The following is a 42753-nucleotide window of genomic DNA, read 5'->3' as shown; positions in this document are numbered from 1 at the left end:
CGCCCGGCGACCATCCGGCAAGCGATCCGCCGCGTAGGTCTCCATGAACGTCTGCAACTCCGCCTCCACCGCTTGCTTGATCAGGTCCCGCGCCCCGCGGCGCAGGAGCGCGGTCAACGGGTCATCGGGCGTGTCCGCTGGCCCGTTCGAAATCTCTGTCGTATCGTAGGTCATGGTGGCGTATCCCCCTTGGCTGGTTGGTTGCTGGTACTTCCATTCCAGCCGGATACGCCGCCTTTCTCAATCCCTCCCGTACACCACTTTTGACAGTAACTCCAACTACACCGCTTCCCGCTTTTATTCGGGGGTGTAACGTTTACGTTTCGACATGAACATTCCTTCGGCTCAGTATGGGCCTCCTCGTAAGTGTCCGCGTTAACGGGGTAGAACCCGTCCGGATCTTTCGGCGATAGAACATATGAAGCAGGACGTGGCAGTCTATACTAGGTATTACAACCTGGAGCGGCGTCATACGGCAGCCGGTGATCTGTCACCTTTAGAGTACGAAAACGCGCTGAATAAAGTGTCCGGTTTTTGTTGACCAGAACTAAGGGAAGTCGGCAATATGTGGAAACCATCATTTTTAGGCTGCTAGATGCTTAGTCCGTTACAGGTGATCGCGGTGGGTTTCGGTCCCGGCGCCGACAGCGGAGTCCGGGTCCTGGCCGAAGTCGATCGACTGCAAGGTCGAGGAGTGTTGCGCCTCATCGACATGCTCTTCGTTGCTAAGGACGAGGACGGCGCGATCCAGCGCCTGGTCATCGGTGACGACGAGGACTTCGGCGTTCTCTTGGCGAGCATCATCCCACTCGACGGTGCCCATCACGTGAAAACCGCAGTGGGCGATGGCTCGTCGGGCTTCAAAGCGGCGGACGCATGGGCACTGATCGAGTCCCTGTCGCCGGGGACGGCACTCGCATTCCTGCTCATTGAGCACAGTTGGGCGCAGCCACTGTTCGACGTGATCGCCGAGACCGGTGGCACACTGTTGGGCGAAGGATTCCTCACGCCCGAAACCGGGCTGTTCGTCGGCTCTGAGGTCGCAGCGATGGAGAAGGCAGCGACGGAGATTGCGGCAGCGCAGGCCGCCGAAGCCCACGCATTGCTCTCGGCTTTGGCGGCACAGACCCATGCAGCTGAGTCGATCGCAGCCTCCGAAGCGATCGGCGGTGCCGCTGCCGCTCGCGCCATACAGGCGCTGATCACTGCAGGGCTTGTGGAGGAAGCAGCCGCCCACGAGGCCGTCGACGCCTTGATCGAGGCCGGCCTCATCGCCGCCGCTGCCCACGAAGCAGCCGCCGAGGCTGTGTCAGAAGGTGCCGCCACCATCAAAGCAGCATCGATTACCATGGCTCAGGCACTGGTCCTGCGCTACTTGCCCACTCAGTTGACCTTCGCGGTCATCGCCGAGAAACTCGGCATCTCACGGGCAGCCGCGAAGCAACGAGCAGAGCGCGCCTACAAGAAGCTCGGGGTCCACAGCCGCGCCGAGGCAGTCGCCCGGGCCCGCGCACTAGGCCTCATCGACTGACCGACAAGCCCGCTTGCCGGCGCAACTTCCCGTTCGCCCCCGAATAGCTACTTACTGTACAGCGCCCATGCTACCAATGGCCTCATGCTTCGGGCTTGCCTGGCTCATCGCGCTTTTCGTCCTTTGAAGGATTAGCGGCTCTGTTGCACAAAACGGTTGAAGGTCGGGGTTCCCCTTCCCCGGGCAGACAAATCCCACTGTCGCCTTCCCGTAAATTCGGTCCATTGAAAACTGGAGGTCTCCGGGCACACTAGAGCCAAAGGAGGCCGAGATGCGCAAGAGTCGGTTTACGGAAAGCCAGATTGTTCAGACGCTGAAGCAAGTCGAAGGCGGCCGGAAGGTGAAGGACTAAAGTGGACCGGGATGCCCGAGGCGATGTTGACGTTCAGGGTCTCGACGTCGATTCTCTTTGCGCAGGCCTGTCAGGCCCGAGCATCTTCGATGCTGGTAACGGTGGCCCCGTCTGGCGTCCCTTCGCGGAGAAACCGCGCCCAATCGGCCATTAGTCGCGCCCGCTGAGGTAACAACTCGTCGCGGGCATAGGCCGCTCGGGTGGCGTCGCTGTTGACGTGCGCCAGCGCTAATTCGCTCACCTCATCGGCGTAGGTGGTGCAGGAGCGGGCCCAGTCCTTGAACGTCGATCGAAATCCGTGCGGTACCGCGTCCACCTGCATGCGTTTGCAGACGGCGCTGATACTCATATCGGACAGCGCACCGCCTCGGGGTGCGGTGAATACCAAATCGGAGTTCGCGAAGCGCGGCAGGGCTTCCAGCAGGGCCACGGCTTCATCGGACAACGGAACCCTGTGCTGTTTGCCCGCTTTGATCCGTTCAGCAGGCACTGTCCATGTTCGAGCGTCCAGATCGATTTCATCCCACGTTGCGCCGCGCACTTCACCCGATCGGGCGGTCGTCAGGATGGCGAATTCCAGCGCCCGTGCGCCCATGCCGGGCCGTTGGCGCAGCGCCTCCATGAATGCTGGGACATCGTTCCAGGGCAGGGCGCGGTAATGGTCGCGCTTGCGGATCTTGCGCGGGGCAGGCAACGCAACCTCCAGGTTCCCTTTCCAGCGGGCCGGGTTGTCGCCTTCGCGATAACCACTCACGGTGGCCCAGCTGAGCACCGATTCAATGCGCTGGCGTATCCGGCTGGCCGTCTCGGTCTTTTCTTTCCAGATGGGGTCCAATACGGCTTTGACGTGCCCCAACTCGATAGCGGAGACCGGAAGTTTGCCCATCGTTGGGAAGGCGTAGTGCTCCAGGGAGCGAATCCAATCCTTGCGGTGCTTCAGGTTGCGGAACTCGTCTTGCTTCGCGGCATGGCATTGGTGGGCGGCCTCGGCGCGCCTCGCGTCTTCTTCGGCTCTGCGTTCGGCTACTGGATCGATTCCCCGCCACAGTTGATCCTTCAGCTCCCGCGCCCGCTCACGGGCTTGTGCGAGCATGACATCGGGGAATCCTCCAAGACCGAAGTTGCGCCGCTTTCCGGCTACGCGCGTGCGCAACACCCATTGCCGCGATCCGGTGTCCGTCACCCGCAGCGCCAGGCCTGACACGCCGCCCACCGCATGGAAGCCTGGACGGTCGATCCGTTTGACCTCAATGGCGGTTAGCTCCTTCGCCTTCTTCGGCACGGTGTCCCTCACAGAGTTATGTGGAGGCTTTTTGTGTAGTGCCTCCTGTATACCCAAAAAAGATGTTCTTGGATGCTACAGGTTGAGACGAAGTTCAACAAGGAGAGAACGGGGAGGCCGGAAAAGGGCCGCAGAACCAGAGAGATAGAGAGGATCTGTGAGACCTATTGAAACACCGGGGCGGTGGTCCTCCGCTCCACCAAACACCAAAGAAAAGGCCTGCTTTCGCAGGCCTTTTCTTTTTTCAGGGTCAGCTGCGTAGTTGGCCCCGTGGTGCCTTGGAGGCCTTTACCGGGGTCCGGCGCGCGAACGGTTCGGGTTCGTGGTCGTTCATCAGCTGGGCCAGGGATGCGGTGGGCAGCGGGCGGCTGCACAAGTAGCCCTGCCAGGCATCGCAGCCCTGTGCGGCCAGAAATCCGAGCTGCTCTTCGGTCTCAACACCCTCGGCAAGCACATCCAGTCCCAGGTTGTGGGCCATGACGATAATGGTCATGGCCAGCTCGGCATCGTTGCGGTCTTCCGGCAGGTTGCGCACGAAGGTCTGGTCGATCTTCAGGATGTCGATTGCGAATTCCTTCAGATAGGCCAGCGACGAATAGCCGGTGCCGAAGTCGTCGATGGCCAGCGCGACGCCGAGGCCCTTGAGTTGCTGCAGGGTGCCGCGCGTCGTGTCGGCATGGTTCATCAGCGTGCTTTCGGTGAGCTCCAGGGTCAGGCGCTGCGGCGGCAGGCCGGATTCGTGCAGTACCTGGCGGATTTGATGGAGCAGGCCCGGTGCGGCGATTTGGCGCGCCGACAGGTTGACCGAGACCTCCAGCGGCGGCAGGCCCTGGCGATCCCATTCCACGACCTGACGGCAGGCCTCGCGCAGGACAAAATCCCCTACGGCGGCGATCAGGCCCGTTTCCTCGGCCAGCGGTATGAACACGTCCGGCGCGATCAGGCCGCGTTCGGGGTCCCGCCAGCGCACCAGTGCCTCGATCCCGGTGATCTTCCCGGACGTCATGTGTACCTGAGGCTGGTAGAACACCTCCAGTTCGTTCTGGGCCAGGGCGTGCCGGAGCCGGTTCTCGATCTCCAGGCGCTGGTTGGCGGCATCGGTGAGGGCGGTACGGTAAAAGCGGAAGGTGTTGCGCCCGGCGTCCTTGGCCTCGTACATCGCCGCATCGGCCTGAGTGAGAAGCTCACCGGCTTCGGTGGCGTCCTCCGGGAACAGTGCAATACCGATGCTCGCGCCTACCTGCAAGTTGGTCCAGCCGCCGACGGCAAAGGGTTCGGCTATGAGCTCCAGAAGCTGGCGGGCGCGGGCCTCAAGCTCCCGATGTTCTGCGGCGTCGTCGATTACCGCGATGAATTCGTCGCCCCCAATCCGGGCCACGGTGCGGGCCTCGAAGCGCGTCTTCAGGCGCTCGCCCAGGATTTGCAGGAGGTCATCGCCGACGCGGTGGCCGAGGCTGTCGTTGATGTTCTTGAAGCGGTCCAGATCCACGAACAGGATGGCCACTAGGCCTTGCCGCTGGCGAGCCTGTTGCATGGCCTCGTCAAGGTGCTCCTGCAGCAGCGTGCGGTTGGGCAGTCCGGTCAGCGGGTCATGCCCGGCCTGGTACGCCAGGCGAGCTTCGTGTGCGCGCAGGCGGCCCTCCGCCGCGCGGCGTTGCTCGACCTCCAGTGAAAGCCGCCGCGTCAGACGCCGGTAGTAGAGCGCAGCCAACCCGCTTAGCAGCAATAGCCCCGCCATGAAGCCGAGCAGGACCTCCGGCCGGGCCTCCCAGTAGGCGCGCAGGCTGATTGCCACGGTGCGGTCGTAGGGCGGGTAGCCGAGTTCTTCCAGGAGTTTGTGTACCGCCCCGTAGGACAACGGGGCCGACCAGCCGTGGTAGCCGCCTTCACGCGCCGCGGGGTGATCCGCGGGCAGGCTCAGCAGGGCGATCGTGACGGCTTCGGCCAGTTGGTCAGGTGTGTGTCCAAGACGCGAGAACGGCCATTCAGGGTAAAGCCGGGTGGAGTGGGCAAATGGAAACCCCGCTGTCTTGCGGGGCGCCAGTACGCGCAGGGTGTCGGCGGGCAGGTCGCCCGATTGCAGCCGTTCCTCCAGCACGCCGGTGCGCACCATGCCGGCGTCGGCCTCGCCGGTTAGCAGGCCCTCGATCACCCGGTAGTGGGGCATGCCGGTGAAGTGAACCGACGCCAGGTCCTCGAACGGATCCACTCCAGCGTTGCGCAGTGCACCGTAACCGGCCAGCCAACCACCCAGAGAGTCTTCTTCTACCGCCAGCAGCCGCTGCCCGCGCAGGTCGTCCAGTGACTGGAGATCGCCGCGTTCGTCGAGGACCAGGATGGTCCCGCCGAACAGGCGGATGGGCTGACCCTGTTCCTCGGCGATCAGGGTGGCCAGGCGGGTGATGCCGTGTTGCGCCTCCAGGCGCACGTAATGGCCGGTGTTGGTGAGGACAAAATCGACGTCCCCGGTGGCGACGGCCTGCTCCAGGTCCGGATAGTTCAGTGCCTGAATGCGGAATTCGGCGGCGTCGACCTGCGTGCTCAGGTAGTCGGCGGTGGGTTGCCACTGGGCCGTGGTCTCCCCGACATCGCGGAACGCCAGTACGCCGATGGTGTAAACGCTGGCACCGTCACCATCTGCCGCCATTGCGGGCGCGGCAACGGACAGGCTGAACAGCAGGAGCAGCAGGATTAGCAGTCGGGGGAGAGTGGGCGCATGACGCATCGGCAAGAGCCTACTATGCCAAGGGACTTGCCGTACACGCTGGGGCGCGAACGGGCGATGGATTACCGGCTCGCGAGGAAGGACGATCACGCGGCGAGTGGGGCCGCCGCGTGATCGGTGTGGTGCCCTACCAGCTCTTGTAGGGCAGGAATTTTCCGTTCCAGGTGATCTTCACGCGGTCGCCCTTTGGGTCCTCGATCTTGTCGATGTCCATGGTGAAGTCGATGGCGCTCATGATGCCGTCGCCGAACTTCTCGTGGATCAGCGCCTTCATGGTGTCGCCGTAGACGTTGATCGCCTCGTAGAAGCGATAGATCACCGGGTCGGTGGGGATGGTCTTGTCCCAGGTCTTGTGCGGGAAGGCCTGCAGCGCCTGCGAGACCTCCGGGCCGAGGCCGAGGAAGGTGGCCAGCTTGTTGGCCTGGTCGCCCTCCAGGTGGTTCATGCCGTAGCAGGCGGAGGTCACGTAGACCTCGTGCAGCCCGGTGGCCTCGGCGATCGCGGCCCAGGTGGTTCCGCGGTTTTCCTTGGCCTCGAGGATGGTGGTGGTCATGGCGTTCTTGCTGAGACTCATCAAATGCTCCTTGAATGCGATGGATGGGTGGGAGTCAGACCGCGCGCACCATGCGCGGGCCGGGTTCCGGATGGCTTTCGCGTTTGCCTGGGTTGACGACGCGAGGGCTGTGGCGCGGATCGTCGCCGCGGGCGGCGGCTGCCTGCGCCCTGGCGGACATCTCCTTGGCGCCGTTGACCAGGAAGTCGACCAGGTGATTGCGGATGGGGTAGTAGGCCTCTTGCTGGTGCAGGTTGGCGCGTTCTCGTGGCCGCGGGATGTCGATCTTCACCGACTCGGCGACCTGGGCATGCGGGCCGTTGGTCATCAGCAGTACGCGGTCCGCCAGCAGGATGGCCTCGTCGACGTCGTGGGTGATCATGAACACGGTCTGGTGGGTTTCCGACCAGATCTTGAGCAGCTCTTCCTGGATGACGCCGCGGGTCAGTGCATCCAGGGCGCCGAACGGCTCGTCCATCAACAGCAGCTTGGGCTCGATGGCGAAGGCCCGGGCGATGCCGACGCGCTGGCGCATGCCGCCGGAGAGTTGCGAGGGCTTGCGATCCATGGCGTCGTCCAGTCCGACCATGTGGAGGTAGCGCTCCGCATGTTCGCGGCGTTTCGCCTTGTTCCAGTGCGGCCAGCGGGCGCGCACCGCGAACATCACGTTGTCGCGTGCCGACAGCCAGGGCAGCAGGCTGTGGTTCTGGAAGATCACGCCCTGGTCGAGGCTCGGGCCGGTAATCTCCTTGTTGTCCATGATCACGTTGCCGTCGGTGGGCGTGGCCAGGCCGGCGAGGACGTTCAGGATGGTGGACTTGCCGCAGCCGGAGTGACCGATCAGGCAGACGAACTCGCCCTTGTTGATGGTCACGTCCACGCCCTCGAACACGGTCATCGGCTCGTTGGAGTCGGGTTGCGGGAAGCGCTGGCTCAGGTTCTCGATTTCGAGGAATCCCTTGCTCATGTTGGGTCTCCTGGTTGGGCGGGGCCGACTAGTCGGCGTAGCGCACGAATTTGGTGGCCTGGGCGAGGGAGGCATCCAGCAGGAAGCCGATGATGCCGATCATGATGATCGCGAAGATCACGCTGGCGAGATCGAGGTTGTTCCACTCGTTCCAGATGTAATAACCGATGCCGGTGCCGCCCACGAGCATCTCGGCGGCGACGATGACCAGCCAGGCGATGCCGATGGAGATGCGCATGCCGGTCAGGATGGTCGGGGCCGCGGCGGGCAGGATCACGGTGAACGCGGTGCGCAAGTTGGACAGCTGGTGGGTCTTGGCTACGTTGAGCCAGTCGTTGCGCACCGAGGCCACGCCGTAGGAGGTGTTCACCAGCATCGGCCAGATCGAGCAGATGAAGATCACGAAGATCGCCGACATGTTGGAGTCGCGAATCACGAACAGGGCCAGCGGCATCCAGGCCAGGGGCGAAATCGGCTTGAGGATCTGGATGTACGGATCGAACGCCTTGTTCAAGAGCGGCGACATGCCGATCACGAAGCCGAGCGGCACGGCGATCAGCGCGGCCAGGGCAAACCCCAACAGGACCCGGTAGACCGAGTAGGCCAGCTGGATGCCGATGCCCTTGTCGTTCGGCCCCGCGTCGTAGAACGGGTTGCTCAGCTCACTGAAGGCGTGGCTGAACACCTGGGTCGGGGCCGGGATGCCGCTGCTGGAACTTCGATCGGTTCCGGCACCCATCAGCTGTTCGTATTCGCTCAGCTCGCCCTGGTGCGGGACGAGGGCCTCCGGGGCGGTGGCCAACTGCCACACGCCCAGAAAGACCACGAGCATCACCAGCGAGAGGACCGTCGCCCGGAAGTTGAGATTGCTCAACATGGCTTAGCTCCTGCGGATTGCGAAGCTGTCGAGATAACCTTCCGGGTCGGTGTAGTCGAACACCTTGCCCATGATCTCGAAGTTCTTGTAGGTGTCGCTCGGCGCTTCGTAGCCCAGCTCGGTCATCACTTCGGCGCACTCGCTGGCGAGGAAGACGTCTTCCGCCAGGCGGTTGTAGTCGAAGTCGCGATCGACATAGCCCCAGCGCTTCATCTGGGTGAGGATCCAGGTCGCCATCGAGTGCCAGGGGAACGGGTCGAAGTCGATCCGGTGCGGGTCGTTCTTGACCTCGCCCAGGCCGTCGGCATAGCGCCCGGTCAGCACCTGCTCCACCACCGATTGCGGCTGGTTGAGGTAGGCACGTGGGGAGATGGCCTCGGCGATCTCGGCGCGGTTGTTGATATCCGAGCTGTACTGGGTGGCCTCGATCAGTGCGCGGAACAGGGCGCCGAAGGTGTTCGGGTTCTCGTTGGCGAAGGCGGCCGAACAGGCGAAGGCGCAGCAGGGGTGGCCGTCCCAGATCTCCTTGGTCAGCATGTGAATGAAGCCGATGCCGTCCCAGACCGCGCGCTGGTTGAAGGGGTCGGGCGCGAGGTAGCCGTCGACGTTCTCGGCGCGCAGGTTGGCGACCATCTCCGGCGGCGGCACGACGCGGATGCTGATGTCGCGATCCGGGTCCAGTCCGTGTTCGGCGACGTAGTAACGCAGCAGGAAGTTGTGCATCGAGTACTCGAAGGGTACCGCGAAGGTGAAGCCCTTCCAGTCCTTCGGGTCGCGCTTGTCCTTGTGCTTGTTGTGCAGGGTGATGGCCTGGCCGTTGATGTTCTCCACCGCCGGCATGATGTAGTGCTCGCGCGAGGAGCCGGAGCCCAGGGTCATCGACAGCGGCATCGGCGAGAGCATGTGCGAGGCGTCGTATTCGCCGGACAGCGACATGTCGCGGGCCACTGCCCAGCCGGCGGTCTTGATCACGTCGACGTCCAGGCCGTGGCGTTCGTAGAAGCCCATGGGGTGGGCCATGATGATCGGTGTGGCGCAGGTGATCGGGACGAAGCCGACCCGCAGCTTGGTCTTTTCCAGCGGGCCACCGTCCTTGATCGCGGCCTTCACCTTGTCCAGCGGCAGGATGGAGCCCAGGGCCGCAGCCACCGTGCCACCACCGATCATCTGCAGGAAGCGCCGGCGGTTGATCTCGTTGTGGCCGAACATGCCGCGGACGATGGCGCTCTCCACTGCGCGATCGACCATGGCCTCGTCGCTCAGGTCTTCGCCGGTGGTGTGGGCGTCCGCCTGGACGGGTTCATGAGTAGCGCGTCGCTCCAGTTTCTCTTCCAGGTCCGGGGACGCGGTGTCGAAGCAGCTGCAGCTGCCCGGCGCGGTGTGCCCGTGGCGGCAGCTGGAGCCGTGGCGCAGGTCGGCATTGGCGTCAAAGGGATCGTGAAGACTCTTGGTCGGCATGGTCGGCTCTCCTCGTGGGTCGATTCGATGCGGGCTTCGTTGCCGCGCATGTCGAGGGTCTTTGCAGGTGCCATGCCAAACGTGGGGAACGGGTCGGTAGGGCGGGGCGGGGACGCGGGAGAGCGGACCTTTTGTCGGCTTTGTCGACAGAGCGGACAAAAGGTCCGGTACACGCCGGGTGGTGGGGCTAAGTGGTTTGTATGCCGAGCTTTTTCAGGCGGTAGCGCAGCTGGCGCGGGGTCAGCCCGAGGTCCATTGCGGCGCGAGTCTTGTTGCCGCCGGTCTGCTCGATCGCGCGCTTCAGGCGCTCCGCCTCGGTGGCGTGCACACGCTGGTAGGGACGCACCGCGCTGGTGCAGGCTGCGCCGGAAGGGGGCAGGGTTCGGGGTTCGCTGTGCGTCGATGGTGCCGGCACAAGCGCGTCCCGGAGTCCGTACCTTTCGCTCTCCAACGGACTGATGCGGGATTCCTCGTGCAGGATCTCGTCGATCAGCGGCGTGCCGATACGGCCGTCGGTGGACAGCAGCACCGCGCGCTCCAGCACGTTCTCCAGCTGGCGGATGTTGCCCGGCCAGTCGAAGGCCTCGAGGCGTTCCAGAACGCGGTCGTCCACCACCACGTTCCAGCCGTGCAGATGGGTGTAGCGGTCGAGAAAGTGGCGGGTGAGCAGGCGGATGTCGCTGGCCCGGTCGCGCAGGGCGGGCATGTGTAGCGGGATCACGTTGAGGCGGTAGAACAGATCCAGACGGAAGTGCCCGGCGTTTACCGCGGCCTGCAGGTTCTGATGGGTCGCCGCGATAATGCGCACGTCCACCGGGATGTCGCGGTTGCCACCGATGGGTTGTACCACCCGCTCCTGGAGTACACGCAGGATCTTCGACTGCAGCGCCTCCGGCATGTCGCCGATCTCGTCCAGGAACAGCGTGCCGCCGTCGGCCAGCGCGATCTTGCCGGTCTTGGCGCTGGAGGCGCCGGTGAAGGCGCCTTTCTCGTGGCCAAACAGCTCGGATTCCAGCAGGTCGGCCGGGATGGCGGCGCAGTTGATGGAGATGAACGGCTTCGGATTGCGCTGGCTGATCCGGTGGATCATGCGCGCGATCTTCTCCTTGCCGGTCCCGGAGGCCCCGGTCACCAGCACGGTGGCCTGGGTGTCGGCGATACGGTGGACCTGCTTGAGGACGTGGCGCAGGGCCGGGCTCTCGCCGAGGATGCCGTATTGGCCGCCCTGGGTATCCAGGGCGCTTTTTAGATAGCGATTCTCCGAGACCAGTTCGGCGGTGCGTTCCGCGATCAGCTGGTGGATGCGCAGGACCTGGCCGATCATGCTGGCGACCACCCGCAGCAGGTTCAGGTCGTCCTGGAACTGGCGCGAGCGTCGCCGCAGGCGATGGACGCCCAGCACGCCGATGGCGTGTTCGTCCTGGACGATGGGCACGGCGATATAGGCGACCGTTTCCTGCGGCAGGGTGGAGCGGTCGATGGCGCGCGCGAGGTATTCGGGCTCGTTGTCGATGTCCTGGATCAGGGCAATCTGGCCGGTCTTCATGACGCGCCCGGTGACGCCCTCGCCGAGGCTGTAGCTGCCGCGATCGCGCTCGGCATCGGTCAGGCCGTAGGCGTGGCGGATGCGCAGCTGCCCGCTGTTCGGGTCCGGCAACAGGACGCGCCCCCGGTTCAACCCCAGTAGCTGCGACATCATGCCGAGGATGCGGTAGATCGCGGCATCCGGGTCGCCGGAGCGTCCCATCAGCTTGGCGACCTCCAGCAGCAGGGTGATCTCCTGCTCCCGCGTGGCCAGGTCCGGTGGGGTCGAAGCGGGTAGGGGTTGCAGTGCCATGGTTCGGGTTATGCAGAAAGCCTGCCAGTACAGAAACGGCGTTTTGGCGGGGGTTCGGGGTGACTGGATGGGTCGCGAGGGTCCTGTTGCCTCGCAGTGGGGCAGGGCCTTGCACTGTTGGGTCGCACTTGCCCGCTTTACGGGCGCATGAAAAGGCCCGGCCAGGAATGGCCGGGCCAGGGCATTGCCGAGGGGTCAGCCCTCCGCGTGATAGCTGCTGCGCTTGATCAGGCGTACGCAGATGGCATCGAGCATGTAGCCGATGATGCCGATAACCAGCACGAAGGCCGCCAGCTTGTCGTACTCCAGGGTGTCGCGGGCATCGTTGATGGCATAGCCAAGCCCGGAGGTGACGCCCAGGTATTCGGCTGGCACCAGCACGATCCAGGCCACCCCGACCGCCAGGCGAATCCCGGCAAACACGTCCTGCGCGATCGCGGGCATCACGATATAGCGCAGGGTGTGGTACGGGTTGGCGCCCAGGTTGTTGCCCACCTTGAGCCACATCGGATCGATGCGCTGCACCCCGTGCGCGGTGGCATAGGTGATTGGCCAGACCGCCGCGATGGCGATGAGGAAGATGATGGCTGCATCCCAGGTGGCGAAGGCCAGCACCGCGATGGGCATCCAGGCCAGCGGCGAGATCATCCGCAGGAACTGGAACGGTACGTGGGTCACCTGCTTGAGCGTCAGGAAGTAGCCGATCATCACGCCCATCGGCACACCGATGGCGATGGCGTAGCCCAGCCCCCAGCCCACGCGGTACAGGCTGGACTCGATCGGTTTCCAGACGGCCCCGGAACTGACGATGTCCCAGAAGGCCGTCAGCGTCGGCCCGGGGGCGAAGCTGGCGAAGGCCATCGTGTCCTCGTTGTTGGCGATGGCCCAGCCGCCCCACCACCACAGGGCGAACAGTCCGGCGATGCCGAGCGCCGGGTACTGCAGCGCCCGGCGCGCTTGGTCCGCGAACCGCAGCACCGGCATGGGCCGCTCCACGGTCGCGGTGTCGGCGGAGAGGGTCGCTTCGCGGTTCATAGGACCACCACCTCCTCGCGGGCATAGGGCGAATCCATGTCCACGCCCGGGGCGCCCTGCCAGGCGGTGTGTTTCTCCATGGCCTTGCGCACGAAGTCGTAGTTCACCAGGTCGTCAGTGACGAAGTCCGGATCCAGGCCTTCGAGGAAGGTGGTGTCGCCGCCGACCAGGGTCTCGTTCATGGCGCCGACCAGCATCTTGGTCGCGGACGGGTAGGGCCAGGGCGAGAAGTCGATGCGACCGTTTTCCCACTCGGGGTGACGGATCGCGCCGCTGTCGGCGTAGGTGCTGTCGTCGTGATAGTTGGTCATCGCGCGTTCCACTACGTTGGCGGGCATCGGCAGGTAGCCCTTGCCATCGCGCGAGAGCATGGTGGCGACGGTCTTCTTGTCCTGCTGGATGGTGCCCTGGGCGCGGACCACGGCGTTCATCACCTTCTGGGTCCATTCCGGCTCGCGGGTGGTCAGGCGCTCGTTCATGCAGACCACGCAGCAGGGGTGGTTCTTCCAGATATCGCCGGTGAAGCGCAGCACGTTGCCGCGCGCCAGCAGTTCGCCGGCGGCGTTGAACGGCTCGGCGACGATGTAGGCATCAATGGAGCGCGCGGCCAGGGCCGGCGGCATGTCCGGCGGCGGCATGAGCATCAGGTTGACCTCGTGCGCCTCCAGGGCGTCGCCCTGGTCGCGGATCACCGGCGTCAGGCCGGCATCGCGCAGGGCCATCTGCATGACCACGTTGTGCATGGAATACCAGTAGGGCACGGCAACGCTCTTGCCGCCGAGGTCGGCGAAGCTCTGCACGTCGACATGGCGGCCTGTCACCACGGCCGAGCCATTGGTGTGGGCCCAGGACATGATCTTCACCGGGAAGTCGTTCTGGTAACGCATCCACAGCGGGATCGGCTTCAGCAGGTGCACCAGGTTGAAGCGGTTGGCGGCGAAGGACTCGATCAGCGGCGACCAGCCGCGGATCAGCTGGGGATCGGCGACCTCCAGCCCTTCGTCCTCGAAATAGCCCTCGGAGTGGGCGACCAGCAGGGCGGCCGCGTCCGTGATCGGGATGTAGCCGATGCGCACGACGCCGTCGAAATCGCTGACGACGCCTTCGGGCTCCTCAAGGCCCCCGGGTTCGGCCCCAAATAGCGAACCGGGCAGGGCCAGCCCGCTCCCGGCCAGGCCGCCGACGGCGGCGGTACGCAGAAAGTTACGGCGGGAGAAGCTGCGGTCCAGCAGCCGGTCCAGTTCGCTGTCGATGTCGTGGTGATTGTCGCAGTTGCACATGGTGGCGGTTCCTCGCTCGGGTTCGGGACAATGGCGGCGGTGGATCAGGCGGCGCGTACGCGGGCCCGGGATTCGGTGGCGGCCGATTCGGCCTGTTCGCTTTCGGTTTCCGACGTCGGGGCTTCGGCTTCTGCCCCGCCCTTGTCAGCGGCCGGGGCGCGTGTGGCGCCGAAGTAGCCCATCAGTTCGGCCTTGCGGTCGACGAAGGCCTGGCTGTTGCGATCGCGCGGGTGGGCGATGTCGATATGCAGTTCGGCGGTGATGGTCCCCGGGTTGGAGCCCATGACCAGGACGCGATCGGCCATGGCGACGGCCTCCTCGATGTCGTGGGTGACGAAGACCACCGAGATCCGGCGCTCGCGGGCCAGTCGGGTGACCTCGTCCTGCAGCGCAACGCGGGTAAAGGCGTCGAGGGCCGAGAACGGCTCGTCCAGCAGGAGCAGCTCGGGGTCGGTGGCCAGACTGCGGGCCAAAGCGACACGTTGTTGCTGGCCGCCGGAGAGCGACTGCACGTTGACCTCGGCCTTCTCGGTCAGGCCCACGGTCTCCAGCAGCTCGTCGATACGGTCGCGCATGTCGCGCTTGCGGCCCTGGAAGATCAGGCCCAGGGAGGCGTTCTTGCGTACCGTCATCCAGGGGTAGAGCGAGGGCTTCTGGAACATCATGTTCCAGCGCGGGCTCGGCTTGATGACCTGGTGGCCATTGATGCGCACGCAGCCTTCGCTCGGCAGCAGCAGCCCCGCGAGCATGTGCAGCAGGGTGGACTTGCCGCAGCCACTCTGGCCGATCAGGGCCACGGTCTCGCCCGGTGCGACGGTGACCTGGATGTCCTTCAGCGTGGGTTCTTCCTGCTTGGGATAGTGATGGGTGATGTAGTCGATGGAGATGGCGGCGCCCATGGCGTTTCCCTCTTGACCTGCGTTCATGAGCCGCCGGTTGGATCGGTTCGGCGGCGCGTTCCCAGGGGTTCCTTACAAGTGGCGTGCCAAATCCGCAGCGTGCTCGGGACATTCCCCCTTAAGGCGAGCGGAAACGGCGCGTTGAAGCGGGATGGGCTGGGGCGGGGTGAACGGCGGTGCAGTGGCACTGGGTCTTCGATGGCACCGGTCGCACTGGACAAACCGGACAATGTGGGCGACCGGAATGGACAAAGTGGACGGATTGTCCATCCGGGGCGCTTCCGATTTCGGAGGGATTGCCGGCAAACGGCTTGCTGCTGCGGTCTGCACGGTTTTGGCACGGGTTCTGCACCGGGATGGACGACCCGGTCGAATGCCGGGGATCGACGAATCCCAACCATCAGGAGCTACACCATGTCCGCAGCCGAAGCCACCACCTCCCTGTCCGTCAACGGCCTGGAGCCGATCGACCAGAATGGCCTCAATAACCTCGCCGCCAAGGGCAAGGCCAACCCCGAGAACATCGTGACCCTGAAGGCCACCACGGTCTGCGAGGGCAAGTTCCGCAACCTGACCTTCGTGCGCGACCTCGAGGCCCACGTGATCGACGAGCCGCCGCATCTGCTGGGCGACGACACCGCACCGAACCCCTCCGAAGCCGCGCTGGCCAGCTTGGGCGCCTGCCTGTCGGTGGGCATGCACGCCAACGCGGTCGATCGCGGCATCACGCTGACCAAGCTCGAGCTGACCCTGGAGGGCGATATCAACGTGACCGCCGTATGGGGCGTCGGGGACACCGACGTAAACAAGCACCTCGGCTTTTCCGATATCCGCGTGAAGGCGAACCTGGAAGGGGATGCCAGCGAGGAGCAGCTGAAGGAACTGGTCGCCCATGCCGACTTCTGGTCGCCGGTCGCCAACACCATGCGCAACCCGGTCAAGCTCAGCGTCGAGCTGGCCTGAATCCGGTCCTGCTGCCCAACGGGAGTAAACCCCAATGCTTGAAACCCGCACTCGAGACGTGACGGGGGTGTCGCCGGCCACAGGGCCGGCGGATGCCGATGCCGCGTTGCAGGCGCTGGTGGAGCGCGATCTGGCTCCGCTGACCGCCCGCATCGACCGCGAAGGCCTGTACCCCGAAGACTTCCTGCGCGAGGCCGGTCGCCTCGGCGCGTTTAATCGACACCTGGCCAGCCAGAACGCCAGTGGCACCACGGATATCGCCAGTGCCATCCGCGCGACCGAGGTGATCTCTGCCGAATGCATGACCACGGGCTTTGTCGCCTGGTGCCAGAACGCCTGTGCCTGGTATGTGGAGAACAGTGCCTCGGACACCCTGAAGCGCGAGGCCCTGCCGAGACTGGCGAATGCCGAGGCGCTGGGCGCGACCGCGCTGTCCAACCCGATGAAGTGGTTCGCCAATATCGAGGACCTGAAGCTCTCCGCCGAACGCGTGGACGGGGGCTACGTGGTCTCCGGTGCGCTGCCCTGGGTCTCCAACCTTGGGGAGGATCACTACTTCGGGGCGATCTTCCGCACCGCCGGCGAGAATCCACGGCCGGTGATGGCGCTGATCAACTGTTCCGATCCCGGCTTCAGCCTGACGGCCTGTCCCGAGTTCACGGCCCTGGAGGGGTCGCGTACCTTCGGCTGCCACTTCGATCGCGTGTTCGTGCCCGATGAACACGTGCTGGCGGACTCCCTGCCCGAGTACATCCGCCGCATCCGGCCCGGCTTCGTGCTGCTGCAGATGGGCATGGGGCTGGGGCTGATCGATGGCTGCATCCAGACCATGCGCGAGGCCAACGAGACGCTGGCCCACGTGAACGGCTATCTGGATGACCAGGTCGGCGAGCTGGAGGAGGCGCTGGAGGATGGTCGCGCGGCCTGTTACGCCTTGTCGGAGACTCCCTTCGATGAGTCCGAGCGCTTCTTTGCTGATGTGCTGCAGATGCGCCTGACGGGTTCCGAAATGTCGTTGCGCGCGTCGCAGTCCGCGCTGCTGCATGCCGGCGCCCGGGGCTACCTGGCGAACGCTGCCGCCCAGCGCAAGCTGCGCGAGTCGTACTTCGTGGCCATCGTGACCCCGGCGATCAAGCATCTGCGCAAGGAGCTGGCGCGTATCCACGCGCACTAGTCCACCACTCACGGGCGGGGCACACCGGGGCCCCGCGCCGAACGAAGGAATCGTCATGCTGGAAACCACTACCCGACTGGACCCCGAGACCGCGGTCGCGACCCTGAAGGAAGAGATCGACGCCCAGGGGCTGAAGCTGGTCTCGCATATCAATGGCCAGGCCAACGCCGCGAAGATCGGGGTCGAGGTCCCGACCGACCAGATCCTTGAGGTCTTTCATCCGAGCTATGCGGTGCGTGTCTGGGAGGCCTGCAAGGCGGCCGGCATCGACATCCCGCTGCGCATCCACGTCTCCGGCGATGGTGATCTCCTGCGCATCAGCGCGCGCTCCGCGCGGGACGTGTTCGCACCGTGGGCAAGCCCTCATCTTGACGCCATTGGCGCCGAGCTGGATCCGAAGCTGCAGGCCATTCTCGATGCCCTGGAGGCCGCGTGATGAGCACCGACTCGAGTGATTTCAAGCGTTTTATCTGCAAGGTCTGCGGCTATATCTACGACGAGGCCAAGGGTGACCCGGATTCGGGTCTGGCCCCGGGTACGCGTTTCGAAGATATCCCCGACGATTGGTATTGCCCGGACTGTAACGTGACCAAGGCGGATTTCACCGCGCTGGAACCGCGCGCCGAAGAGGCGGACGCGGGTGCGGCGGCGATGGCCTGGAGTGCCGGCCCCGGAGCGGATGATCCGGATGCGGTCGTGATCGTTGGCGGCGGCATGGCGGGTTGGGCGCTGGCCGAGGCCCTGCGCGAGCGGGACCCGAAGCGAACGATCCGACTGCTGACCGCCGATTCCGGTGATTACTACACCAAGCCGCGGATCTCCAATGCCTTCGCCCGTGGCGTCGCGGTCACGGACCTGGTCGAGGAGAGTGGCCCGGCGCGTGCGGCCCGGCTCGGGATCGATCTGATGCCGTTCATCCGTGTGCTGGATGTCCAGCGGGCGCAGCAAAGACTCATCACCGCCCGTGGTGGCGTCCCATACGGGCAACTGGTGCTGGCTACCGGTGCGCGCCCGCGGCAAATGGCGTTCCCGGGTGGGGCCACAGCGCCGCTGTCGGTGAATACGCTGGAGGACTACCGGCATCTCCGTGCAGCGCTCGAGGCGCGAGAAGGCGCGCCCGCCCACGCCCGGGTGGCGATCATCGGTGCCGGACTGGTGGGCTGCGAGCTGGCTGATGACCTGGCGGCCGGTGGGTATCCGGTCACCTTGATCGAGTGTGCGTCGCGGCCGCTGGCGAATCTGCTGCCCGAGCCGCTGAGCGTCGATCTGAAGAAGGCGCTGGCCGACCATGGTGTGCAGTGGCGCACCGAGGCGATCGTCGAGGGCATCGAACCGGTCGCGGAGGGTGCGACCCGTCTTGCCCTGGCCAACGGCGAATCCGTAGAGGCCGAAGTGGTCATCAGCGCGCTGGGGCTGGTGCCCAACCGCGAGCTGGCCGAGCGGATCGGTCTGGCCTGTCACGCGGGGATCGAGGTGGACGCACTCTTGCGGACCACGGACCCGGCGATCTTCGCCCTGGGCGATGGTTGCGAGTTCGACGGCCAGCTGCGCCCCTACGTGGAGACCCTGCGCGGGCAGGCGGCTGCGCTGGCGCGCACGCTGTCCGGCGAGCCGACGGTGTACCGGCCGGATGCCGGGATCGTGCAGGTCAAGACGACGAGCCTGCCATTGAACGTCTGCCCGCCGCGGACGGACGGGGGCGAGTGGGTGGAGATCTCGGGTGACGCCGAAGGGCGTCACCTGGAGTATCACGCTGACGGGCGGCTTGCGGGATTCGCCGTGTCGGGTCGCCATGCTCGCCAGGCGCGGGAGCTGGAGACGCGTCTGGGCGAGCCGGTGGCGGATACCCGGACCCGACTGGCGTCCTGAGGCCCAGCGGGGTCAGATGACCCCGTCGAGCCGGAGGTAACCGATGATGAACAGCACGGCCAGGACGCCCGAAAGGGCGTAAAGCCAGTTGGATAGCGTGGGGTTGTCGGGGCGGCTGAAGAAGGCCCCCCACAGTGCCAGCAGGATCAGTACGAAAAAGAAAAACAGAAAGCGCATGCGTCAGGCTCCTTCGGGGACCGCGTAGGGCAGTTCGACGACCTCGGCTTTGGCGCCGTCCGGGGCGTCCCAGCGCAGTTCACCCTCGGCGGCCGCGACCTGCAGTACCGCCAGGGCGGAGTACAGCCCGTCCGGGTGCAGTTCGGCGGCGACGATCTCGCCGTCCGACTGGTCGGGGTTGCCGTCGGCCCGGAAAACCGGGGAACCGGGTTGGGGCGGGGTCTGAGTGTGGATCGCCAGGCGGTACATGCGCCGCTTGAGTTTGCCGAGATAATGCATCCGGGCTACGACCTCCTGGCCCGGATAGCAGCCCTTGTCGAAGCTGATCGCGCCCAGGGCGTGCAGGTTGAGCATCTGCGGCACGAACTTCTCGGAGGTTTCCTCCACCACAGTGGGGACCCCGGCCAGGACATCCAGCAGCGCCCAGTCGCGCGGGCCCACCGGGGCCGCGTGGACGTTCAGGCCGTCCCATGCCTTGCGCATGGCCTCGAACTCGCCGAACAGCTCGAAGCGCGGGTGCACCCCGGGCACCCGGACCACGATGACGCCGTCCTTCTCGACGACCTCCTCGACCTCGGCGGGGCAGGCACCCAGCGCGCTTTGCAGTTCCTTCTCGGCATCCGGCCCGGAGCAGCCGAAGTGGATCCGCGAATCCCCGGCCTGTTCGATGATGACGTTCGCACGCAGCACGAACATCTGCAGGCGCTTGGCTACCGGCTTGATCCGGTCGGCGGGCATCTCCAGCAGGTAGCCGTCGCGGGTGCGCAGCACGCGGAACACGGCGTAGGCGCGGCCCTTGGGGCTTGCGTAGCTGGAGAGCTGGCTGTGCTGTGCGTCCACCGCGCGGATGTCGTTGCCGAACTGGCCCTGCAGGAAGTCGGTGGCGTCGTCGCCGCGGACCTCGAGCAGGCCGCGATGGGAGAGGTCGCAGATCACCTCGCCATTGACGGCCATGCGCCGTTCGCGCTCCGGGTTGCCGTAGTGCAGGAGGTCGTCCTCCTCGAACTCGGCACCCGCATCGGTGATGTGGTCTTTCCAGTCTTCGCGCATCGAGGATCTCCAGTGGACTGCTGCCCATGCCATCGCCGGGCGTACCGCGCGGGAGGCGGCGATACGGGGTCACGACGGCAGCATGGAGTGGTAAGCTGATTCGGTGGATCGATGGTAGACGAACCCCACGCGGGGTGTCAGCCTGACGGTCCTTTTCTTCCGGCTATTAGGGGTTGGCATGACTCGGCAGGGGCGTCCCGTCTTTCTGGATTTGCGCAAGATCCGACTGCCGCTGAATGCCGTGGTCTCCATTCTGCACCGGATCACCGGTGTCTTCCTGATTCTGTCGATTCCCGTGCTGCTTTGGCTCCTGGACCGCTCGCTGGCCAGCCCCGAGGGCTTCGCTCAGGTGGTCGCCATTATTTATCACCCGCTCGGCCTGGTCGCCCTGGCCCTCGGGCTGTGGTGGTTGCTGCACCACCTGTTTGCCGGGATTCGCTACCTGCTGATGGAATTCGGCATCGGCGAGGATCGCGAGGGCTCGCTGCGCACGGCGCGCGATGCCCTGTACGCGGGCATCCTCGCCACGGTGCTGGTGTGGCTGGGGCTGGTGCTATGAGGCTCCTGAGCGGACAGCGCGCCTGGTTGCTGCAACGCATCACCGCGGTGTATGTGGGCGTATACGTGATCCTGGCTCTTGGATTTTTTGTGCTGGCCGCACCCGCGGATCATGCCGCATGGCTGGGTGTGGTCGGGCACCCCGTGATTGGGTTGCTGACGGCTGTGTTTGTGCTGCTGTTACTGCTGCATGCATGGATCGGGCTGCGTGACGTGGTGATGGACTACGTGCATGCGCCGGGTACGCGGCTCACGGTTTTCGTACTGGCGGCCGGCGGTCTGCTCCTGACGGGCCTGTGGGCATTCTTCATTCTGATTCGGGCGGGGCTTGCATGAAGGGACTGGCATGAACGTGGCACGGCGCAAGTTCGACGCCCTGATCATCGGGGCGGGCGGGGCCGGCCTGCGCGCGGCGCTGCAGCTGTCCAATGGCGATGCCAAGGTCGCGGTGGTCTCCAAGGTGTTTCCCACGCGCTCGCATACGGTGGCCGCGCAGGGTGGGGTGAATGCCGCGCTGGCCAACGTCCTGCCGGACTCGTGGCACTGGCACATGTTCGACACCGTGAAGGGCTCGGACTACCTGGGCGACCAGGACGCGATCGAGTACATGTGTCGCGCCGCGCCCAAGGTGGTCTACGAGCTGGACCACTTTGGCGTGCCGTTCTCGCGCCTGGACAACGGCAACATCTACCAGCGCGCCTTTGGCGGGCAGAGCCAGAACTTTGGTCAGGACCAGGCGGCGCGCACCTGCGCCGCGGCGGACCGCACCGGGCACGCGATCCTGCACTCGCTGTACCAGCAGAATCTGCGCGCGCGTACGCACTTCTTCGACGAATACTTTGCGGTGGACCTGCTGCGCGACGAGCAGGGTTTCGTGCTGGGCGTCCTGGCGTTCGAGATCCTGACCGGCGAGCCGATCGTGATCGAGGCGAAGACCACGTTGATTGCGACCGGCGGGGCGGGGCAGCTGTTCCGCACCACGACCAATGCCCTGATCAACACCGGCGACGGCATGGCGATGGCCCTGCGCGCCGGGGTGCCGCTGGAGGACATGGAGTTCGTGCAGTTTCACCCGACCGGGATCGCCGGGCGCGGGATGCTGATTACCGAGGGCGCGCGCGGCGAGGGCGGGTTCCTGATCAACTCCGAGGGCGAGCGCTTCATGGAGCGTTATGCCCCGCGGGCGAAGGACCTCGCCTCGCGCGACGTGGTCAGCCGCTCCATTGCCACCGAGGTGCGCGAGGGGCGCGGCTGCGGGCGCAACGGGGACCATGTGTTGCTGGACCTGCGCCACCTCGGGACCGACACCATCATGCACCGCCTTCCGGGGATTCGCGAGACGAGTATGACCTTCCTCGGGGTGGACCCGATCGAGGCGCCGATCCCGATCTTCCCGACCTGTCACTACAGCATGGGCGGTATCCCCACCAATCGCTTCGGGCAGGTGGTCGCGCCGGTGAAGGATACCCCGGAGGACCCGGTGCCCGGGTTATACGCGGCCGGCGAGACGGCCTGCGTGTCGGTGCACGGGGCCAACCGCCTGGGTGGCAATTCGCTGCTGGACATCCTGGTATTCGGCCGCGCGGCGGCCAACCACATCCTCGAGTACCTGGCGGAGAATCGCTACCACCGGGCGCTGGACGAGGCGGCCGTGGAGCAGGCAATGGCGCGGCTCACGCGCTGGGATCGCAAGAACCCGGGCGATGGTTCCGCCGAGCAGATCGAGCCGCTCAAGCGCGAGCTGCGCAAGGTGATGGAAGACCACTGCTCGGTGTTCCGCACCGACGAGGTGATGCGCGAGGGCGTGGAGAAGGTCCGCGCGCTGCGCGAGCGCCTGAATAACGCGGTGATCGCGGATCACTCCAGCACCTTCAACACCGCGCGGGTGGAGGCGATGGAACTGGAGAACCTGATGGACTGCGCGATCGCGACCATCCGCTCCGCGCTGGGGCGCGAGGAGAGCCGCGGGGCGCACTCGCGGATCGACTTCCCCGAGCGCGACGACCAGCGCTGGCTGAAGCACAGCCTGTACTCGCTGGCGGATGACAGCCTCGACTACAAGCCGGTGCGCACCCAGCCGAACACCGTCGCCTCGTTCCCGCCCAAGGAACGCGTCTATTGATGGCGCAACGCGACCGTAGGATGCCGATGAGCGCAGCGAATCGCATCACGAGGTGGATATTCCCACCGGCATCGGTGCGTTTCGCGATGCTCAACGCACCCTACGACACCGGTGCATCAATACAGGCCGTAGGATGCCGATGAGCACAGCGAATCGCATCAGGGGCCATGGCAGCCCGCGCGTTCAACCATGTGCAACGCGCTCGATGGGAGACGACCAATGAGCAACCCCACCGAACCGGTACCCGAGGCATGGCTGCGCGAGCAGCTCGAGGCGCTGGTGACGGAGCTGGACGCCGCACTCGAGGGAGCCGGCGAAAGCGGTGCGACCGTGGAGCTGGACCAGCAGCGCACCGGACGGCTGTCACGGATGGACGCGCTGCAAGGCCAGGCAATGGCCAAGGCGAGCCAGCAACGGCGCGAGGCCCAGCGCGCCCGAGCACGCCGGGCCTTGGTGCGGCTGAAGGAAGGCGAGGGTGGACTGTGTATCGATTGCCTGGAGCCGATTGCCCGCTCGCGGCTGGAGATCGATCCGGCCGCCGAACGCTGCATTGCCTGCGCCGAGGCACAGGAACAGGAACAGGGTTGATCGGGTCGTACCGATGCGCGTGAACCGGTGGCGTCGCGGCCGCTGACAGGAGAGACGGATGGAGTTCTCGATCTACCGCTTCAACCCGGAGACGGACACGCTGCCGAAGATGCAGCGCTTCACCCTGCCTGACGATCAGGTCGAGCCGGGGATGATGCTGCTGGATGCCTTGTTGCTGTTGAAGGAGCAGGACGACTCGCTGGGCTTTCGCCGCTCCTGCCAGCACGGGGTCTGTGGCTCCGATGGCATGAACATCAACGGCACCAACGGCCTGGCCTGCATCACGCCGCTGACGGATCTGGAGTCACCGGTGACACTGCGCCCGTTCCCGGGCATGCCGGTGATCCGCGACCTGATCGTGGACATGGACAACTTCTGGGAGCAGTACCGCAAGGCCGAGCCCTGGCTGGTTAACGACAGCCCGGAGCCCGAGGTCGAGCGCAAGCAAAGCCCCGAGGACCGCGAACAACTGGATGGCCTGTACGAGTGCATCCTGTGCGGTTGCTGCTCCGCTGCCTGTCCGTCCTACTGGTGGAACCCGGACAAGTTTCTGGGGCCGGCGGCCTTGTTGCAGGCCGCGCGCTTCATCCACGACAGCCGCGACGAGGCCACCGAGCACCGTCTGGAACAGCTGGATGATGCCTGGAAGCTCTACCGCTGCCACACCATCATGAACTGCACCCAGGTGTGCCCGAAGGGCCTGAACCCGAGCCGCGCGATCAGCGACATCCGTCGCACGATGCTGAAGAAGTCGCTGTGACCTGCCATCTGCACTCTCGGCTCGGGGTTTGTTGGAGCCTGTTTGCAGGCGAGCGCCCCTCCGAAGTCGAACGCGGGCAGGGGCTTCGCCTGCAAGCAGGCTCCAACGAGTCGCGGGGGTCCTTGTTGATGGAACCGGACAACCGGACACGCTGGCGCTGCCGTCGGGGCATGCTGGAGAACGACTGGCTGCTCGGACACTTTCTCGCGCAGGGATATGCGCAACTGGACCAGGAGGGTCGCGATGCCTTCGAGCGCCTGCTCGACTACCCCGACAACGTACTGCTGGATGTGGTCATGGGTCGCCAGACTACAGTGGACGAGGGGATAGCCCGCCTTGTCCCGGCGATCCGCGCCGCCACTCAGGCTTCAGCTCCGGCCTGACCCGGTTCTCCCCCGGCTCGCGCTCGCGGGCCAGATCCTGTTGCTGCTCGCGGTCGTCGGCTACGTGCTGGTGTACAGCCCGTTGTGGACGCTGGCCCCGGTCTTCGGCTTGGCCGCGGTCGGGTGGTGGTGGCAATGGCGTTCGCAACCGCCGGCCTGGGACTGGCTGGGCCAGACGCCAGAAGGCGCGACCTGGCTGGCCACGGCCGAGGGTCTGCGCCAGGAAATGGTGGACTGGGTCGAAGTGCTGCCCGATACACGGGTGTTGCGAAGGCTCGTCATCCTGGTCGTACGGGTGCCCGCGACGGGCCGGGTGTGGCGTCTGTGGTTGCACCCGGGGCGCATGCACCCGGAGGACCTGCGCCGACTGCGCGTACGGTTGCGCTGGTCGCCCGCTCGCGAGGTCGTGGATCCCGGCTGGCGGGTGCGGCTTCGCACGGGGCTCGAGCGGGGCGTTGCTATACTGGCGAAAAGCCGAGTACCCGGAGGCCCGAACATGGCTGGACCCGACAATGCGCAGGTGATGGTGGACGTGTCGCATCTGCTGAGCGACGAGCCCGATCACGTGTATAGCGAGGAAGAACTGGACGCGATCGAGGAGCTCGATCCGGAACTGGCCCTGCGCCTGGACCGTGTCCAGACCTTTGCCGAGCGCGAGGCAGCGGACGTGCCGGCCGATGGCCCAATCGACGAGGACGCGGTACGTGGCGCGATCGAGGAAGCGCGGCGGATCATGATGCAGGACGGTGGCGACATCGAATTCGTCGAACTCGATGGCCGCACCGTGCGGGTCCGGCTCAAGGGAGCCTGTGTCGGTTGCCCGCGCTCCACGCTGGATCTCAAGAACGTGGTCGAGCGCCTGGTCCGGTCGCGCGCACCGGGCGTGGCCAGCGTTTCCAATACCTTCTGAATCCGATTGATGCCCTCGACTAGCCGGCGCTTAGCCGGCGCAGCAGTTGCCGGATCCGCCCCGGCCCGAATCCGTGTACCCGCTTGAACGCCTTGCGAAAGGCAGCCTCCGAGGTATATCCCACCGTGTCCATGACGCCCGCGACCGACTCCCTCCCGTCGCGTAGCAGGCGTTCGGCCAGCACCATGCGCCACTGGGTCAGGTAGTCGATCGGGGTCTGCCCGACCAGGGCGTGGAAGCGTTCGGCGAAGCTGCTGCGCGACATCGCTGCCTCGCTGGCCAGCCCCTCCAGGGTCCAGGCCGCCTCCGGGTGGGCGTGCAGGGCATCCAGCGCCCGGCGGATGCGGTCGTCCGCCAGGGCGGCGATCAGGGACCCCTCCGAGTGTTCGCGTTGCGAGCAGATGTGATGACGCACGGCCATCACGAACAGGGTATCCGCCAGCCGGTCGAGTACCGGCCGATAGCCCGAGGAGCGCTCCGCCAGTTCGATGTTCATCAGGTCCGCCAGGTGCGACAGGCGTTCGCCGGATTCGCGGCGACGGATGATGATGTGGTCGGGAAGGCCAGCCAGGATCGGGTTGCGCCGGCCGGAATCGAACTCGAAGTGGCCGCACAGGAGCTGGGTGACCGGGGTGTCCACCGGATCGTCGCCTTCCACCAGGGTCAGGTGATTGTCCCGATCGCGAATGGTTTCGCGGCTGGACATCAGGTGCCAGTCGTCATGCGGCAGCAGTAGAAGGTCGCCGGCCTCCATCCAGATGGGAGCCTGGTCCCCCAGGTGCAGATAACAGCCGCCTTCTCCCACCAGATGAAAGCTGGCGTTTCCCGAGCCCGCCGTACTGAGCTGCCATTCGCCGCACAGGCGTGGGTTGGTGTCGATGCGGGCGCGCAGGTTGTAGGCCGCCAGGACCGTCGACAGCACGTCTTCGTGGGGGCTGATATCCATTGAACGTTCCTTTTTGTCCGCTCCCGGATCGTGTCCACCTTACCCGTTGAGGGAGGTGGTTGCCTGTCGGTACATCCGCCGTTGCGCGTCCCGGACGATCAGACATAAATGCCGGCGGCCTGCCCAGCGTACTTCGGGAGGCATCGGTCTAGTCTAGGTATCCAGTAGAGGACGGAATGGAGCTCAGGATGATGGGCATGATTGGGACGTGGGGAGCACGGGTGCAGGGATGGCTGGACTGGACGCGCGGCGCGGACTTCCTGGCACCGCTGCTGTTACGGCTTTATCTCGCCCCGGTGTTCTGGATGGCGGGCACCAACAAGCTCGACGGGTTCCTGCCGAAAGAGAATGTGGTCATGTGGTACGGCAACGCGGACTGGGGGTTGGGCATGCCCTTCCCTTATCTGATGGTGCTGCTGTCGGCCTATGCCGAGGTGCTGGGCGCGATTGCGTTGTTGCTCGGACTGGCGGCGCGCTGGTTCTCGATCCCACTGATGATCACGATGGTGGTGGCGGCCGTCACCGTGCATCTGGAACACGGGTGGCAGCGCATCTCCGATCCGATGATGTGCCTGTTCAATTGCTCCGGAATCGAGGAGGCGCAGATGCGCCTGGATCGGGCCAAGGCCATCCTGCAGGAACACGGGAACTACAGCTGGCTGACCGAGACCGGGAATTTCGCAGTCGTAAATAACGGTATCGAGATGGCCGCCACCTTCTTCGTGATGCTGCTGGTGCTATTTTTCTGGGGAGCGGGTCGCTACGTCAGCATCGACTATTACATACGTCGGAGGATGATGAGCAAGGGGGCAAAGGCTGTGTAACAGCCATTTCACAACGGATCCAGCGGATCCATAATTGCAAGACGAGGACTAACACCATGAAGAGCGATCTGTTTTCCACCAAGACCCTGGCGGGCGCCGTCGGTAGTGCGGCGATCGGCATGGCCATGGCCACCAGCCCGGTGTTCGCATCGGCCGACCTAAACCACGGCTATCAGCAGGGCGGACAGTCGCCGCTGATGCTAGCCGAGGGTGCCTGCGGTGGCGAAGGTACCTGTGGCGGGGCTACCGAAACCAAGGACAACGAAGGCAGCTGTGGCGAAGGCACCTGTGGCGGCGCGCCCGAAACCAAGGACAGTGAAGGCAGCTGTGGCGAGGGCACTTGCGGGGACTCCGGCAGCGAGGACAAGGATTCCGAAGGCGCCTGCGGCGAGGGGACCTGTGGCGGCTAAAGTTGTCCACCCCGTTAACCCGGCCCGCGTCAGCGGTGCCGGGCTCGGTTTGCGGCGGGCCCTGCTGGGCCCGCTGGCCGAGGCCCCGGAGACGACCGAACGCCTGGGGTTCTTCGAGGCGGCACCGGACAACTGGATGCACCTGGGCGGTCGCCTGGGGCGCATCTTTCGCGAATACACCGAGGCCCAGCCCTTTGTATGTCATGGGCTGTCTCTCGACATCGGCGGGCCACGCCCGCTGGACAAGACCTTTCTGCACGACTTGCGCGCCTTCCTGGATACCCACGGGATCGAGGATTACAGCGAGCATCTTTCCGCCTGTGGGGACGGTCAGGGGCATTTGTATGACCTGATGCCGATTCCCTTTACCGAGGAGGCGGTGCACTACGTGGCCGACCGGGTGCGCCAGGTGCAGGACATCCTCGGGCGCCGGCTGGCATTGGAGAACGTGTCCTATTACACCCCGGTGGGGGCCGAGCTGGACGAAATCAGCTTCGTCCGGGCCGTCCTGGAGGAGGCCGACTGCGATCTCCTGCTGGATGTGAACAACATCGTGGTGAACAGCATCAACCACGGCTACGAGCCGACCGAATTCCTGGATGCCATGCCGCTGGAGCGAGTGCGCTACCTGCATATCGCGGGGCACGAGGAGGAGGCGCCGGATCTGCGTGTCGATACGCACGGACAGCCGATCTGCAGCGATGTCTGGGATCTTCTGGGCGAGACCTATGCGCGCATCGGCCCGGTGCCCACGTTGCTCGAACGCGACTTCAATTTCCCGCCCCTGGAAGAATTGCTGGCGGAGACGGACCGGATCCGCGATCTGCAGCGCCAGGCACGTGCGGGTCAGGAGGAGCGGGTCCTGCATGCCTGAGACCAATTTTCAGCAGACGCAGGAGGCGTTCGCACGACACCTGCGCGATCCCGATCGCTATCCGGCACCCGAGGGGATCGAGCCGCGACGTCTGGCGATCTACCGGCGCCTGTTCTTCAACAACGTGGCCAATCTGCTGGCGAAGGGTTTCCCGGTCCTGCGCGGGCTGCTGGAGGCGGCAGCCTGGCAGCAGCTGGTGCGCGATTTCTATCGGGATCACGGCAGCGAGACCCCGTACTTCCCCCAGTTGGCGGCAGAGTTCGTGCGCTATTTGGCGGACGAGCGACAGGCGCAGTCCGGGGATCCGCCGTTTCTGGCCGAGCTTGCCCACTACGAGCGGGTGGAAACGGAGCTCGTCTATGCGGACGCGGCGAGGCCCTCGGACGTGGATCCGGCAGGCGACTTGATGACCCATGTGCCGGTGTTTTCCGCCGCCGCCCGGCTGCTGGCCTACGAGTACCCGGTGCACCGGATCGGGCGTGACTTCCAGCCCGAACAACCGGGCGAGGTCCCCACCTATCTCCTGGCCTATCGCACCGACGAGGAGCGGGTGCGTTTTGCCGAGCTGAACCCGTTGGGTGCCCGCCTGTTGTGGCGCGTGGTCGAAATGCCGGCGACGGGCGACGAACAGATTCGTCGGGTTGCCGCGGATTTCGGGCTGGAGGCCACCGGTGATCTGGTCGTCAGTGGCCGCCAGCTGCTCGAGCACTACCGCGAGCTGGGCGCCATCGACGGGGCCCGGCCACTCTCCGCGGACGCCTGAAGACGCGGGGGGCGGACGGTTTCACCGGGGATGTGGACGCTCGATGAGGCACACGGTGGGCAATCACCGCCTTGCCGCTGGCAACAGGGTGGGGTTTGCCAGGTTCCGGGTCAGTAGCCCAGATCCAGGGCGGGTTCGTCGAGGGCGGCGGCCTGTTCGCGCAGGGTGAGGATGTGATCCTCCCAGAAGCGCGGCGTGTAGAAGATCGGGAAGCCGTCGACAAAGGCCGGGTCGTCGGCGCGCCGGGCCAGCCAGGCGGCGTGGCGCAGGATGCGCAGGGTGCGTAGCGGGGCGATCAAGCCGAGCTGGCGGCGATCCAGTGGCACGAAGGTCTCGTAGCCCTCCAGCAGGGCCTGCATCTGCCAGGCCATCTCGGGCGGTTCGCCGGAGAGGAACATCCACAGGTCCTGCATCGCCGGGCCGGTGCAGGCGTCGTCCAGGTCGACGAAGTGCGGGCCCTCGTCGGTCCACAGGATGTTGCCGGGGTGGGTGTCGCCGTGCAGGCGCAACTGCGGGACCGGTCCGATCGTGTCGAGGTCACGCTGGATGCGCCCCAGCAGGTCGGCGCTGAGATCGCGGTATACGGATTCCAGCTCCATAGGGAGATAGCCGGAGGCGAGCACGGCCTGGCGTGCCTCCTCGCCGCGCGGCACGAGGTCCAATACGGGGCGCTCGCGGAACGGTGCGGCGCGGCCGACCTCGTGAATGCGGGCGATGAACCGACCGATACGGACCAGGGTGTCGCGCTGCTCCAGATCCGGTGCCCGGCCGCCGCAGCGCGGGTAGACGGCGAACATGAACCCGGCGTGATCGTGCAGGGTTTCGCCTTGATGATCTGCCAGAGGGGCCACCACCGGGACCTCGCGGCTTGCGAGTTCCTGGCTGAAGGCGTGTTCCTCGCGGATGGCGGCGGGTGTCCAGCGCTGCGGACGGTAGAACTTGGCGATCACCGGTGTGGTGTCCTCGATGCCGACCTGGTAGACCCGATTTTCGTAGCTGTTGAGGGCTAGCAGGCGCCCGTCGCAGCGCAGGCCGGTTGTTTCCACCGCGTCGAGGATGACCCCGGGTTTCAGTTCGTCGTACGGATGTGCATGCATGCTTGCAGTGTACGGGTTTGCCGCGCATGGTTCCGGCCAAATGGCCGGGAGGAGTCGCGATTGAACCGCTATTACTGGGGGCTGGTTGTCGTACTGGCCGGATTCCTCGGGGTCTGGTTGTGGGTTGCGATGGGGCCAGGTCTGGATCTGGAGACTCTGCAGGACGCGCGTTTGCAGGTGGAGGAATGGCGGGGCGCTTACCCGCTCATCACCGCCGCGCTGTTCTTCTTGCTCTACATGGTGGTAGCGGCCTTCTCGGTGCCGGGGATCGTGGTGATGACCCTGGCCGGCGGTGCCCTGTTTGGCGTGGTCTGGGGCACCGTGCTGTCGTCGCTGGCCTCCACGCTGGGGGCGACCCTGACCTTTCTCGTGGCACGGGCGCTGGCGCGCGATGCCGTTCAGCGCCGCTACGGGCACCAACTCGGGCGTATCAACGAGGGCTTCGTGCGCGAGGGTGCGTTCTATCTGTTTGCGCTGCGTATGATTCCGGTGTTCCCGTTCCTGCTAATCAACGCCGGGATGGGCCTGTTGCCGATTCGGACCTGGACGTATTTCTGGGTGTCGTTGCTGGGAATGCTGCCGGCCACGGCGGTGTTCGCGAATGCCGGGACGCAGTTGGGACGGCTTGATGGCATTGAGGGCATTCTCTCGCCAGTGCTGGTCCTGTCCCTTGTTGCCACGGGGCTGTTTCCGCTCCTGGCGCGCTGGCTGGTGAATGCCGTGCGCCGCAGGCGGGGTCGCTTGGAGAACCCGGGCACGGACTAAAACTGCCCGCAGTATCTGCCATCGCGTATATAATATGGTTCACTGTTGGGGGCGGACGTAGAGCGCGCACCGCCGGACAAAGTCCCGAAGTTCGACGAACGACCCCGTCACACATTGCGTGTGCTGTCCGACTCGGGGTGCGAACGACACAAGGAGTTTTCTATGACATTGAATGTTTTGTTGCGCCAGGGTCAGGTGGCCCTCCTCGCGCTGGGTCTGATGGGCTTCGGCATGGCCGCCGTGCAGGCGGAGGACGAGTCGCTGGATCGTCCCATCGAGAAGGTGCTGGAGCCGATTCAGCTGACCGACCGGGTCCATTACTTTTATGGCTCCCTGGAAAACCGGAATCCGACCAATCTCGGCTTTACCAACAACACCGGCTTCGTGGTGACCGACGAAGGCGTGGTGCTGATCGATTCCGGGCCGAGCTACCAGGTCGCCCAGCGAATGGAGAAGGCGATTGCCGAAGTGACGGACCAGCCGATCACCCACGTGATCTCGGTGGGCAGCCAAGATCACCGCTGGTTGGGTAACGGCTATTTCTTGCAGCGCGGAGCGGAGCTGGTGGCGCTTGAACGAACTGTCCGAACCCAGGCGGAATTCGGCGAGCGGCACGTCGAGTCGCTGGGCCGCCAGGTGGGCGAGGAAGCGATGGTCGGTACCCTGCCGGTCCCGTCCCGAAATCCGATCGATGCCGATGAATACACCCTGACCGTGGGTGGGGTCGACTTCGAGCTGATCTATGCCGGAGATGCCCATTTCCCGGGCGATATCATGGTCCATCTGCCGGGTGAGGATGTCGTGTTCACCGGCGATATCGTCTATACCGAACGCATGCTGGGCATCCACCCGTGGAGCAACCCGGTGGAGAAGCTGGAGGCCTTCCGGCATCTGGAATCCATCGATCCGGAGATTGTCGTCCCGGGGCACGGCCGCGCGACCGACATGGCCGAGGCGCGCCAGGACACCGGCGACTACCTGGAACTGGTGGTGCGTGAGGTAAAGGCGGGCATCGAGGACTGGGAGTCCCTGGGCGAGGTGGTGGACCGGCTCGAGGACCTGGAACAGTTCCGGCATCTGCGCCACTACGATGACTGGCATCGCCCGAACGTGAACCGGACCTACCTGTTCATCGAAGGCAATATGTAACAGCAGCACGGTAATCCCGGCCACAGCCCGGGAGATCTGCCGACGGCGCGGGGCACATGGTATGCTTCGCGCCGTTGTCGTTTCCGGCAACTCCCAAATTTTTGATACGCGACGTTCGACCCCGCGTATGGGTCGGCGAAGGAGCCTCGCAATGCCCGCAATAACCCTCCCCGACGGCAGCCGCCGCGAGTTCGATCACCCAATCACCGTGCTGGACGTGGCCAAGGACATCGGCCCCGGCCTGGCCAAGGCGACTCTGGCCGGCAAGGTAAACGGTGAGCTGGTCGATGCCCGCCACGAGATCGACCACGACGCCGAGTTGGCGATCGTGACCGACCGCGACCCGGAAGGGGTGGAGATCATCCGGCATTCGACCGCGCACCTGATGGCGCAGGCGGTCAAGCAGCTCTTTCCCGAGGCCCAGGTGACGATCGGCCCGACCATCGAGAACGGCTTCTACTACGACTTCGCCTATGACCGCGGCTTCACGCCGGAGGACCTGGAGAAGATCGAGAAGCGCATGAAGGAGCTGGCCAAGCAGGACCTGCCGGTCGAGCGCTCGCTGATGGACCGGGACGAGGCAGTGGAGTACTTCCGCAACATGGGCGAGAAGTACAAGGCCGAGATCATCGGGAGCATCCCGCAGGGCGAGAACATCTCGCTGTACAAGCAGGGCGACTTTGTCGATCTCTGCCGCGGCCCGCATATCCCGTCCACCGGCAAGCTGAAGGCCTTCAAGCTGACCAAGGTGGCCGGTGCCTACTGGCGGGGCAACTCCGACAACGAGATGCTGACGCGGATCTACGGTACCGCCTGGCCGAACAAGGATCAGCTGAAGGAACACCTGGAGCGACTCAAGGAAGCCGAGCGCCGCGACCATCGCAAGATCGGTCAGGAGCTGGATCTGTTCTCGATCCAGGACGAGGCTGGTGGTGGCCTGGTGTTCTGGCACCCGAAGGGCGCGCGCATCCGTCGCGAGATCGAGAAGTACTGGTACGAGATGCACGAGCGGGCCGATTACGACTTCGTGGTCTCGCCGCATATCGCGAACCTGGAGCTGTGGAAGACCTCCGGCCACGCGGATTTCTATTCGGAATCCATGTACGAGCCGATGGAGGACGAGCACCAGTCCTTCCAGCTCAAGCCGATGAACTGCCCGTTTCACGTGTTGATGTACAAGGACCGGCTGCATTCCTACCGTGACCTGCCGCTGCGCTGGGCGGAGATGGGTACGGTGTACCGCCGCGAGATGTCCGGTGCACTGCATGGGTTGATGCGCGTGCGCGGCTTCACCCAGGACGACGCCCACATCTTCTGCCGCGAGGACCAGATCGAGGCCGAGGTCATGGGCGTAATCGATCTGACCCTCGAGGTCCTGAAGACCTTCGGCTTCGAGAAGTTCGACGTGAACCTCTCGACCAAGCCCGAGGATGCGGTCGGCTCGGATGAAATCTGGGAACATGCGACCGCCTCATTGCGTTCGGCGATCGAGAAGAAGGGGCTGGAGTATTCGGTGGATGAGGGCGGCGGTGCCTTCTACGGCCCGAAGATCGATATCAAGATCCACGATGCGATCGGCCGCGAATGGCAGTGCTCCACGGTGCAGCTGGACTTCAACCTGCCCGAGCGTTTCGACATGGAATATGTCGCCGAGGACAACGAGCGCCGCCGTCCGATCATGATCCACCGCGCGCTGCTAGGCTCGGTGGAACGCTTCTTCGGCGTGCTGATCGAACACTACGCCGGACACTTCCCTGCGTGGCTGACCCCGGTGCAGGCCGAGGTGCTGACCATTACAGAAAGGCAGGACGATTACGCGCGCGAAGTCACGAAGACGCTGCGCGACAGGGGGTTCCGGGTCGAGGCCGACTTGAGAAACGAGAAGATCGGCTTTAAGATTCGCGAGCACACGCTCAAGCGCGTGCCGTACCTGCTGGTCCTTGGAGACAAGGAGATGGAAAATGGGCAGGTGGCGGTGCGTACGCGGAGCGGGGAAGACCTCGGCGTGATGCGCCTCGAGGACTTCGGCGAACGCCTCCGGGAGGAGGTCAGCAGTCGCCAACACTGAACCCTGAACTGGAGAGAAGGCTATTAGCGCAGCGAAAACGGTCCGCCTGAACGATCAGATCACCAACCCGCAAATCCGACTGATCGACGCCGAAGGCGAGAATCGCGGTGTCTGCAGCACTGCAGAGGCCCTGGAAATGGCGCAGGAAGGTGGTCTGGACCTGGTCGAGATCTCGCCGAATGCCGAGCCGCCCGTGGCCCGAATCATGGACTACGGGAAGTTCAAGTTCGAGCAGGCGAAGAAGGCGCAGGAAGCCAAGAAGAAGCAGAAGCAGATCCAGATCAAGGAAGTGAAGTTTCGTCCGGGTACGGACGAGGGCGACTACAACGTCAAGCTTCGCAACCTGCGCCGCTTCATCGAGGCCGGTGACAAGGGCAAGGTAACCATCCGCTTCCGCGGGCGCGAGATGCGCCACCAGGAACTGGGTGGCGAACTGCTCGACAAGGTCGAGAAAGACATGGCCGACATTGCGATCGTGGAACAGCGGCCGAAGATGGAAGGACGCCAGATGATCATGGTACTGACGGGCAAGAAGAAGTAAGTCTGTCAGACAACAAGGGCGATCGGGTTTCCGCATACCCGTATCGCTTTTTCATAAACGGTCGGCCCACGGTGGGTACGGTCCAAAATGCCGGAGAGAGTAATGCCGAAGATCAAGACCAATCGGGGTGCGGCCAAGCGCTTCACCCGTACCGGGTCGGGGAAGTTCAAGCGGTTCCAGTCGCACCGCAGCCACATCCTGACCAAGAAGCCTACCAAGCGTAAGCGTCACCTGCGCAGTCCGGCGATGGTGCACGAGTCGGATGCCCCGGCCGTGCGCAAGCTGCTGCCGTACCGTTGAACTGACCGAGGAATCGAGACATGCCACGAGTCAAGCGCGGTGTAACCGCTCACGCCCGTCACAAGAAAGTCCTGAAGCAAGCCAAGGGCTACTACGGCGCCCGGAAGAACGTCTTCCGCGTTGCCAACCAGGCCGTCATCAAGGCCGGTCAGTATGCCTACCGTGACCGTCGCCAGAAGAAGCGCACGTTCCGGTCGCTGTGGATCGTCCGCATCAATGCGGCGGCCCGTCAGTTCGATCTGTCCTACAGCCGTCTGATGAACGGTCTGAACAAGGCCGAGGTCGATATTGACCGCAAGACCCTGGCCGATCTGGCCGTGCACGACCTGACCGCGTTCGGCAAGATCGCGGAGAAGGCCAAGGCCGCACTGCCGGCCTGAGCCGCAGGGCCTGAAGGACTGCCCGCCGGCGGTGTGCCGGCGGGTCCCGAGAAGGGAGGGTCGATGCCCTCCCTTTTTTGTTTCGGGAACACGAAACGAGGCGCCTGCAAGGCAGCGGCCCCCGAGTGCGGGCCGCTGCCTTGCAGGCGAATAGAGGGCCGGGGAGGCCCGTACCAGTCGGGGGAAGTCGTGGAACAACTGCAACAGCTGGTCGCCGAGGCGCGCGAGGGCGTCGAAGGGGCCACGGACCTGAAGGCGCTGGACGAGGTCCGGGTGCACTATCTCGGCAAGAAGGGCGCGCTGACAGCTCAGCTCAAGGAGCTGGGCAAGCTACCGGCGGAGGAGCGGCCGGCGGCGGGGCAGAAAGTGAACGAGGCCAAGACCGAGGTCGCCGGTCTGATCGAGGCGCGCAAGGAGGCCCTGGCGCAGAGCGCGCTGGCGGAACAGCTGGCGGGCGAGCAGGTCGACGTGACCCTGCCGGGGCGGCGTCAGGCCGAGGGTGCGCTGCACCCCATTACTCAAACGTTGGAACGCATCGAGACCTTCTTTGCCGGATTGGGCTTCCGCGTCGCCGAGGGCCCCGAGGTGGAGGATGACTTCCACAACTTCGAGGCCCTGAACATCCCCGAGCATCACCCGGCGCGGGCGATGCACGACACCTTCTACTTTGATGCCCACCGCGTTTTGCGTACGCATACCTCGCCGGTGCAGATCCGCACCATGGAACAGGAGCGGCCGCCGCTGCGCGTGATCGCGCCAGGGCGCGTGTATCGCTGCGATTCCGATCTGACGCATAGCCCGATGTTCCACCAGGTTGAAGGGCTCTGCGTGGATACGGACATCACGTTCGCGGATCTGCGCGGCGTGTTGAGTGCGTTTCTGCAGGCCTTCTTTGATCGGGACGACCTGGCCACGCGCTTTCGGCCGTCCTACTTCCCGTTCACCGAGCCGTCGGCCGAGGTCGACATCCAGTGCGTGCACTGCGGCGGTGACGGCTGCCGCGTCTGCAGCCACACCGGCTGGCTGGAAGTGATGGGCTGCGGGATGGTTCACCCCAACGTGCTGGGTCACGTGGGGATCGACGCCGAGCAGTACACGGGCTTTGCCTTTGGCCTGGGCGTCGAACGCATGGCGATGCTGCGCCATGGGGTGAACGACCTCCGGCTGTTCTTCGACAACGATATCCGTTTCATCGGGCAATTCGGGCAGACAGGCTAATGCGTATCAGTGTGCAGTGGCTGCAAGAATGGTTGCAGATCGACGAGACCCCGGAAGATCTGGGCCATCGCCTGACCATGGCCGGTCTGGAGCTGGATGCGCTGGAAGCGGCGGCGCCTGCGTTCAGTGGGGTGCGGGTGGGTCACGTGGTGGCGGTCGAGCCGCACCCGGACGCGGACCGCCTGCGCGTGTGCCGTGTCGAGGCCGGAGAGGCGGAGCCGCTGACCATCGTCTGCGGGGCGCCCAATGTCCATGAGGGCATGCTGGCGCCGGTGGCGGTAGTCGGTGCGGTATTGCCCGGTGATTTCCGTATCAAGCGCTCCAAGCTGCGCGGCGTGGGCTCCGAGGGCATGCTCTGCTCCGCGCGCGAGCTCGGCCTGGCCGAGGACGCCGAAGGCTTGATGTCGCTGCCGACGACGCTGGAGGCCGGCCAGGACCTGCGTGAGGCGCTGGGGCTGGACGACACCATCCTGGAAGTGGACCTGACGCCGAACCGGGCCGATTGCCTGGGCATGCGCGGCATTGCCCGCGAATGCTCGGCATTGCTGGACCGGCCGCTGCATGCGCCGATCATGCAGACCATGGACGTCGCCAGCGATGCCCGGGTGAGCGTGAATATCGAGGATCCGGAAGCCTGCCCCCTGTATGCCGCGCGGGTCCTGGAGGGCCTGGACGCCAAGGCCGCGACGCCGTTGTGGATGACCGAACGCCTGCGCCGCGCCGGGGTGCGCCCGCTGAGTGCCATCGTGGATGTGACCAATTACGTGATGCTGGAACTGGGTCAGCCACTGCATGCCTTTGACGCCGCGCACACGGGCGACCGGATCCAGGTGCGCCAAGGCGACCAGGGGGAATCCCTGACGCTGCTCGGAGGCGACCAGACGGTGAAGTTGTCGCCGCAGGATCTCGTGATTGCGGGTGATGACGGGCCCCTGGCGCTGGCCGGGGTCATGGGCGGCGCCGCCAGCGCCGTCGGTGACACCACTACCCGCGTGGTGCTCGAATGCGCGCATTTTGCCCCCCGCGCCCTGGCGGGTCGGGCGCGCGCCCACGGCCTGCATACTGATGCCTCCCACCGTTTCGAGCGGGGTGTCGATCCGTCCCTGGTCCCGCAGGCCATGGAACGCGCGAGCCAACTGCTACTGGACATTTGCGGCGGGCAGTGCGGCCCGGTCGAGCAGGTGGGCGAGACGCCGGCCTCCCATGCGGAACAGGCGATCATCCTGCGCCCGGATCGTGTGCAGCGCCTGCTCGGGATTACCCTCGAGGCCTCCGAAATCGAGCGCATCCTGCGTGCGCTGGACTGCCGGATCGAGACAAGTCAGGGGGGCTGGTGGGTGCATGCCCCGCGCGCAAGGTTCGACCTCGAACGCGAGGAGGATCTGATCGAGGAGCTGGCGCGGGTGCACGGCTACGATGCCCTGCCGCAGACACTCCCGAAGCCGGTTGCGCCGGCGACGCCGGAGTCGGGTCTGCGGTCACTGCGCAACGGGCTTGCCCGCCAGGGCTTCCACGAGGTGATCAGCTTCAGCTTTATCGCCCGCGATGCCGCCAGTGCCTTCTATCCGGACGTGGAACCCCTGGCGCTGGCGAACCCCATTTCGTCCGACCTGGCGGTGATGCGCCCGGGGTTGTGGCCCGGGCTGGTGACCACCGCCGCCTACAACCAGGCGCGCCAGCAATCGGACCTGCGCCTGTTCGAGCATGGGCTGCGGTTTGTGCCGGATGCGTCCGGCTTGCGGCAGGAGCCGCGACTGGCGGGCCTGCTCGGTGGGAGAGCGGCTCCGGAAGCCTGGGAGGGCGAGGCGAAGAAGGTCGATTTCTTCGACGCCAAGGGCGTCGTGGAAGGCCTGTGCGAACGCGTCGCCGGCCCGCTCGGCTTCCGAGCGGAGCGCCATCCGGCGCTGCATGACGGACAGTCCGCGCGAGTGCTGGTGGACGGGCAGCCGATCGGTTGGGTCGGGCGCCTGCATCCGGCGCTGTGCGAGCGCTTCGACGTGGAGCCTGTCTACCTGTTCGATCTGAACGCGGCGGCCGTGGTGCGCGCCCCGGTGGCGCAGTTCACGCCGTTGTCGCCGTATCCATCCATCCGTCGTGATTTGGCGCTGGTGGTGGCCGACTCGGTGGCAGCGGGCGATGTGCTGGAGGCCATCGACGAGCTTGACCTGGACCTTCTACAGGACGTTCGCCTGTTCGATGTGTACCAGGGCAAAGGCTTGAATCCGGAAGAAAAAAGCCTGGCTTTGGGCTTGATTTTACGGGCTTTTGATCGCACCCTAGGCGAACAGGACGTGGCTGGCATCACCGACGCGGTGGTGCAGCATCTCCAGGCCCGGTTCAACGCAACCTTGAGACAATAGCCGATGGCAGCTGTAACCAAGGCGGATCTCGCCGCCGCGCTAAACGACGAACTGGGTCTCAACAAGCGCGAGGCCAAGGAATTCGTCGAGATGTTCTTCGAGGAGATGCGGCAGTCGCTGGAGACCGGCGAGGGCGTGAAGCTTTCCGGGTTCGGGAATTTTATCCTGCGCGACAAGAACCAGCGGCCAGGGCGCAATCCCAAGACGGGCGAAGAGATCCCGGTCTCCGCCCGTCGCGTGGTCACCTTCCGGCCGGGGCAGAAACTGCGCGAGCGGGTAGAGAGCTATGCTGGAGGCGAGTAACCACCAGGAATTGCCCGCCATCCCGGGCAAGCGCTACTTCACCATCGGCGAAGTCGCGGAGCTGTGCCAGGTCAAGCCGCATGTGCTGCGCTACTGGGAGCAGGAATTCCCGATGCTGGAGCCGGTCAAACGGCGCGGCAACCGTCGCTATTACCAGCGCCAGGACGTGATCCTGATCCGTCAGATCCGCGCACTACTGTACGAAGAGGGCTACACCATCAATGGTGCTCGCCAAAAGCTCTCTGGAGACGAGGCCAAGGGCGATCGCCAGCAGGCCCAGCAGATCATCCAGGACACCATCTCCGAGCTCGAGTCGGTTCTGCGCGTTCTGCGCGCCTGAGGCTCCGACCCTAGGGGGGCGCCCGGACGTTGTGTTGATGCGATTCGCTTTGCTCGTCGCATCCTACGGTGTCCGTCTGAACCCAACTCCAATTCGAAATTCCCACTCTGTAGGATGCGATGAGCGTAGCGAATCGCATCAATACGCCACTCTCGGTGTACTTGGCACGAATGGTCCGCACGGATCTCGCTGCAAAGGGGCGGTCGACGCTTTCGTGAAGGCGGGGAATCGGATATAGTTCGCGGCTTCGGGGCGTGGCGCAGTCTGGTAGCGCATCTGCATGGGGTGCAGAGGGTCGCAGGTTCAAATCCTGCCGTCCCGACCAAACAGGAATCAACAAAAAAGGCCGCTTTAAGCGGCCTTTTTTGTGTTCGAGGTTAGGGAGACGCTGCGTCTCCTGGCCTCAATCCATCGAGCGGCGGCGCCCCTCGCGCTGGTAGTGGAGCAGGGCGATGTTGGTCTGGCGTTCCATCCACTGGGTCATGCCGACGATCTCGAACCCTGCGAACTCAAAGCCATCGCGCGCGCTGCGGCGACGGTTGGCCAGGCGCAGGTCCCCGGAAAGGCGTTGACTGACGTCGGGGAGTAACAGGTTCTCGAAGGCCAGTTTCGTCTGCTCCTCGAGCGCATCCAGGAGGTCGGTGGAAAGCTCGATGCACATGCCCTGGGCAGAGAGGTCGGCAACCTCGCCGATCACGGGATCCTTCCAGGCCTTCGCATGGAGTTCGATCTGAGGGCGCTGTGCCATCGGAATGTGTACGCGGAATGTCTCGCGCCGTTGCAGGTAGTGCAGAGTCTCCGGATAGGTGCAGACGTAGAGTGCGCCTTTTTGCTCCTGCTCGATGCGTGTTACGCGTGTGCCGAATCGCACTGCGACGCCGCGCAGCGCAGCGAATACGCGCAAATCCATGCCGATACGGACCTGCTGGTGGGCCCGAGGCGGGGTCAGCTCGTCGAGAAAAAGTTCCTTGGAGCTCGGGTCCAGACGGACCAGGGCCGAGGTGTACAGGGGGCCGTCGGTATCCACGCGAACGCTCACGACGGTGAGCTTGTGGTCGAGGTCCTTGAGGATGCCGGCAATCCGGTCCGGCTTTTCGACGGTATAGTCGGTGTCGTCCATGCGTCCGAAGTGTTAAAAAAGTGTGTGGGCGCAAGGTACTGGTGGATGCCGCGAAAAGCCAGCCTCCACCAGGACAGGTCTCTCAGGCCTGGGTGATCTGGCGTCCGCCGCGGCTTCCGGGGCGGGCGCGGCCATACGGGTCGTAGGTGGCCGCGGGGCCGGTTTCCTCGCCGCGGAGGATCTGCATGGACAGTTCCACGCGCTGGCGGTCACGGTCGATCAGGCGCGCATTGCCCTGATTCAGGGTGTCGCAGCGTTCGATGGACTGGCGCAGGGCTTGCCACAGGTCGTTCAGTACGACGCCATCGTCCATCTTCGAGAACAGGCGAGCGACGCCCTCGGGGCTGAAGGCCTCGCCGGCGGCCTCGACCAGGCCTTGCTGGGTGCGTGTCTCGGTTTCCAGCTCATGCAGCAGGGTCTGTTTGCCGGTCACCACGTCCTGCAGCGTATGGGGTTGACGCGCTTCGACCGCGCGCGTTTCCTGTAGCAGGCTCTCTTCCAGCTGATGAGCCAGCCGGATCGAGCTCTCGAGCGAGCGTTGCAGTTTGTGGTGCGCGTCGGCATTCATGGGCGATAGACCGGGTTAGCGCAGCAGGCTTTCGAGGTCGATCATGCGATCGGCCAGCTGCTCGTTGTCCACCGGGTAGTTGCCGTTGGAGATCGCCTCGCGCAGTTCGGCAACGCGGGCGGCGTCGAAGGGTGCGGTGTCGCCCGCGCCAGCCGCGGCGTTCATCGCCTGGGCGGCCCCGGTGAGCGTGACCGAATCATTGTTCGCCGCCGATGCGTTACCGGAGGCCGGGGCACGGCCCGCCGTGTTGCCGGACTCGTCGCGACCCTTTACGCCGGGGTTCTGGCTGTCGGGGCGCAGACTGTTCGTGTTGAGGCCCTTGATATCCATGATGCCTTCCTGTCGTTGTAACTGTGCTGCAATTGTTTACGGCCAGCGGTGCTGAAACTGTAGGCCCCGGGTGCGGAAAAGTGTAACGGGCTTCACAGTCCGCTTCGAAAATGATCGGCGTGGCTGGTGGGGCGAGGCCTCAAAGCGCTACCCGGATGTGGCCGGAGGCCTGGATTTCGCCTTCGACGACGCGCCCGGAGGATGCGTTTTTGACTCGAATTCGCTCGCCCAGCGTCCCGTTTTCCAGCGCCTCGCCCTGCATGCGGATGGCGATGGAACCGCTCTCCGCGAGGATGGTAACCCGCTGGCCGCGACTGATGATCTCGCGCGGGCTGACGTGCTGGGTGCCGATAATTTGACCCGGACGGATGCTGCGTCGGGTCTGCTGGCCGATCAGGGCATCCTTTTCCTCATGATAACTGCCGGCATGGCGCGAGGTCTCGATTCGCTGGAAACGCAGGTCTCCCGCCGAGAGGGTGTGCTGGCGCGGCAGGGTGCGGTTGGCCACCAGCACTTGGGCGTAACGTTCCACGGTCGCCGGCACGTACAGCTGCCAGGTCACCGGACCGGCACACTGGATATGGACGGCGGTGTTGCCGTCGCGCCGACCGCCGGGCGGAAAACGCGCTTCCAGGCCGTCCGTGCAGGGGGCGAGGCGCAGACGATTGTCGAGCTGGCCGATCTCGATGGAGACATCCTTCTCGCTATCGGTAACGCCCAGCTCCTGAATCAGGAACTGCTCGGCGGCCTGACGGATTTCGCCGACCGGGTGGACTTCGGCCCGGACGCTAGTAGACAGAAGCACCAGGGCGAACAGAAGGGCGACTCCGCGAAGGAGACGCTGATTCGTTCGCACGTCCGCGCTCGAGTCGATTTTGCTCGCTGACAAGGCGCGGCGCTGTGTGCCTCCTCCCCGAAAAAATGGGGCACCAACGCGGTTGTGCGAATGAATCAGCGTCTCGCTAGAGGCGGCAGCAAGTCCGGAAGTGGGTCGGCGCTGGTTCATGTTGCGGTCCTGTTTTGTCCTGTCCTGCGCAGCCAATGCGG

At 65.1% G+C, this 42753-nt stretch carries 44 protein-coding genes, 1 tRNA gene and 2 pseudogenes; 28 read left to right on the top strand and 19 right to left on the bottom strand.

Features of this window, described 5'->3' with window-relative positions; genetic code table 11:
- Positions 1 to 174, bottom strand: a pseudogene (locus D578_RS15980) (IS256 family transposase); the annotation flags it as partial.
- Between the two features lie 238 nt (positions 175 to 412).
- Between D578_RS15980 and D578_RS15975 the strand changes: the two are divergent.
- A pseudogene (locus D578_RS15975) lies at positions 413 to 541 on the top strand (IS3 family transposase); the annotation flags it as partial.
- 54 nt (positions 542 to 595) lie between these two features.
- The gene (locus tag D578_RS15130) at positions 596 to 1531 is read left to right on the top strand and encodes a LuxR C-terminal-related transcriptional regulator (RefSeq protein WP_018950253.1); all 936 of its coding nucleotides are present in this window, start codon (positions 596 to 598) and stop codon (positions 1529 to 1531) included.
- Positions 1532 to 1953: 422 nt separating this feature from the next.
- Here D578_RS15130 and D578_RS0112355 read toward each other — a convergent pair whose 3' ends face one another.
- From D578_RS0112355 to D578_RS0112305, 10 genes are all read right to left on the bottom strand, one after another.
- Positions 1954 to 3177, bottom strand: a complete 1224-nt coding sequence (locus tag D578_RS0112355; RefSeq protein ID WP_018950252.1) for a site-specific integrase — start codon at positions 3175 to 3177, stop codon at positions 1954 to 1956.
- Positions 3178 to 3415: 238 nt separating this feature from the next.
- A complete protein-coding gene (locus D578_RS0112350; RefSeq protein WP_018950251.1) occupies positions 3416 to 5890 on the bottom strand; it encodes a bifunctional diguanylate cyclase/phosphodiesterase in 2475 nt (824 codons plus the stop codon).
- A 127-nt stretch (positions 5891 to 6017) separates the two neighbouring features.
- Positions 6018 to 6464, bottom strand: a complete 447-nt coding sequence (cynS, locus tag D578_RS0112340; protein WP_018950249.1) for a cyanase — start codon at positions 6462 to 6464, stop codon at positions 6018 to 6020.
- A gap of 34 nt (positions 6465 to 6498) precedes the next feature.
- Positions 6499 to 7410 (bottom strand): ABC transporter ATP-binding protein, encoded by a 912-nt coding sequence (locus tag D578_RS0112335; protein ID WP_018950248.1) that lies wholly within the window; start codon positions 7408 to 7410, stop codon positions 6499 to 6501.
- Between the two features lie 28 nt (positions 7411 to 7438).
- Complete coding sequence (gene ntrB, locus D578_RS0112330; protein ID WP_018950247.1) at positions 7439 to 8287, bottom strand: nitrate ABC transporter permease; 849 nt, start codon at positions 8285 to 8287, stop codon at positions 7439 to 7441.
- Positions 8288 to 8290: 3 nt separating this feature from the next.
- Positions 8291 to 9745, bottom strand: coding sequence for a CmpA/NrtA family ABC transporter substrate-binding protein (locus D578_RS0112325; RefSeq protein ID WP_018950246.1), 1455 nt, complete (start codon positions 9743 to 9745; stop codon positions 8291 to 8293).
- Positions 9746 to 9932: 187 nt separating this feature from the next.
- Complete coding sequence (locus D578_RS0112320) at positions 9933 to 11582, bottom strand: sigma-54-dependent Fis family transcriptional regulator (protein WP_018950245.1); 1650 nt, start codon at positions 11580 to 11582, stop codon at positions 9933 to 9935.
- 195 nt (positions 11583 to 11777) lie between these two features.
- Positions 11778 to 12617 (bottom strand): ABC transporter permease, encoded by an 840-nt coding sequence (locus D578_RS0112315; RefSeq protein WP_018950244.1) that lies wholly within the window; start codon positions 12615 to 12617, stop codon positions 11778 to 11780.
- Positions 12614 to 13897, bottom strand: a complete 1284-nt coding sequence (locus D578_RS0112310; RefSeq protein WP_018950243.1) for an ABC transporter substrate-binding protein — start codon at positions 13895 to 13897, stop codon at positions 12614 to 12616. The genes D578_RS0112315 and D578_RS0112310 overlap by 4 nt, the downstream gene beginning before the upstream one ends.
- 44 nt (positions 13898 to 13941) lie before the next feature.
- Complete coding sequence (locus tag D578_RS0112305; RefSeq protein WP_018950242.1) at positions 13942 to 14796, bottom strand: ABC transporter ATP-binding protein; 855 nt, start codon at positions 14794 to 14796, stop codon at positions 13942 to 13944.
- Between the two features lie 414 nt (positions 14797 to 15210).
- Here D578_RS0112305 and D578_RS0112300 point away from each other — a divergent pair, with 414 nt between their 5' ends.
- Genes D578_RS0112300 through D578_RS0112285 form a run of 4 tightly spaced genes read left to right on the top strand, consistent with a single transcriptional unit; the run spans position 15211 to position 18802 of the window.
- On the top strand, positions 15211 to 15759 hold the full coding sequence (locus D578_RS0112300; RefSeq protein ID WP_018950241.1) for an OsmC family protein: 549 nt from the start codon (positions 15211 to 15213) through the stop codon (positions 15757 to 15759).
- Positions 15760 to 15793: 34 nt separating this feature from the next.
- Complete coding sequence (locus tag D578_RS0112295; protein WP_018950240.1) at positions 15794 to 16933, top strand: acyl-CoA dehydrogenase family protein; 1140 nt, start codon at positions 15794 to 15796, stop codon at positions 16931 to 16933.
- Between the two features lie 55 nt (positions 16934 to 16988).
- A complete protein-coding gene (locus tag D578_RS0112290; RefSeq protein WP_018950239.1) occupies positions 16989 to 17369 on the top strand; it encodes a DUF302 domain-containing protein in 381 nt (126 codons plus the stop codon).
- Positions 17369 to 18802 carry an FAD-dependent oxidoreductase gene (locus D578_RS0112285; protein WP_018950238.1) on the top strand — a complete coding sequence of 478 codons (1434 nt, stop codon included), beginning with the start codon at positions 17369 to 17371 and terminating at the stop codon, positions 18800 to 18802. The genes D578_RS0112290 and D578_RS0112285 overlap by 1 nt, the downstream gene beginning before the upstream one ends.
- Before the next feature lie 12 nt (positions 18803 to 18814).
- Here the strand turns inward: D578_RS0112285 and D578_RS16075 are convergent, their stop codons facing one another.
- Together D578_RS16075 and D578_RS0112275 are read right to left on the bottom strand one after the other, a co-directional pair.
- A complete protein-coding gene (locus tag D578_RS16075; RefSeq protein WP_018950237.1) occupies positions 18815 to 18979 on the bottom strand; it encodes a hypothetical protein in 165 nt (54 codons plus the stop codon).
- A gap of 3 nt (positions 18980 to 18982) precedes the next feature.
- Positions 18983 to 20029 carry a folate-binding protein YgfZ gene (locus tag D578_RS0112275; protein ID WP_018950236.1) on the bottom strand — a complete coding sequence of 349 codons (1047 nt, stop codon included), beginning with the start codon at positions 20027 to 20029 and terminating at the stop codon, positions 18983 to 18985.
- 178 nt (positions 20030 to 20207) lie between these two features.
- Between D578_RS0112275 and sdhC the strand changes: the two genes are divergently transcribed.
- From sdhC to D578_RS0112240, 7 genes are all read left to right on the top strand, one after another.
- The gene (gene sdhC, locus D578_RS0112270; RefSeq protein ID WP_018950235.1) at positions 20208 to 20588 is read left to right on the top strand and encodes a succinate dehydrogenase, cytochrome b556 subunit; all 381 of its coding nucleotides are present in this window, start codon (positions 20208 to 20210) and stop codon (positions 20586 to 20588) included.
- Positions 20585 to 20923 carry a succinate dehydrogenase, hydrophobic membrane anchor protein gene (sdhD, locus tag D578_RS0112265; RefSeq protein WP_018950234.1) on the top strand — a complete coding sequence of 113 codons (339 nt, stop codon included), beginning with the start codon at positions 20585 to 20587 and terminating at the stop codon, positions 20921 to 20923. Before sdhC ends, sdhD begins: the two co-directional genes overlap by 4 nt.
- A gap of 10 nt (positions 20924 to 20933) precedes the next feature.
- The gene (gene sdhA, locus D578_RS0112260) at positions 20934 to 22709 is read left to right on the top strand and encodes a succinate dehydrogenase flavoprotein subunit (protein ID WP_018950233.1); all 1776 of its coding nucleotides are present in this window, start codon (positions 20934 to 20936) and stop codon (positions 22707 to 22709) included.
- Between the two features lie 219 nt (positions 22710 to 22928).
- Positions 22929 to 23297, top strand: coding sequence for a TraR/DksA C4-type zinc finger protein (locus D578_RS0112255; RefSeq protein WP_018950232.1), 369 nt, complete (start codon positions 22929 to 22931; stop codon positions 23295 to 23297).
- 58 nt (positions 23298 to 23355) lie between these two features.
- On the top strand, positions 23356 to 24057 hold the full coding sequence (locus D578_RS0112250; protein WP_018950231.1) for a succinate dehydrogenase iron-sulfur subunit: 702 nt from the start codon (positions 23356 to 23358) through the stop codon (positions 24055 to 24057).
- Positions 24058 to 24185: 128 nt separating this feature from the next.
- The gene (locus D578_RS0112245; protein WP_018938539.1) at positions 24186 to 24440 is read left to right on the top strand and encodes a succinate dehydrogenase assembly factor 2; all 255 of its coding nucleotides are present in this window, start codon (positions 24186 to 24188) and stop codon (positions 24438 to 24440) included.
- On the top strand, positions 24394 to 25350 hold the full coding sequence (locus D578_RS0112240; RefSeq protein WP_026289335.1) for a NifU family protein: 957 nt from the start codon (positions 24394 to 24396) through the stop codon (positions 25348 to 25350). The genes D578_RS0112245 and D578_RS0112240 overlap by 47 nt, the downstream gene beginning before the upstream one ends.
- A 19-nt stretch (positions 25351 to 25369) precedes the next feature.
- Here D578_RS0112240 and D578_RS0112235 read toward each other — a convergent pair whose 3' ends face one another.
- Positions 25370 to 26296: an AraC family transcriptional regulator gene (locus D578_RS0112235; protein WP_018950229.1), complete on the bottom strand. Its 927-nt coding sequence runs from the start codon at positions 26294 to 26296 to the stop codon at positions 25370 to 25372.
- A 188-nt stretch (positions 26297 to 26484) separates the two neighbouring features.
- Here D578_RS0112235 and D578_RS0112230 point away from each other — a divergent pair, with 188 nt between their 5' ends.
- From D578_RS0112230 to D578_RS0112215, 4 genes are read left to right on the top strand one after another with little or no spacing between them, the layout of a single operon-like run.
- Complete coding sequence (locus D578_RS0112230) at positions 26485 to 27120, top strand: DoxX family membrane protein (protein ID WP_018950228.1); 636 nt, start codon at positions 26485 to 26487, stop codon at positions 27118 to 27120.
- 56 nt (positions 27121 to 27176) lie between these two features.
- Positions 27177 to 27530, top strand: a complete 354-nt coding sequence (locus tag D578_RS0112225) for a hypothetical protein (protein ID WP_018950227.1) — start codon at positions 27177 to 27179, stop codon at positions 27528 to 27530.
- Entirely contained in the window at positions 27520 to 28404 is an 885-nt protein-coding gene (locus D578_RS0112220) for a DUF692 domain-containing protein (protein WP_026289333.1), read from the top strand. Before D578_RS0112225 ends, D578_RS0112220 begins: the two co-directional genes overlap by 11 nt.
- Positions 28397 to 29167 carry a DUF2063 domain-containing protein gene (locus D578_RS0112215; RefSeq protein ID WP_018950225.1) on the top strand — a complete coding sequence of 257 codons (771 nt, stop codon included), beginning with the start codon at positions 28397 to 28399 and terminating at the stop codon, positions 29165 to 29167. Before D578_RS0112220 ends, D578_RS0112215 begins: the two co-directional genes overlap by 8 nt.
- A gap of 110 nt (positions 29168 to 29277) precedes the next feature.
- Here D578_RS0112215 and D578_RS0112210 read toward each other — a convergent pair whose 3' ends face one another.
- Positions 29278 to 30264 carry a serine/threonine protein kinase gene (locus tag D578_RS0112210; protein ID WP_018950224.1) on the bottom strand — a complete coding sequence of 329 codons (987 nt, stop codon included), beginning with the start codon at positions 30262 to 30264 and terminating at the stop codon, positions 29278 to 29280.
- Between the two features lie 60 nt (positions 30265 to 30324).
- Here D578_RS0112210 and D578_RS0112205 point away from each other — a divergent pair, with 60 nt between their 5' ends.
- The 11 genes from D578_RS0112205 to D578_RS0112155 all read left to right on the top strand — a co-directional run bounded on the left by D578_RS0112205 (position 30325) and on the right by D578_RS0112155 (position 40013).
- A complete protein-coding gene (locus tag D578_RS0112205; RefSeq protein WP_018950223.1) occupies positions 30325 to 31029 on the top strand; it encodes a TVP38/TMEM64 family protein in 705 nt (234 codons plus the stop codon).
- Positions 31030 to 31191: 162 nt separating this feature from the next.
- On the top strand, positions 31192 to 32178 hold the full coding sequence (locus D578_RS0112200; RefSeq protein ID WP_018950222.1) for an MBL fold metallo-hydrolase: 987 nt from the start codon (positions 31192 to 31194) through the stop codon (positions 32176 to 32178).
- Positions 32179 to 32329: 151 nt separating this feature from the next.
- Positions 32330 to 34246, top strand: a complete 1917-nt coding sequence (gene thrS, locus D578_RS0112195; RefSeq protein WP_018950221.1) for a threonine--tRNA ligase — start codon at positions 32330 to 32332, stop codon at positions 34244 to 34246.
- Between the two features lie 22 nt (positions 34247 to 34268).
- Positions 34269 to 34787, top strand: coding sequence for a translation initiation factor IF-3 (gene infC / locus D578_RS0112190; protein ID WP_081617374.1), 519 nt, complete (start codon positions 34269 to 34271; stop codon positions 34785 to 34787).
- Positions 34788 to 34889: 102 nt separating this feature from the next.
- Positions 34890 to 35087: a 50S ribosomal protein L35 gene (gene rpmI / locus D578_RS0112185; RefSeq protein WP_017942014.1), complete on the top strand. Its 198-nt coding sequence runs from the start codon at positions 34890 to 34892 to the stop codon at positions 35085 to 35087.
- 20 nt (positions 35088 to 35107) lie between these two features.
- Complete coding sequence (rplT, locus tag D578_RS0112180) at positions 35108 to 35467, top strand: 50S ribosomal protein L20 (protein WP_018950220.1); 360 nt, start codon at positions 35108 to 35110, stop codon at positions 35465 to 35467.
- Between the two features lie 189 nt (positions 35468 to 35656).
- A complete protein-coding gene (gene pheS / locus D578_RS0112175; protein ID WP_018950219.1) occupies positions 35657 to 36685 on the top strand; it encodes a phenylalanine--tRNA ligase subunit alpha in 1029 nt (342 codons plus the stop codon).
- Positions 36685 to 39045, top strand: a complete 2361-nt coding sequence (gene pheT, locus D578_RS0112170) for a phenylalanine--tRNA ligase subunit beta (RefSeq protein WP_018950218.1) — start codon at positions 36685 to 36687, stop codon at positions 39043 to 39045. Before pheS ends, pheT begins: the two co-directional genes overlap by 1 nt.
- Positions 39046 to 39048: 3 nt before the next feature.
- Entirely contained in the window at positions 39049 to 39348 is a 300-nt protein-coding gene (locus D578_RS0112165; protein WP_018950217.1) for an integration host factor subunit alpha, read from the top strand.
- The gene (locus tag D578_RS0112160) at positions 39332 to 39688 is read left to right on the top strand and encodes a MerR family transcriptional regulator (protein ID WP_018140933.1); all 357 of its coding nucleotides are present in this window, start codon (positions 39332 to 39334) and stop codon (positions 39686 to 39688) included. Before D578_RS0112165 ends, D578_RS0112160 begins: the two co-directional genes overlap by 17 nt.
- 248 nt (positions 39689 to 39936) lie before the next feature.
- Positions 39937 to 40013 (top strand) — tRNA-Pro (locus D578_RS0112155).
- 78 nt (positions 40014 to 40091) lie between these two features.
- Here the strand turns inward: D578_RS0112155 and D578_RS0112150 are convergent.
- The 4 genes from D578_RS0112150 to flgA form a co-directional block, all read right to left on the bottom strand.
- A complete protein-coding gene (locus D578_RS0112150) occupies positions 40092 to 40808 on the bottom strand; it encodes a flagellar brake protein (RefSeq protein WP_018950216.1) in 717 nt (238 codons plus the stop codon).
- An 82-nt stretch (positions 40809 to 40890) separates the two neighbouring features.
- The gene (locus D578_RS0112145) at positions 40891 to 41376 is read right to left on the bottom strand and encodes a flagella synthesis protein FlgN (RefSeq protein WP_018950215.1); all 486 of its coding nucleotides are present in this window, start codon (positions 41374 to 41376) and stop codon (positions 40891 to 40893) included.
- Between the two features lie 15 nt (positions 41377 to 41391).
- On the bottom strand, positions 41392 to 41706 hold the full coding sequence (gene flgM, locus D578_RS0112140; RefSeq protein ID WP_018950214.1) for a flagellar biosynthesis anti-sigma factor FlgM: 315 nt from the start codon (positions 41704 to 41706) through the stop codon (positions 41392 to 41394).
- 139 nt (positions 41707 to 41845) lie between these two features.
- Positions 41846 to 42523, bottom strand: coding sequence for a flagellar basal body P-ring formation chaperone FlgA (gene flgA, locus D578_RS0112135; protein ID WP_026289332.1), 678 nt, complete (start codon positions 42521 to 42523; stop codon positions 41846 to 41848).
- Between the last annotated feature and the right edge of the window lie 230 nt (positions 42524 to 42753).

The sequence above is a fragment of the Thioalkalivibrio sp. ALMg11 genome (assembly GCF_000377905.1).
Classification (GTDB): Bacteria; Pseudomonadota; Gammaproteobacteria; order Ectothiorhodospirales; family Ectothiorhodospiraceae; genus Thioalkalivibrio.
Note: the sequence above shows the minus strand (reverse complement) of the source record. Positions and strands in the feature narration are given on the sequence as shown.

Coding starts and splice junctions, on each gene's coding strand:
- D578_RS0112230 (WP_018950228.1), top strand. CDS start 26,485: ATGATGGGCATGATTGGGACGTGGGGAGCACGGGTGCAGGGATGGCTG.
- sdhD (WP_018950234.1), top strand. CDS start 20,585: ATGAGGCTCCTGAGCGGACAGCGCGCCTGGTTGCTGCAACGCATCACC.
- pheT (WP_018950218.1), top strand. CDS start 36,685: ATGCGTATCAGTGTGCAGTGGCTGCAAGAATGGTTGCAGATCGACGAG.
- sdhC (WP_018950235.1), top strand. CDS start 20,208: ATGACTCGGCAGGGGCGTCCCGTCTTTCTGGATTTGCGCAAGATCCGA.
- D578_RS0112210 (WP_018950224.1), bottom strand. CDS start 30,264: ATGCATGCACATCCGTACGACGAACTGAAACCCGGGGTCATCCTCGAC.
- D578_RS0112250 (WP_018950231.1), top strand. CDS start 23,356: ATGGAGTTCTCGATCTACCGCTTCAACCCGGAGACGGACACGCTGCCG.
- D578_RS0112200 (WP_018950222.1), top strand. CDS start 31,192: ATGACATTGAATGTTTTGTTGCGCCAGGGTCAGGTGGCCCTCCTCGCG.
- D578_RS0112275 (WP_018950236.1), bottom strand. CDS start 20,029: ATGCGCGAAGACTGGAAAGACCACATCACCGATGCGGGTGCCGAGTTC.
- D578_RS0112150 (WP_018950216.1), bottom strand. CDS start 40,808: ATGGACGACACCGACTATACCGTCGAAAAGCCGGACCGGATTGCCGGC.
- D578_RS0112165 (WP_018950217.1), top strand. CDS start 39,049: ATGGCAGCTGTAACCAAGGCGGATCTCGCCGCCGCGCTAAACGACGAA.
- D578_RS0112305 (WP_018950242.1), bottom strand. CDS start 14,796: ATGGGCGCCGCCATCTCCATCGACTACATCACCCATCACTATCCCAAG.
- D578_RS0112255 (WP_018950232.1), top strand. CDS start 22,929: ATGAGCAACCCCACCGAACCGGTACCCGAGGCATGGCTGCGCGAGCAG.
- D578_RS0112300 (WP_018950241.1), top strand. CDS start 15,211: ATGTCCGCAGCCGAAGCCACCACCTCCCTGTCCGTCAACGGCCTGGAG.
- D578_RS0112310 (WP_018950243.1), bottom strand. CDS start 13,897: ATGTGCAACTGCGACAATCACCACGACATCGACAGCGAACTGGACCGG.
- rpmI (WP_017942014.1), top strand. CDS start 34,890: ATGCCGAAGATCAAGACCAATCGGGGTGCGGCCAAGCGCTTCACCCGT.
- D578_RS15130 (WP_018950253.1), top strand. CDS start 596: ATGCTTAGTCCGTTACAGGTGATCGCGGTGGGTTTCGGTCCCGGCGCC.
- D578_RS0112215 (WP_018950225.1), top strand. CDS start 28,397: ATGCCTGAGACCAATTTTCAGCAGACGCAGGAGGCGTTCGCACGACAC.
- D578_RS0112145 (WP_018950215.1), bottom strand. CDS start 41,376: ATGAATGCCGACGCGCACCACAAACTGCAACGCTCGCTCGAGAGCTCG.
- D578_RS0112335 (WP_018950248.1), bottom strand. CDS start 7,410: ATGAGCAAGGGATTCCTCGAAATCGAGAACCTGAGCCAGCGCTTCCCG.
- D578_RS0112225 (WP_018950227.1), top strand. CDS start 27,177: ATGAAGAGCGATCTGTTTTCCACCAAGACCCTGGCGGGCGCCGTCGGT.
- D578_RS0112245 (WP_018938539.1), top strand. CDS start 24,186: ATGGAACCGGACAACCGGACACGCTGGCGCTGCCGTCGGGGCATGCTG.
- flgM (WP_018950214.1), bottom strand. CDS start 41,706: ATGGATATCAAGGGCCTCAACACGAACAGTCTGCGCCCCGACAGCCAG.
- D578_RS0112350 (WP_018950251.1), bottom strand. CDS start 5,890: ATGCGTCATGCGCCCACTCTCCCCCGACTGCTAATCCTGCTGCTCCTG.
- D578_RS16075 (WP_018950237.1), bottom strand. CDS start 18,979: ATGCGCTTTCTGTTTTTCTTTTTCGTACTGATCCTGCTGGCACTGTGG.
- D578_RS0112320 (WP_018950245.1), bottom strand. CDS start 11,582: ATGGCACTGCAACCCCTACCCGCTTCGACCCCACCGGACCTGGCCACG.
- D578_RS0112290 (WP_018950239.1), top strand. CDS start 16,989: ATGCTGGAAACCACTACCCGACTGGACCCCGAGACCGCGGTCGCGACC.
- D578_RS0112325 (WP_018950246.1), bottom strand. CDS start 9,745: ATGCCGACCAAGAGTCTTCACGATCCCTTTGACGCCAATGCCGACCTG.
- D578_RS0112160 (WP_018140933.1), top strand. CDS start 39,332: ATGCTGGAGGCGAGTAACCACCAGGAATTGCCCGCCATCCCGGGCAAG.
- D578_RS0112285 (WP_018950238.1), top strand. CDS start 17,369: ATGAGCACCGACTCGAGTGATTTCAAGCGTTTTATCTGCAAGGTCTGC.
- sdhA (WP_018950233.1), top strand. CDS start 20,934: ATGAACGTGGCACGGCGCAAGTTCGACGCCCTGATCATCGGGGCGGGC.
- D578_RS0112315 (WP_018950244.1), bottom strand. CDS start 12,617: ATGAACCGCGAAGCGACCCTCTCCGCCGACACCGCGACCGTGGAGCGG.
- rplT (WP_018950220.1), top strand. CDS start 35,108: ATGCCACGAGTCAAGCGCGGTGTAACCGCTCACGCCCGTCACAAGAAA.
- thrS (WP_018950221.1), top strand. CDS start 32,330: ATGCCCGCAATAACCCTCCCCGACGGCAGCCGCCGCGAGTTCGATCAC.
- cynS (WP_018950249.1), bottom strand. CDS start 6,464: ATGAGTCTCAGCAAGAACGCCATGACCACCACCATCCTCGAGGCCAAG.
- ntrB (WP_018950247.1), bottom strand. CDS start 8,287: ATGTTGAGCAATCTCAACTTCCGGGCGACGGTCCTCTCGCTGGTGATG.
- D578_RS0112295 (WP_018950240.1), top strand. CDS start 15,794: ATGCTTGAAACCCGCACTCGAGACGTGACGGGGGTGTCGCCGGCCACA.
- D578_RS0112235 (WP_018950229.1), bottom strand. CDS start 26,296: ATGGATATCAGCCCCCACGAAGACGTGCTGTCGACGGTCCTGGCGGCC.